We start from the raw sequence: 57,671 nt of genomic DNA on the forward strand, positions 1-57,671 counted from the left end.
TTGTCATCTTCGCTTTGGTTGCAGTGCCTTCAACGCCTTCAGGAAGAACTCCCTGCGACAGAATTCAGTATGTGGGTTCGACCGCTTCAGGCCGAGCTTACCGATAATACGCTGACCTTATTTGCGCCGAACCGGTTTGTCTTGGATTGGGTCCGGGACAAGTACCTCAATAATATCAATCGGCTGCTGAACGAATTTTGCGGTAATGATGTGCCGATCCTGCGTTTTGAAGTGGGCAGCCGTCCGGTAACGGCACCGCCGCCTCCGCCGGTGGCCGCCGCACGCGTCTTGCAACCTGCGCCGGCGATGGTCGATGACACCCCGACGCGGCACTGGGAGCCGGCGCCATCGCCGGTTCAGCCGGAGTCGCAGTCCGGCTACCGCTCGAATGTGAATCCGAAGCATAATTTCAATAACTTCGTGGAAGGTAAGTCGAACCAGCTGGGACTGGCCGCTTGCCGCCAGGTGGCTGATAACCCGGGCGCAGCCTATAACCCGTTGTTCCTGTATGGCGGCACCGGCCTGGGTAAGACGCACTTGCTGCACGCGGTGGGCAATGCAATTGCCGACCGCAAGCCCAATGCCCGGGTGGTGTACATGCATTCGGAGCGCTTTGTCCAGGATATGGTCAAGGCGCTGCAGAACAACGCGATTGAAGAGTTCAAGCGTTACTACCGCAGTGTGGATGCGCTGCTGATCGATGACATTCAGTTTTTTGCCAACAAAGAGCGCTCGCAGGAAGAGTTTTTCCACACCTTTAACGCCCTGCTTGAAGGCAACCAACAGATCATCCTGACCTCGGACCGCTACCCGCGGGAGATCAGCGGGGTGGAAGATCGCCTTAAATCACGTTTTGGCTGGGGCCTGACCGTGGCGATTGAGCCGCCGGAGCTGGAAACCCGGGTCGCGATCCTGATGAAAAAGGCCGAGGATCACCACATTCGCCTGGCGGATGAGGTCGCGTTTTTTATTGCCAAGCGACTGCGCTCAAACGTCCGGGAACTGGAAGGGGCCCTGAACCGGGTCATTGCCAATGCCAACTTTACCGGCCGGGCGATCACCATTGACTTTGTCCGGGAAGCCTTGCGTGATTTGCTTGCGCTGCAGGAAAAACTGGTCACCATTGATAATATCCAGAAGACGGTCGCGGAATACTATAAAATCAAGATGGCTGATATGCTGTCCAAACGTCGTTCCCGCTCAGTGGCCCGTCCGCGCCAGATGGCGATGGCCCTGGCCAAAGAGCTGACCAACCATAGCTTGCCGGAAATCGGCGATGCCTTTGGGGGGCGCGACCATACCACGGTGCTGCACGCCTGTCGGAAAATTGAACAGCTGCGTGAAGAAAGCCACGATATAAAAGAAGACTATTCCAACCTGATTAGAACCCTGTCGTCCTGATATGAAATTTACCGTAGAACGCGAATATTTATTAAAGCCGCTGCAGCAGGTCTCTGGTGCCCTGGGCGGCCGCCCATCTCTGCCGATCCTGGGCAACCTGCTGCTGCAGGTTGAAGACGGTTGCCTGTCAATGACCGGTACTGATTTGGAAGTTGAATTGGTGGCGAAAGTGGCCCTGGCAGCCGATTGTGAACCGGGCGCGATCACCGTCCCGTCACGGAAGTTTCTCGATATCTGCCGCGGGCTGCCGGATGGCGCACCGATTGCCATCAGCCTGGAAGGCGATCGGGTGATGATCCGCTCCGGCCGCAGTCGTTATTCCCTGACAACGCTGCCGGCGGCTGATTTCCCGAATATTGATGACTGGCAAAGCGAAGTTGAGCTGTCGTTGCCGCAAGGGCAGTTGCGTCAGTTGATCGACAGCACCCAGTTTTCCATGGCCCATCAGGATGTCCGGTATTACCTCAATGGCATGTTGTTCGAAACCGATGGCCAGCATCTGCGCTCGGTGGCGACGGACGGTCACCGGATGGCGGTCTGTGCGACCGATACCGGACAGGTGTTGCCGGAGAAGCAAATCATCCTGCCGCGCAAAGGGGTTCTGGAGCTGATGCGCCTGCTTGATACGCCGGATGCTGAAGTGACGTTGCAGATCGGCAACTCGAACCTGCGCGCAGTGGTCAACAATTTCGTCTTCACTTCCAAACTGGTCGATGGCCGTTTCCCGGACTATCGCCGAGTCCTGCCGAAGGGCAGCAACAAATTTGTCGAAGCCAGCTGCGATGAGCTGCGCAAAGCTTTTTCCCGGGCGGCGATTTTGTCGAACGAGAAATTCCGCGGTGTGCGGGTCAACCTGTCACCGGGCGAGATGCGGATCACTGCGAACAACCCGGAGCAGGAAGAAGCGGAAGAGTTCCTGGATGTCGATTACCAGGGAGAGCCGCTGGAAATTGGCTTCAACGTCAGCTATGTGCTGGATGTACTCAATACCCTCAAGTGCGAGCAGGTCCGCTGGTCGCTGACCGATGCCACGGCCAGTGCCTTGCTGGAAGACAGTGCCCAAGATGACGCCATGTACGTCGTCATGCCGATCCGACTGTAAGTGATGGTCCTGACACGGCTGATGGTCAAAGACTTCAGGAACATTGAAGACTGCGACCTGAGTTTGTCACCCGGCTTTAATTTTCTGGTCGGCGCCAACGGCAGCGGTAAAACCAGCGTGCTGGAGGCTGTCCACTACCTCGGGCATGGGCGATCGTTTCGCAGCCACCTGACCAGCCGCGTGATCCGCCATGAACAGCCCGAGTTGTTTGTGCATGGCCGGATGAACACGGCTGCCGGGCTGGAGCTCCCGATCGGGATCGGGAAGAAGCGTGATGGCACCACTGAAGTTAAAATTGGTGGAGAAGGCGGGCAGAAGCTGGCCCAGCTGGCGCAAATTCTGCCGCTGCAACTGATCACCCCGGAAGGCTTTGAGCTGCTGATTGGCGGTCCCAAATATCGCCGCGCCTTTATTGATTGGGGCGTGTTTCACGTCGAGCCCCAGTTTTATCATGCGTGGAGCCGGATCAAACGGCTGACCAAGCAGCGTAATGCGCTGCTGAAAACGGCGCGTAGTTACCGTGAGCTGAGCTACTGGGATCAGGAGCTGGCGCTGTTGGCCGAAGAGATCAGCCAATGGCGCAGCCAGTATCTGGATGCCGTGAAGCAGAAAGCCGCGGAGATTTGCCAGCATTTCCTGCCAGAATATGATATCCAGCTGGGGTACTACCGCGGCTGGGACAAAGACACCCCGTATGCTGAGCTGCTCAAGCGCAATTTTGAACGTGACTGTCAGCTCGGTTATACCGCAAGTGGCCCGCACAAGGCCGACTTGCGTTTGAAAGTGGCCGGGACACCGGTCGAAGACGTGTTATCTCGGGGGCAGCTCAAACTTATGGTCTGCGCATTGCGCCTGGCCCAGGGGCTGCACCTGACGGAATCAACCGGTAAACCGTGTATCTACTTGATCGATGACTTTGCATCTGAGCTCGATAGCCATCGGCGTGCGCTGTTGGCGCAACGGTTAAAAGAAACCGGCGCCCAGGTGTTCATCAGTGCCATCAGCCCTGAGCAGATTGCCGATATGCATGATGAAAAGGGCAAGATGTTTCATGTGGAACACGGTAAAATAACCGCAGGATAATTTAAGCGAGAGTAACTCAATGTCCAACAACTACGATTCATCAAGTATCAAGGTCCTGAAAGGCCTTGATGCGGTACGTAAGCGCCCAGGGATGTACATTGGCGATACCGATGACGGTACTGGCTTGCACCATATGGTGTTTGAGGTCGTCGATAACTCCATCGACGAAGCTCTTGCTGGCCATTGTGAAGATATCATTGTCACGATCCACGAAGATGGCTCGGTGTCGGTGAGCGATGATGGCCGTGGTATTCCAACCGAAATGCACCCGGAAGAAGGGGTGTCAGCCGCGGAAGTCATCATGACTGTCCTGCACGCCGGTGGTAAGTTTGACGATAACTCGTACAAAGTATCCGGTGGCCTGCACGGGGTGGGGGTGTCCGTCGTGAACGCCCTGTCCGAAAAAGTCGAACTGACCATCCACCGCAACGGCCAGATCCACCAGCAAATTTATCACCATGGTGAGCCTCAGGCGCCGCTGGGCGTGATTGGAGAAACGGATCGCTCCGGGACCCGCATCCGTTTCTGGCCAAGTGCAGAGACGTTCACCAACATTGAGTTCCATTACGAAATCCTGGCCAAGCGCCTGCGCGAACTGTCGTTCCTGAACTCCGGCGTGTCGATCCGACTGATTGACGAGCGCGAAGAAGACAAGCAGGACCACTTCATGTACGAAGGCGGGATCCGGGCATTTGTTGAGCACCTGAACCGCAATAAAACACCAATCCACCCGAAGGTGTTCCACTTTGAGTTCACCCGCGAAGATGGCATCGGCGTGGAAGTGGCGATGCAATGGAACGATGGTTTCCAGGAAAACATTTACTGCTTTACCAACAACATTCCACAGCGTGACGGCGGGACCCACCTGGCGGGTTTCCGTGGTGCGTTGACGCGGACGTTGAATAACTTCATGGATAAGGAAGGGTATTCGAAGAAAGCCAAGACCGCGACTTCAGGGGATGATGCCCGTGAAGGCCTGACCGCAGTCGTGTCGGTCAAAGTGCCGGATCCGAAGTTCTCTAGCCAGACCAAAGACAAGCTGGTTTCCAGCGAGGTGAAGCCGGCGGTTGAATCCACCATGGGTGAAAAGCTGAGCGAGTTCCTGCTGGAAAACCCGAGTGATGCGAAAACCGTATGCACCAAGATCATTGACGCCTCCCGTGCCCGTGAAGCGGCCCGCAAAGCGCGTGAAATGACACGTCGCAAAGGGGCGCTGGATCTGGCCGGTCTGCCGGGCAAACTGGCGGATTGCCAGGAAAAAGATCCGGCGCTGTCCGAACTCTACATTGTGGAGGGTGACTCGGCCGGTGGTTCGGCCAAGCAGGGGCGTAACCGCAAGAACCAGGCGATTTTGCCGCTGAAGGGTAAAATCCTGAACGTCGAGAAAGCCCGTTTCGACAAGATGCTGTCTTCTCAGGAAGTCGCCACGCTGATCACCGCGATGGGCTGTGGGATTGGCCGGGATGAATATGATCCGGATAAGCTGCGCTACCACAGCATCATTATCATGACCGATGCCGATGTCGACGGCTCGCACATCCGGACGCTGCTGCTGACCTTCTTCTACCGTCAAATGCCGGAGCTGATTGAACGTGGCCATATCTACATTGCGCAGCCACCGCTGTACAAAGTGAAAAAAGGCAAGCAAGAGCAGTACATCAAAGATGATGAAGACATGGTGCAGTACCAGATCGCCCTGGCGCTGGACAATGCAGCCCTGTATACCGCAGAAGGCGTGCCGCCAATTACGGGTGTTGCGCTGGAAGAGCTGGTGAAGCAGTATAATGCATCGTCCAAACTGGTGGAGCGCATGAGCCGCCGTTATCCGGTGCTGATGCTGAACGAGTTCACCTATCAGCCACGCCTGGCGATTGACATGCTGGCTGATGAGGCCGTCGTCAATGGCTGGACCGATGCGTTGATCACTGCACTCAATGCCAAACAGAGCGGTGAAAGCCAGTTCCGCTTTGAGGTGGTGCGCGATGAAGAGCATCACGTGTGGTTGCCAAAAGTCGTGGTTCGTACCCACGGCGTCGATCACGAATATCTGCTGAGCTTTGATTTGCTGAACTCCAAGGAGTACAGCAAGCTGGCGGATCTGTCTGAAGTGCTGCATAACCTGCTCGAAGACACGGCTTATGTTCAGCGTGGTGAGCGCAAGCAAGCCGTCAGCTCGTTTAAGGAAGCCCTGGATTGGCTGGTGAAAGATTCAAGCCGTGGCCTGAGCCGTCAGCGCTATAAAGGTCTGGGTGAGATGAACCCGGATCAGCTGTGGGAAACCACCATGGATCCGGAAACCCGCCGGATGATGCAGGTGACCATCAACGATGCCGTTGCGGCCGATGAGCTGTTCACCACCCTGATGGGCGATCAGGTTGAACCACGTCGTCACTTCATTGAAGAGAATGCCCTGAACGCCAACCTCGACGTTTAAGCAAGCCAGTCCAGGATGACAACGCCGCTCTGATGAGCGGCGTTTTTGTTTTTTGGCGCTTAAGAAACTATGACACGGTTGGCATGCTGTCACGCTCTGTGGGGGCTGAAAGAAGTCATGCACTGCGGCGCTTTGCGGCGAACGTAGTATGGTGGGGCAGGTTATCCCCACTGCGTTATGGGAGCCAAGAGCCTGCATCGGACTGGTATGGCTGCATCACGCGTGTTGCAGGGCTGGCAGCTAAACGCTTGGCTGGGGTGCTATGGTGGACTGAGTGAAAAAATAAAAAAATATTTCGCGCAGTCTTGAATCTGTTTTGAGTGACCTTATATCTATTGATGAAGCAGGAGGTGCCAGCGATTGGGCCTTGCAACGCTTGTCCGATGGGAGAGCAGCTTCATCAACATTGTTTATAGTTATTGCTTCAAAGAAGGATAGTTATTATGCGTACATTAGATTTCACTCCTCTATATCGTTCCGCCATTGGTTTTGATCGTCTGTTCAACCAGATGGAGCAAAACCTGAATACCAATAATGGTGGGTATCCTCCTTACAATATTGAGCAGCGTGGTGAGAATCAGTATCGGATCACGATGGCCGTCGCCGGCTTTGCTGAATCGCAACTCGATATTACTCAGCAGCAGAATAAGCTGATTGTCCGCGGAACCCGCGAGAGACAGGATGCAGGCGAAGAGCGTCAGTATCTCTATCAAGGGATCGCCGAGCGTGATTTCGAGCGTAAGTTCCAGCTGGCCGATCATATGAAAGTGACCGGCGCCGACATGGAAAACGGTTTGCTGCATATTGAGCTTGAGCGTGAAGTGCCGGAAGAAGATCAACCCCGTAAGATCGCCATTAACGGCCAACGTTTGCTCGAAAGCGAATAAGCCGGGATGGTCTCAGACCGATAACCGAATAGAGAGTGAAGGCCTGCATCATGCAGGCCTTTTTTGTTTCACGTGAAACAACGTCTCTGTCGGACTGGCTTCAGCGCGATGAGGACATGCCGATAAGATGTCACGACTAACTAAGTTCGAAGCTGCGTTTCGGTTGTGTGTGACCGGTTAGATTCCTACCTTTGCTGGGTCGTCATTGGGTCTTTTCCTTGAAGCCCGTGAGATGTCTACTCAGCCAATCGTGAGCTCCGGTTGCGTCGGTGTGATGGTTTCTCGTGAAACATCGAAGGTGTCTCAGTTAGATGCGGCGTGCCAGAGGTGAAATATGGTAGGAGGTGGCCTTAGCTATTTCGATAGCGGGTCTATTGTGAGCACCGCTTTGTCGTATTGGTATGGGCCTCTGGTTGAGGTCATGGGGACAGGGCGCACTTCGGACTCACGCTATCGGATGGATAAAGCGTGCGGCTCTGTCGATGGTCAACTGGACACTGTGATTTCGCAAGCTGCCATTCGTTTGGATGTTCTGGCTCAAGCCAGACCTTGTTTCACGTGAAACAGGGACGGAGCATCGGTCAGATTACACTCCTTGACCCCGATGAGTGTGGTGTTCGACTTTGGCTGATGGGGTTAGTCGTTCTTGGCGATGCGTGGATAGGGCCGACTAATCAGGCTCGACGCACACGGGAAATCATCCGGGTCTATACAGTGCACGGTGATAAGCGCTTGGACGGTTTGGTGGATTGTTGCTGAAGGTGGAATGTTCTCGTAGTGGCGGGTTTCAGATAAAACACAGGGCAGCCGCTTGGCTGCCCTGACAGCGTGATTACGCCTGGTAGGCTTTCATGACTTCCTCGGCAATGATGGCAATACCGCGCTGCATGGTCTCATCGTCCTGGACATAGTTCATGCGCAGGCACTCATGGCCGTGGCTCCAGTCCTCGTCCAATCCGATGAAGAAATACTCGCCAGGCACAATGAGGACACCGCGCGCTTTGAGACGGCGGTACAGTTCCATCGTGGTGATTGGCAACTCTTTAAACCAGAGCCAGAGGAACATCGCACCTTCGGGTTTGTGAATCCGAAAGCGTTCATCGGTGATAGCCTCTTGCAGCAGGTGGATCGCATGCTGCGATTTCTGCTGGTAATACGGTTTGATCACCTGCTCACTTAACCGCAGTAAGTCCTGCTGCTCGATCATCTTGTGCGCAATCGCCGGACCGATACTGCCCGGTGCCAGGCTGACCACGCCGTTCATATTGGTCAGGGCAGTTGTGATCTCTTCACTGGCAACGACAATGCCGCATCGGACACCGGGCAGCCCCAGTTTCGACAGGCTCATACACAGAACGGTGTTTTCGTTCCAGAACGGAGTGACGTCTTCGAAAATGATATCCGGGAACGGCATCCCGTACGCATTGTCGATGATCAGCGGAATGCCATGCTGCCGGGCGAGTTCGTCCAGATGGTTGATCTCTTCGTCGGTGAGCACATTGCCGGTTGGGTTGGTGGGGCGGGAGGCGCAAATCGCCCCGATGCTATCATCAACCGTCAGTTGATTGAAATCGACATGGTATTTGAACTGGCCATTGTCGAGCAGGGTGATTTCCGGACGATAGGATATAAACATCTCTTCGCTGATCCCGGCATCACCATAACCGATATATTCCGGTGCCAGCGGCAGCAGAATTTTCTTATGGCGTCCGCCTTCAAACTCACCCGCCAGCAGGTTGAACAGGTTGAAGAATGCACTCTGGCTCCCGTTGGTCAGGGTGATGTTCTTTGCCGAAATATTCCAGCCATAGGTGGCTTTGAGCAGATCCGCCAGTGCCTGGATGAAGATGTTTTTCCCTTGCGGGCCGTCATAGTTGGTCATGGCGGCTGTCAGCTCGCCACTGGCCAGCATCGTTGCCGTGAGTTGCTTGAAATAGTCGAGCATCTCCGGGATCTGAGCAGGATTGCCGCCACCGAGCATAATGGCGTCAGGGTTACGTAAGCCGTCATTTAAGTCATCCATTAGCTGAGTGATCCCAGAATAACGGGCAAACTTTTCTCCGAATGTAGAAAACTCCATGTTTACTTCCGACCTTAGTAATTTGTTCTTATATTTAGTTATACGCTAACTGTATAACTTGTGTGCAGGAATCAACATACCTTATTGTGCGGAGAAGGGAAAGTGAGCAAACCGACAGGTTGGCTGTTTCACGTGAAACCATTGTCGACGTGTGAGCCCCGGTTGAAAAATCAATCTCATGGCGTTGGCTCTGACTACGTCAGCACGCAGCGTTGTTGGTGGTGAAGAGAGCGCTGGGGGAAGGATGTGAAGGGGGTTACGCGGTGGATGCCATCGGTAACAGAGCCGTGAAACGGTGAGCGTAGATATAAAAAAACCCCGTGCAAGCACGGGGTTGATCAAACAGCGTTCGCTTATTTCTGAAGCAGCGAGATATCGGCAACTTTCAGGAATTCGTTCCGCAGCAGGTTCAGCATGGTCAGACGGTTCACTTTCAGTTGCTCGTCCTCAGCCATCACCATCACGCTATCGAAGAACGCATCGACGGACTCACGCAGGGTCGACAGTTCAGACAGTGCTTGCTGGTAATCGCCAGCGGCAAAGACAGGTGCCAGGGCTGCCAGTTTGGCTTCGACTTTCTCGGCCAGTGCTTTCTCGGCGGGTTCAGCCAGCAGGCTGCTGTCGATGCTGGTCGCTAGCTCACCGTCAAATTTCGCCAGGATGTTGCCGACACGCTTGTTTGCTGCAGCCAGGGATTCCGCAGCATCCAGCGAGCGGAAGTGACTGACGGCTTTCACACGCTTGTCGAAATCAGCAGGCTGGGTCGGGCGGCGGGCCAGGACGGCCTGGATCACGTCAACACTGTGGCCTTCGTCCTGGTACCAGGCACGGAAGCGGCCCAGCATGAAGTCCAGGACTTCGCTTTCTACGTTTCGGTTGGTCAGCTTGTCTGCCAGCAATTCATGGGCTTTGGCGATCAGGTCGATCAGATCCAGGTTGTAGCCTTTCTCGACGATGATGCGCAGCACCCCCAGGGCAGCACGACGCAGGGCAAATGGATCACTGCCTTTCGGTGCCTGACCAATGCCAAAGATACCGACTAGGGTATCTAGCTTATCGGCCATGGCGACAGCGGCAGATACCCCGGTGCTTGGCAAGCTGTCGCCGGCAAAGCGAGGCATGTATTGCTCGTTCAGCGCCAGGGCAACGTCCTCTGCTTCACCGTCGTGGCGTGCATAGTGCATGCCCATCACCCCTTGGGTGTCGGTGAATTCGAAGACCATCGAGGTCATCAGATCACACTTTGACAGCAGGCCGGCACGTTCCGCATGCTCAACATCGGCACCAATCTTCTGGGCGATGTAACCCGACAGGGCGGTGATGCGATCGGTCTTGTCACGCAGGGTGCCCAGTTGCTTCTGGAACAATACGCTGTCGAGTTCAGACAGACGTTCTACCAGCGGGCGCTTGCGGTCGGTGTTAAAGAAGAACTCTGCATCGGCCAGGCGTGGGCGAACGACTTTCTCGTTACCGTCGATCACTTGCTTCGGATCGTTGGAGACGATGTTGGAGACGAAGATAAACTTCGGCAGCAGCTTGCCGTTGGCATCGTAGACCGGGAAGTACTTCTGGTCGCCTTTCATGGTGTAAACCAGCGCTTCTGCCGGCACTTTCAGGAACTCTTCCTCAAAAGATGCCGTCAGCACGACCGGCCACTCGACCAGTGAGGTGACTTCTTCCAGCAGGTCATCTTCCAGATCAGCGCTACCGCCAACTTCCAGTGCAGCTTTCTGGGCATCCGCCAGGATCAGGGCTTTACGCGCTTCGTAGTCTGCCATGACTTTGCCGCGCTCTTCCAGGATGGCCGGATACTGATCAGCATGGTCGATGGTGAACTCGGCTTCGCCCATAAAACGGTGGCCACGGATCACGCGATCAGCATTCACACCCAGAATCGTCCCCGGGATCAGTTCGTCACCCAGCAGCATGGTCAGGGTTTTCACCGGACGAATGAACTGGGTGTCTTTGTCACCCCAGCGCATTGGTTTCGGGATCGGCAGTTTCGCCAGGGCATTGGCCGCTAGCTTTGCGACCAAGGCTTGGGTCGATTGACCTTTGACTTCTTCCTTGTACAGCAGCCATTCGCCTTTATCGGTCGCCAGGCGTTCAGCCTGCTCAACGCTGATGCCGTTACCGCGGGCCCAGCCTTGTGCGGCTTTGGTCGGGTTGCCCTCGGCGTCAAAGGCAGCACTGACTGCCGGGCCGCGTTTCTCAACCACTTTATCAGGCTGGCTGCCTGCCAGGGCGGTCACTTTCAAGGCCAGGCGGCGTGGGGCGGCATACCACTGGATCCCCTGATGGGCCAGATCGGCGTCATTCAGTTCGGTGGCAAAGTTGTCCGCAAAGGCTTCGGCCAGAGTACGCAGTGCCGTTGGCGGCAGCTCTTCGGTGCCAAGTTCAATCAGGAAATTTTTATCGCTCATGCCACTTCCTTACGGGTTCTTTTTGCACATTGGGAAGCCCAGCGCTTCACGGGAGGCGTAGTAGGCTTCGGCAACTTGTTTAGTCAGGTTGCGAATTCGCAGGATGTACCGCTGACGCTCAGTCACAGAGATGGCTTTGCGGGCATCCAGCAGGTTAAAGGCATGGCCGGCTTTCAGAATACGCTCATACGCTGGCAGCGACAGCGGGGTTTCTAGTGCCAGCAGCTCCTGACACTCTTTCTCGCACTGGTCGAAGAAAGTGAACAGGAAGTCTACGTCCGCATGCTCGAAGTTATAGGTCGATTGCTCCACCTCGTTCTGATGGAAGATATCGCCGTAGGTGACTTTACCCAGCGGGCCATCAGTCCAAACCAGATCGTAGACCGAGTCAACGCCCTGGATGTACATCGCCAGACGCTCGATACCATAGGTGATTTCACCGGTGACGGGTTTACATTCCAGGCCACCAACCTGCTGGAAGTAAGTGAACTGGGTGACTTCCATACCGTTGAGCCATACTTCCCAACCCAGACCCCAGGCGCCCAGCGTTGGGTTTTCCCAGTTGTCTTCCACGAAGCGGATGTCATGGATTTGGGTATCAACGCCCAGTGCTTCCAGAGAGCCCAGGTACAGCTCCTGGATGTTGTCCGGAGACGGTTTGATGATCACCTGGAACTGGTAGTAGTGCTGCAGACGGTTCGGGTTTTCACCGTAACGACCGTCAGTCGGACGACGGGAAGGTTGCACATACGCTGCTGCAATCGGCTCAGGGCCCAGCGCACGTAAACAGGTCATCGGGTGAGAAGTACCTGCACCGACTTCCATGTCTAGGGGTTGCACAATGGTACAACCTTGCTGGCCCCAGTAATCCTGCAGCGCGAGGATCATGCCTTGAAAGGTTTTAATATCGTATTTCTGCATTGTCAGCTTCGCGAGATTAGTGGATGAATGAATTCAATGTAACAATCCAGTATACCCTGCATGGCTTTAGCCGAGTAGGGTCCCTGCATGTTTTTTGGCCGTGTTTCCCTCATTCCTCTCAATTGATTGGCTCAATCTGCTGAACGGCGAGATTTCCTCATCTTTTGACATTGCTCTGATGTTCTCTTTCGCTTGCTCAATACAATATCTTGGCGCAGCGACATCGCCGGAAAGCGATGGGGCGAGAACAATCACATCGATCAGAAATCGAGTAAAAATGGAAACCATGATGGATAGCAAAATCACACACAAGCCAGCCAAATGGGTGCGGCAGGTCATTTTTGCCACGGCAGCTGCCGTGACAGCAACAGGTTGTAGTACGGTGAACCCTTATACCGGGGAAGAGCAAACGGCGAAAGCTTCCAGCGGTGCCCTGATTGGTGCGTTGGCCGGTGCTGCCATTGGTGTGGCGTCATCGAGCAAGAGCGATCGCGGCAAAGGTGCCTTGATTGGTGCGGCCTCAGGCGCGGCGCTGGGCGGCGGCGTCGGCTACTACATGGATGTGCAGGAAACTAAACTGCGTCAGCAACTCCAGTCGACCGGGATCAGCGTGAGCCGTGACGGAGACAACATTGTGCTGAACATGCCTAATGCCATCACCTTTGGGTTTGATCAGACCGATCTGAGCAGTGCTGCAATGAGTGCGCTGAAGAACGTCGCGCTGGTGGTGAAAGAGTATGATAAGACCATGCTCAATGTTTATGGCTTTACGGACAGCTCCGGCTCGGACTCGTACAACCAGCGCCTGTCCCAGGTTCGCGCCAGTGAGGTCAGCAACTATCTGATGCGTGAAGGGGTGGCAGCGAATCGTCTGATCACCAAAGGGATGGGCGAGTCTCACCCGATTGCCTCAAACAGCTCAGAGCAAGGCCGGGCGGAAAACCGTCGGGTTGAAATTGTGCTGTCCCCAACGTCTTAATCTTTGCTTATATTGCTGCCGCCGCAGTGTCGGTGGCAGCGTATTTGCACACGCGTTTGTGATCGGCCCCGACAATTCCTGGCTTGATCTGGCTCAGGGTTCTGTTTATCATGCCTGCTCCTTTGGGGAGTAGCCTCTCTATCTTCGAGATAATCGTCAACATAATTGAAGCAAAATCTTCATGGCGATTATGACTCACATATCCCTACGTGTGAGTTTGGCGAGACCATCGGCAAACCAGCATGAACCGGGGTGGGGCATGTGCGTTTGCTCGTGGTTGATAACAAATCCTCGCCCCCAAGAGCACGTCGTGAGCATTCTAGCTGTTTCCATTACTACGGTAGCCCTGGCTGAGATCGGGGATAAGACCCAGTTACTGTCCCTGTTGCTGGCAAGCCGTTATCGCAAACCGTTTCCTATCATTCTGGCGATTTTTCTCGCCACACTTGCCAACCATGCCCTGGCCGCCTGGCTCGGTGTGGTCGTTGCGGACTACCTGACCCCGGAAGTCTTGAAATGGGTCCTGGTGGTGAGTTTTGTCCTGATGGCCGGTTGGATCTTAGTGCCGGACAAACTTGACGATGACGAGAACATTTCCAATCGCGGCCCTTTTATGGCCAGTTTTATCGCATTTTTTATTGCTGAGATCGGGGACAAAACCCAGGTGGCGACCACCATGCTGGGGGCGAAGTTTCACGACGGATTGTTGTTGGTGATTGTCGGCACCACCATCGGGATGCTGCTGGCCAATGTACCGGTGGTCCTGCTTGGGAAGCTGTCGGCTGATCGGATGCCGTTGGGGTTGATTCGGCGGGTGACGGCGGCGTTATTTGCCGCGTTGGCGCTGGCTGCGGTGTTTGGCTTGTAATTTGGTCTTTGGGGGATTCGGGATTTGGGGGGATGTAGGTGTTTCACGTGAAACACCAATCGAAGCCCTGGAGGTGACAACCCGATGACAGCGCTGCAATTTGTGAAGCAAACAGCAATCTGCTCACCCGGCTCGTGATAAGGTGAAACCAGTAACGATAAGTTGTACGTGGAGGAAGCTATGACGCGTTTTCTCGCAATTTCACCCCAAAGCCAGTTCTGGTTGTTTCATGTCGCCCTGGCGCTCAATATTCTGGGGATGGTGCTGACGGATATGTGGTTGCCGATGGTGGTCGGGGCGATTGTGACGACCTACTTGTCGGTCGACGCCTTGGTGCGGTTGCGCTATGTGTTGCCGCTGAAAAAGGAAATCCGCGAGCTGCGCCATGAGCTAGAGCGTGCGAAGCAATCGTCTCGTGATCAGTAATACATTTGGTTGACGGTCGCCACGTGGGGCGTTGTTCCAGAATTGGACCGGACATTAGGTTAAACAGAAAAAAGGCAGCTCTCGGAGCTGCCTTTTTTAGTTAGTGCCTTTGCGGATCAGGTACCGGTAAGGGAGCTGATCGGTTTCTGCGGCGAGCAGGGTATGATCCATAAAGCGGCAAAAGCTCGGGATATCCCGGGTGGTTGAGGGATCATCTGCGGTGATCAGTAGGGTTTCACCTTCTGCCATCTTACGAACCGTCTTACGGACCATCATTACAGGCTCAGGACAGCGCAGTCCAAGGGCTTCCAGGCTGTGGGTCGGGTTGTCAAAAGTTGCAGTCATAATTCATACGAGTGGTTTCGAAGCCTCAAATCATACTTATGGATAAGAATTAATCAATAACGCTTGGCAAATCAAACGAAAGCGTGTAACGTATTTAACAAGTCATTAACGTTCGTCTTCTCAAGGATTAGGAGGAACTATGTTGACTCAGATGGATCGCTTAACCATTTATTGTCTGTTGTGTTTCATTACGTTTTGCACGCTTGTGATCCGCGGACCGGACAATGCCAGTATTTTCGCGTTGGGGGGCCTGATTGCCGCCGCGCTAGGACTTTGGTTCGAGCTCAGCAATGCCAGCGAGCTCGAGGAAGAAAATTAACGAATTTGCACATCTACTACACTCCCAGTTTTCTTGGGCTTCCCCGCTTATATAGCGGGTTTTTTTTTATGGGTCGGGCGATAATGGCAGCTTAGCAGTGGATACAGGTGTGATATGGAGCTGGAAGATATCTATCGCCGCGATCTCAATTTACTGGTCGCCCTGCAGGTGCTGGTGGAAGAAGGCAGTGTCAGCAAAGCCGCGGTACGGCTGAATTTAAGCCAGTCGGCGATGAGCCGGGTCTTGGGGCGACTACGTGAACTATTGGGCGATCCCTTGTTTACCCGCCAGGGACAACGACTGATCCCGACCAACCGGGCACTGGAGCTGAGCGAGCAACTGAACGCGCCGCTGGAGGCGATGCGCAGCCTGTTGACGCCGAGTGATTTTCGCCCCGACGTCTGCGAGCAGCAGTTTGTCATTGCCACCACCGACTATGCAATGCAAACCATCCTGCCGTTTGCTTTACCGCGAATTTATCAGGAAGCCCCGCATCTCTCGCTGGAGTTTGCTCCCCTGCAACATGATCATATTCTTACGCAGCTCACCACCGATGGCTGCGATATGGCCATTTGCCGTCCGACCGGGCCGATTGCGCCGCTGCGTCGGGCGCACCTCGGCAGGGTTGGGGTGTCTTGCCTGTTGTCGCAGCAGCATCCGCTGGCTGAGCGGGCGTTAACCATGGCCGATTACCTGGCTTATCCCCATGCGCTGATCGCGATCAGTGACGGGGTGAAGGCACTGATTGATGAGGCGCTGCGCGGCTACCCGGAGCGGAAATTGGCGCTGCGGGCCTACCACCTGGAAGCTGCCCTGGCGGTGGTCGAGACTATGCCGCTGATTATGACGGTGCCGGCCGATCTGGCCTATTTGGTGGCAGAAAAGCACCACCTGGTGGTCAAACCGCTGCCGTTCACGTTTGAGCCATTCGACTACTCCCTGATCTGGCATCCGCGCTGTGAACATTCGGCTGCGCAAATCTGGTTGCGGGAGTTGATCAAGGAAGAGTGCGGTAAGCTGATTGCCCGCCGCGTTGATGAGATGGGTCTGTCGAACACTGCCTGCGAGCAGGCCGATGGCCCCGGCTGAACGCACCGAAAAAGGCCAGCATCAAGCTGGCCAAGGTCGTCATGGAGATGATGGTTGTGGGACTTCGTTTACAGCTTGATCACCACGCGTCCGGTGATTTGGCCGTTGGTGATCGCTTCGGCGCACTCAGCTACCTCTTCTAAACTCACTTCACGGCATGCCTGCTCGAAATAGCTCGCCGGCAGCAGCTCACCCAGACGTTGCCACGCGCGTTGGCGTTTCTCAAACGGACACATTACTGAATCGATGCCCAGCAGGGACACATTGCGCAGGATGAACGGCATCACGGTAGTCGGCAGGTCGAATCCGCCCGCCAGGCCGCAGGCGGCGACGGCACCGTGATAGTCGATCTGAGCCAGGACTTTGGCCAGCACCTTGCTGCCGACGGTATCTACGGCACCAGCCCAGAGCTGTTTCTCCAGCGGGCGTGCCGGCTCTTCCAGTTCGTGGCGCTCGACAATCCGGGTGGCTCCCAGAGATTTGAGCCATTCACCGTTCTCTGCGGCCCGGCTGGTCACCGCTGCGACCGAGTAACCCAGTTGGGCCAGCAGGGTGACGGCGACAGAGCCGACGCCACCGCTGGCACCGGTCACCAGGATTTCGCCGGATTCCGGGGTGATGCCGGCATCGACCAGGGCCTGGACGCACAGCATCGCGGTCAGTCCGGCGGTGCCGACCATCATCGCCTGCTTGCCGTCAAAGTGTTCCGGCAGCGGAACCAGCCAGTCGGCATTGAGGCGGGCTCTTTCTGCCATCCCACCCCAGTGGGTTTCACCGACGCCCCAGCCGGTCAGCACGACTTGATCGCCAGGTTGGTAGCGATCATCCTCCGATTCGACTACGGTGCCCGCCAGATCAATGCCCGGCACCATCGGAAACTGGCGGATGATTTTTCCTTTACCGGTGATCGCCAGGCCGTCTTTATAGTTCAGGGAAGAGTGGTCGACATCAATCAGGACATTGCCTGCTGGCAGCTGGCTGTCATCGAGTTGTTCAACGGCGGCCAGGGTTTGTTTGTCTTGCTGGTTCAGTACCAAAGCTTTAAACATAGGGATGCTCCGAGTTTATCAAGCGTCTTATATTGGCTTTGAGTGTAGACGCCAAATAACTATGAAAAAAATGAAACTTAATCATCTGATCTATGTGGCATGTGCATAGTTAACCTAGATCAAAAATAGTTAACCCAGATCAAAAAAGCCCGCAGTTGCGGGCTTCATCGACTGAGTTGGGTTTATTCCACGCGCTCGAACACGGTGGCAATCCCCTGGCCTAAACCGATACACATGGTGGCCAGACCGAACTGAGCATCCTGATGCTCCATCAGGTTGATCAGCGTGGTTGAGATCCGCGAGCCGGAGCAACCCAGCGGGTGACCCAGGGCGATGGCGCCGCCGTTGAGGTTCACTTTCTCATCGACGTGATCCAGCAGGCCGAGATCTTTGGCACATGGTAGCGACTGGGCCGCAAAGGCTTCGTTCAGTTCGACCAGATCGATGTCGCCCATGGTCAGGCCGGCCCGTCGCAGGGCTTTCTGAGTGGCCGGCACCGGACCGTAACCCATGATGGATGGATCGCAGCCGGCAATCGCCATCGATTTGATCCGGGCACGGATGGTCAGGCCCAGCGCTTTGGCCTTGGCTTCGCTCATTACCAGCATCGCCGAAGCACCGTCAGACAGCGCTGAGGAAGTTCCGGCCGTCACGGTGCCATTGACCGGATCGAAGACCGGACGCAGGCCGGCCAGGGTTTCGACCGTAGTTTCCGGACGAATGACCTCATCATAATCGAACAGCTTCAGCGCGCCGGTTTCGTCATGGCCTTCGGTCGGCAGGATTTCATTCTTGAAGCGTCCTTCCAGCGTTGCTGCGTAGGCGCGCTGGTGGGAGCGGGCGGCGAAGTTGTCTTGCATCTCGCGGCTGATCCCGTGCATCCGGCCTAGCATTTCCGCGGTCAGGCCCATCATCCCGGCAGCCTTGGCGACAGACTTGGACAGACCCGGGTGGAAATCGACGCCGTGGTTCATCGGCACGTGGCCCATGTGCTCCACGCCGCCAATCAGGCAGATCTCAGCGTCGCCGACCATGATGGTGCGTGCGGCATCATGGAGGGCCTGCATCGAAGAGCCACACAGACGGTTGACGGTTGTTGCGCCGACGGTGTGCGGGATGCCGGCCAGCAGGGAAGCATTGCGGGCGACGTTAAAGCCTTGCTCCAGAGTCTGTTGCACACAGCCCCAGTAAATATCTTCAATCGCGGCCGGATCGACCTGCGGGTTACGGGCCAGCAGCCCCTGCATCAGGTGTGCAGACAGATCCTCGGCTCTGACGTTGCGAAACGCACCGCCTTTCGAGCGTCCCATCGGGGTACGGATACAATCAACAATTACGACGTTATTCATTTCTTATCCCTCATCCTTAAGCGTTGGTCTGCACGTGGTAGTAGGTTTCACCCTTGGCGGCTTTCTCTTTCAGGCCGGCCGGCACTTCATAGACCGCGCCCAGATGCGCGTATTGCTCGGCCATGGCGACATAGTTGGCCAGTCCCTGGGTGTCGAGGTAGCGGAACACACCGCCACGGAACGGAGGGAAGCCCAGACCATATACCAGCGCCATATCGGCTTCTGCCGGGCTGTCAATAATGCCTTCTTCCAGGCAGCGGACGACTTCGTTGACCATCGGGATCATCATCCGGGCAATGATGGCGTCGGCTGCAAATTCTGCCGGGGCACTGACGACCGGGGCCAGCAGGTCGGCGGTTGCCGGATCGACGGTTTTCTTCGGCTTGCCTTTGCGATCGAGGGTGTAGGCATAGAAACCGTTGCCGTTCTTCTGACCGAAACGTTCGGCGTCAAACATCACATCGACTGCGTCACGGTAGTCTTTGCCCATGCGATCCGGGAAGCCTTCGGCCATCACGGCCTGCGCATGGTGCGCGGTATCGATCCCCACCACATCCAGCAGATACGCCGGGCCCATCGGCCAGCCGAACTGCTTCTCCATGACTTTGTCGATTTTGGTGAAGTCTGCGCCATCGCGCATCAGCAGGCTGAAACCGGCGAAATACGGGAACAGGACGCGGTTGACGAAGAATCCCGGACAGTCATTGACGACAATCGGAGATTTACCCATCTTGGCGGCATAGGCCACGACACGGGCAATGGTTTCTTCCGACGTGTGTTCACCGCGGATAATCTCGACCAATGGCATCCGGTGGACCGGGTTAAAGAAGTGCATGCCGCAGAAGTTTTCAGGGCGCTTCAGTGCCTGGGCCAGCTGGTTGATCGGAATGGTGGAGGTGTTCGAGGCAATCACGGTGTCTTCGCCGACCTGAGCTTCAACTTCGGCCAGGACCGCTGCTTTGACTTTCGGGTTCTCGACCACCGCTTCGACCACTACGTCGGTGGCTTCAATGCCGGTGTAGTGCAGGCTCGGATGGATGGCCGAGAGCACTTTGGCCATCTTCAGGCCGTCGATGCGACCGCGCTCAAGCTGTTTGTTGAGCAGTTTGGCCGCTTCACCCATCCCCAGATCCAGCGATGCATCGGCGATGTCTTTCATCAGCACCGGCACGCCCTTGAGGGCGGACTGGTAGGCAATCCCGCCACCCATGATCCCGGCACCCAGTACGGCTGCTTTTTGGGTCGCTTTCCCCGCTTTGGCGGCCTGTTTGGCTTTGCCTTTGAGGAGTTGGTCGTTGAGGAAAATTCCCACCAGGGCTTTAGCAACGTCGGATTTGGCCAGGGTGACGAAGTGTTTGTTTTCAATGGCCAGCGCTTCATCACGGCTGCAACGGGCTGCCTCTTCAATGGTGACCACGGCGGTGATCGGGGCCGGGTAGTGCGGACCGGCGACCTGGCTCACCATGCCTTTGGCCATGGTAAAGCTCATCATCGCTTCGATTTTGTTCAGGGTCAGCGGCGCTGTCTTCTGCGCGCGGCGATGCTGCCAGTTCAGTTTGCCGGCAATGGCGTCCTTGAGCATGGCCAGGGCGGCATCTTTCAGGGCTTCCGGCGCGACGACGCCATCGACCAGCCCCAGCTTGAGGGCATCGGCGGCTTTCTTATCTTGACCGGCCGTAATAATTTCCATCGCGGAGTCGGCGCCAATCAGGCGCGGCAGGCGTACGGTACCGCCGAAACCGGGCATGATCCCCAATTTGGTTTCCGGCAGGCCGATGCGGGCGGTGTTGTCTGCCAGGCGGAAGTCCGTCGCCAGCACACACTCGCAGCCGCCGCCCAGGGCATGGCCGTTTATGGCGGTCAGGGTCGGGACCGGCAAATCTTCCAGTTTGTTGAAAATGTCATTGGCGTAGGTGAGCCACTGCGACAGCTCATCCGCAGGTTTGGCAAACAGGCCGAGAAACTCTTTGATATCAGCACCGACAACAAATGCATCTTTTGCCGAAGTCAGCAGCAGGCCTTTGAGGTCTGGCTGTTGGTAAAGGGCATTCAGGGCTTCGTTGAAGCATTCCAGGGTTTTTAAATCGAACTTATTGATAGGGCCTGGGGCGTTGAGGTTAAGCTCCGCAATGCCATCTTCCAGATAGCTTACGGATAGGGTTTCACCTTGGTAAATCATGTTCTATCTCCGTGAATTCCGGTTCTGTGCCGAATTGATTTAACTGGTTTGACCTGTTGTTAGGCTAAAGAATAGTCTGAACCCGTCCAAAAACAATTACAACACTTATTTTAAACAAATGTTTAACTTTTTCCGGTGCGCAAGAAAGTTGCATTCCGGATTGTGAGTTTGCTCAGGCCTTTGTTGTGTTATCCTGAGCGATTATTTTTTTCCGCTTGGCAGTGTGATCACAAAGATGGAATCGGAACCTTATCCGGTCCCGGCGGCGCCGGTGACATTTGAGGAAGAGATCAAGAAAAGCCGCTTTATTACCTACCTGGCGCATACCCCGGGCATCGAGGCGGCCAAAGCGTTCGTACAGCAGATCAAAAGCAAGCACAGTGATGCCCGTCATAACTGCTGGGGCTTTGTGGCCAGACGGCCGTCGGACTCGATGTCGTGGGGCTTCAGTGATGACGGCGAGCCGTCGGGGACGGCTGGCAAACCTATCCTGGCGCAGCTGAGCGGCTCGGGCGTCGGTGAGATCACCGCGGTGGTCACCCGCTATTCCGGTGGCATTAAACTCGGCACCGGCGGGTTGGTGAAAGCGTATGGCGGCGGGGTCCAGCAAGCGCTAACTGTGCTGCAAACCAAAGAAAAAGTAATCACTTCGGTACTTCGCCTGCGCTGTGCGTATAATCAGTTGTCGCTGGTGGAGTCGTTGCTCGCCGAGTATGCCGGTCGTCAGCTCAGTGCTGATTTTGGCCAAGAGATTGAGATGACCATGGAAGTGGATAGCCGTTGCGTGGCGGCCTTGATGGCCAAACTGACCAACCGCAGCGGCGGGCAGCTCTGCCCGGTTGTGTTACCTCATGTGTCGACATCATAACCCGAATAACCAGATGAGAGCCGGCGTAGGCTATGCAATTTCGTTCCATTATCAGAATCGTCGGGCTGTTGCTGGCCCTCTTCAGTGTCACCATGCTGGCCCCGGCGCTGGTGGCGTTTATTTACCGTGACGGGGCCGGTTTTCCGTTCGTCGTCACGTTCTGCTTATTATTAGCGGGTGGCGGCCTGCTCTGGTTGCCGAACCGCCATTCCCGTCGTGAACTGAAAGCCCGGGACGGTTTTGTCATTGTTGTCTTGTTCTGGACGGTGATCGGCAGCGCGGGGGCGATCCCGTTTCTGCTATCGAAAACCCCTGATTTATCCGTCACCGATTCTTTCTTTGAGTCTTTTTCCGCGCTGACCACCACGGGGGCCACCGTCATTGTGGGGCTCGATGAGTTGCCCAAGGCAATCTTGTTTTATCGCCAGTTGCTGCAGTGGTTCGGTGGTATGGGGATCATCGTGTTGGCGGTTGCCATCTTGCCGGTGCTGGGGATCGGGGGGATGCAGCTGTACCGGGCAGAAATTCCGGGGCCGGTCAAAGATGCCAAAATGACGCCCAGGATTGCGGAGACCGCCAAAACCCTGTGGTACATCTATCTGACGCTCACCATCTGTTGTGCGGTTGCCTTTTGGCTGGCCGGAATGACGGTCTTTGACGCGATCTCACATAGCTTTTCGACCATCGCCATCGGGGGGTTCTCGACTCACGATGCCAGTATGGGCTATTTCAACAGCCAGGCGATTAACCTCATCACGGTTGTGTTTCTGCTGATCTCCGCCTGTAACTTCTCGCTGCATTTTGCTGCGTTTGCCAATGGCGGGATACACCTGCGCACCTACTGGCGGGATCCGGAATTCCGGACGTTTCTCGGCATTCAGCTGATTCTGTTCCTGATCTGCTTTGGTTTGCTGATCAAGCACCAGTCTTACGGGTCGACATTTGATACGTTCGACCAGGCGCTGTTCCAGACGGTGTCGATTTCAACCACGGCCGGCTTTACCACCACCAGTTTCTCGGAGTGGCCGCTGTTTTTGCCGGTCCTGTTGCTGTTCTCTTCTTTTATCGGCGGCTGTGCCGGCTCGACCGGGGGCGGGATTAAGGTGATCCGAATTTTGCTGCTGATGCTGCAGGGCGAGCGTGAACTGAAGCGATTGGTTCACCCCCGCGCGGTTTACACCATCAAAGTGGGCCGCAAGGCGCTGCCGCAACAGGTGGTGGATGCGGTCTGGGGCTTCTTTTCCGCCTACGCGCTGGTGTTTGTGATTTGTATGTTGGCGCTGATCGCCACGGGGCTGGATGAGTTGACGGCCTTTTCGGCGGTGGCGGCGACGCTCAACAATCTCGGTCCGGGGCTGGGCGAGGTGGCGGTTCATTTTGGTGAGATTAATGACGGGGCCAAGTGGGTATTGGTGATAGCCATGCTGTTTGGTCGTTTGGAAGTCTTTACATTATTGGTGTTATTTACGCCGACATTCTGGCGTAACTAAGGAGAGAGAATGGAAAAGGTGTTACTTCTTCATTCAAGTAGCGATGGGCAGACGGTGAAAATTCTTCGCCATATCGAGCAGGTGCTCGGTGAGGGATACCAGTGTGAGCTGGTGGATTTGAATACGCTCCCGCACATTGACTTCAGTGGTTATCAGAAAGTGTTGATTGGTGCCTCGATTCGCTATGGCCATCTGAATAAGAAACTGTATCAATTCATCGATATCCACCAAAAAGCTTTAGAAACGCATAAAGCCGGCTTTTTCTGCGTCAATCTGACGGCCCGCAAGGAAGGGAAGAATACGCCGGAAACCAGCGTCTATATGAAGAAGTTTCTGCAGAAGTCGCCGTGGCATCCCAAACTACAGGCAGTATTTGCTGGCGCCTTGCGCTACCCGCGATACGGCTGGTTTGATCGGGTGATGATTCAGTTCATTATGCGATTAACCGGCGGAGAAACGGATACCCGGCAAGAAGTGGAATATACGGACTGGGACAAGGTTTCGCAGTTTGCGCAGCGTTTTGAGCAGTTTTAAGTGCGATTTATCACGCTTCTGGGTGTTTTTTGTTCGTTTGATGGCCTTTGATAAAAAAAATCAAAATAACCCCTTGCGCCGGGAAAATATCTCCCTATAATGCGCCTCCGTTGTCACGAAAAACGGTTCGCAAGAAACGTTGTGAAAACAAGTTCTTTAACAATTTGACCATGCAATCTGTGTGGGCACTCGTGAAATGATAGTCAAAAGATTTATCAGTGAGCTGAGTGACCAAATTGATACTTCGGTATCAGCACAGTCAATTTATTTTTGCTTCTGCTTTTCTTAAAAGCGGCGGCAAGAAATCAGTAATCACTGAGCCGTTTCTTCGGAAACACCAAAACTTTAATTGAAGAGTTTGATCATGGCTCAGATTGAACGCTGGCGGCAGGCCTAACACATGCAAGTCGAGCGGCAGCGACAACATTGACCCTTCGGGTGATTTGTTGGGCGGCGAGCGGCGGACGGGTGAGTAATGCCTGGGAATATGCCCTGATGTGGGGGATAACCATTGGAAACGATGGCTAATACCGCATAATCTCCTGTCTTTTACGAGATGGGAGCAAAGAGGGGGACCTTCGGGCCTCTCGCGTCAGGATTAGCCCAGGTGGGATTAGCTAGTAGGTGGGGTAACGGCTCACCTAGGCGACGATCCCTAGCTGGTCTGAGAGGATGATCAGCCACACTGGAACTGAGACACGGTCCAGACTCCTACGGGAGGCAGCAGTGGGGAATATTGCACAATGGGGGAAACCCTGATGCAGCCATGCCGCGTGTGTGAAGAAGGCCTTCGGGTTGTAAAGCACTTTCAGTCGTGAGGAAGGCGGCTAAGTTAATAGCTTAGTTGTTTGACGTTAGCGACAGAAGAAGCACCGGCTAACTCCGTGCCAGCAGCCGCGGTAATACGGAGGGTGCGAGCGTTAATCGGAATTACTGGGCGTAAAGCGCATGCAGGCGGCTTGTTAAGCCAGATGTGAAAGCCCGGGGCTCAACCTCGGAATCGCATTTGGAACTGGCAGGCTAGAGTCTTGTAGAGGGGGGTAGAATTTCAGGTGTAGCGGTGAAATGCGTAGAGATCTGAAGGAATACCGGTGGCGAAGGCGGCCCCCTGGACAAAGACTGACGCTCAGATGCGAAAGCGTGGGGAGCAAACAGGATTAGATACCCTGGTAGTCCACGCCGTAAACGATGTCTACTTGGAGGTTGGTGTCTTGAACACTGGCTTTCGGAGCTAACGCGTTAAGTAGACCGCCTGGGGAGTACGGTCGCAAGATTAAAACTCAAATGAATTGACGGGGGCCCGCACAAGCGGTGGAGCATGTGGTTTAATTCGATGCAACGCGAAGAACCTTACCTACTCTTGACATCCAGAGAACTTTCCAGAGATGGATTGGTGCCTTCGGGAACTCTGAGACAGGTGCTGCATGGCTGTCGTCAGCTCGTGTTGTGAAATGTTGGGTTAAGTCCCGCAACGAGCGCAACCCTTATCCTTGTTTGCCAGCACTTCGGGTGGGAACTCCAGGGAGACTGCCGGTGATAAACCGGAGGAAGGTGGGGACGACGTCAAGTCATCATGGCCCTTACGAGTAGGGCTACACACGTGCTACAATGGCGCATACAGAGGGCTGCAAGCTAGCGATAGTGAGCGAATCCCAAAAAGTGCGTCGTAGTCCGGATTGGAGTCTGCAACTCGACTCCATGAAGTCGGAATCGCTAGTAATCGTGGATCAGAATGCCACGGTGAATACGTTCCCGGGCCTTGTACACACCGCCCGTCACACCATGGGAGTGGGCTGCACCAGAAGTAGATAGCTTAACCTTCGGGAGGGCGTTTACCACGGTGTGGTTCATGACTGGGGTGAAGTCGTAACAAGGTAGCCCTAGGGGAACCTGGGGCTGGATCACCTCCTTAACGATATGACGCATTGTTTGATGCAGTGTCCACACAGATTGCTTGGTCGAAATAGAAAGAACATGTTTTTCTAAGTGCCCAAACTTAGAAACCAAAGTCCCATTCGTCTAGAGGCCTAGGACACCGCCCTTTCACGGCGGTAACAGGGGTTCGACTCCCCTATGGGACGCCACGGGTCGTTAGCTCAGTTGGTAGAGCAGTTGACTTTTAATCAATTGGTCGCAGGTTCGAATCCTGCACGACCCACCATCTTTCCACGAAGGATGTAAAACCGTTTTGCTTCTGCTTTTTCAAAAGCGGAGACAAACAGCCGTGGGCGATTAGCTCAGTTGGGAGAGCACCTCCCTTACAAGGAGGGGGTCACTGGTTCGAGCCCGGTATCGCCCACCACTTTTCCTTTATGCTGCGTTATCGCATTTCTCGTTTAGCGAACTAAACGTCGAAATACGAGACCTTGCCTAAAGAAAAAGCACCACATAATGGGGCTATAGCTCAGCTGGGAGAGCGCTTGCATGGCATGCAAGAGGTCGGCGGTTCGATCCCGCCTAGCTCCACCACTTTCTAAACACACTTGCGAGTGTCGTTAGAAAGTGTCTATTCCTTCGGGATAACAACACATGCTCTTTAACAATCTGGAAAGCTGACTAGTAATTCGATTTTTAGGAATCGAAATTATTGTTTCACCGCAAGGTGAAACGAGTTCTCAAGCAATACACATTCAAGTGTCTTGTGTAAGTTTGCTTTCACTTTTCAAAGTGAAGACAGACAAAGAGTCCGGCAAAACAAACAATTCCATCTTTTACTCAGATGGAAACCTTGGTTGTTTACGATACAGACCCTTTGGGGTTGTATGGTTAAGTGACTAAGCGTACACGGTGGATGCCTGGGCAGTCAGAGGCGATGAAGGACGTACTAACTTGCGATAAGCGCAGATGAGGCAGTAAGAGCCACTTGAGTCTGCGATTTCCGAATGGGGAAACCCAGCTGCAGAAGCAGTTATCATTAAGTGAATACATAGCTTAATGAGGCGAACCGGGGGAACTGAAACATCTAAGTACCCCGAGGAAGAGAAATCAACCGAGATTCCGGCAGTAGCGGCGAGCGAAACCGGATTAGCCCTTAAGTTGGTTTGATGTCAGGTGAATGAGCTGGAAAGCTCAGCGATACAGGGTGATAGCCCCGTAACCGGTAACATCTTATCAGTGAAAACGAGTAGGACGGGACACGTGTTATCTTGTCTGAAGATGGGGGGACCATCCTCCAAGGCTAAATACTCCTGACTGACCGATAGTGAACCAGTACCGTGAGGGAAAGGCGAAAAGAACCCCTGTGAGGGGAGTGAAATAGAACCTGAAACCGTGTACGTACAAGCAGTAGGAGCACCTTCGTGGTGTGACTGCGTACCTTTTGTATAATGGGTCAGCGACTTAATTTCAGTAGCAAGGTTAACCATCTAGGGGAGCCGTAGGGAAACCGAGTCTTAACTGGGCGTGCAGTTGCTGGGATTAGACCCGAAACCAGGTGATCTAGCCATGGGCAGGTTGAAGGTGCGGTAACACGCACTGGAGGACCGAACCGACTAATGTTGAAAAATTAGCGGATGACTTGTGGCTAGGGGTGAAAGGCCAATCAAACCTGGAGATAGCTGGTTCTCCCCGAAAGCTATTTAGGTAGCGCCTCGGACGAATACTACTGGGGGTAGAGCACTGTTAAGGCTAGGGGGTCATCCCGACTTACCAACCCTTTGCAAACTCCGAATACCAGTAAGTACTATCCGGGAGACACACGGCGGGTGCTAACGTCCGTCGTGGAGAGGGAAACAACCCAGACCGCCAGCTAAGGTCCCAAAGTTATCGCTAAGTGGGAAACGATGTGGGAAGGCTCAGACAGCCAGGATGTTGGCTTAGAAGCAGCCATCATTTAAAGAAAGCGTAATAGCTCACTGGTCGAGTCGGCCTGCGCGGAAGATTTAACGGGGCTAAGCGATACACCGAAGCTGCGGCAATGTAGTTTACTACATTGGGTAGGGGAGCGTTCTGTAAGCTGTTGAAGGTGGTCTGTAAGGGCTGCTGGAGGTATCAGAAGTGCGAATGCTGACATGAGTAACGATAAAGGGGGTGAAAAACCTCCTCGCCGGAAGACCAAGGGTTCCTGTCCAACGTTAATCGGGGCAGGGTGAGTCGACCCCTAAGGCGAGGCCGAAAGGCGTAGTCGATGGGAAACGGGTTAATATTCCCGTACTTCTTACTATTGCGATGGGGGGACGGAGAAGGCTAGGTGGGCCTGGCGACGGTTGTCCAGGTTCAAGGGTGTAGGCTGATGGTTTAGGCAAATCCGGACCATCTCAAGGCTGAGACCCGATGTCGAGCTGCTACGGCGGTGAAGTCATTGATGCCATGCTTCCGGGAAAAGCCTCTAAGCTTCAGATAGTAAGGAATCGTACCCCAAACCGACACAGGTGGTCGGGTAGAGAATACCAAGGCGCTTGAGAGAACTCGGGTGAAGGAACTAGGCAAAATGGTACCGTAACTTCGGGAGAAGGTACGCTCTTGACGGTGAAGTCCCTCGCGGATGGAGCTATTGAGAGTCGCAGATACCAGGTGGCTGCAACTGTTTATTAAAAACACAGCACTGTGCAAAATCGAAAGATGACGTATACGGTGTGACGCCTGCCCGGTGCCGGAAGGTTAATTGATGGGGTTATCTTCGGAGAAGCTCTTGATCGAAGCCCCGGTAAACGGCGGCCGTAACTATAACGGTCCTAAGGTAGCGAAATTCCTTGTCGGGTAAGTTCCGACCTGCACGAATGGCGTAATGATGGCCACGCTGTCTCCACCCGAGACTCAGTGAAATTGAAATCGCAGTGAAGATGCTGCGTACCCGCGGCTAGACGGAAAGACCCCGTGAACCTTTACTACAGCTTGGCACTGAACATTGACCCTACATGTGTAGGATAGGTGGGAGGCTTCGAAGCAGGTACGCCAGTATCTGTGGAGCCGTCCTTGAAATACCACCCTTGTAGTGTTGATGTTCTAACGTCGCCCCCTTATCGGGGGTGCGGACAGTGCCTGGTGGGTAGTTTGACTGGGGCGGTCTCCTCCCAAAGCGTAACGGAGGAGCACGAAGGTGGGCTAATCACGGTCGGACATCGTGAGGTTAGTGCAATGGCATAAGCCCGCTTGACTGCGAGAATGACGGTTCGAGCAGGTGCGAAAGCAGGTCATAGTGATCCGGTGGTTCTGAATGGAAGGGCCATCGCTCAACGGATAAAAGGTACTCCGGGGATAACAGGCTGATACCGCCCAAGAGTTCATATCGACGGCGGTGTTTGGCACCTCGATGTCGGCTCATCACATCCTGGGGCTGAAGTCGGTCCCAAGGGTATGGCTGTTCGCCATTTAAAGTGGTACGCGAGCTGGGTTTAGAACGTCGTGAGACAGTTCGGTCCCTATCTGCCGTGGGCGTTGGATGATTGAGAGGGGCTGCTCCTAGTACGAGAGGACCGGAGTGGACGAACCGCTGGTGTTCGGGTTGTGTCGCCAGACGCATTGCCCGGTAGCTAAGTTCGGAATCGATAACCGCTGAAAGCATCTAAGCGGGAAGCGAGCCTCAAGATGAGTCATCCCTAAGGCTTTAAGCCTTCTGAAGGGTTGTCGTAGACGACGACGTTGATAGGCAGGGTGTGTAAGCGCTGTGAGGCGTTGAGCTAACCTGTACTAATTGCCCGTGCGGCTTAACCATACAACACCCAAGGGGTTTTACGGACTCCACGAGCACTTGAATGCAGTGTTTGAGAAACTAGTTAACTTTTCCAGATTTAGTGTAGGGTCACATCGCTCCTTGCCATCCATGGCATCGCGATATTAGTGAATCCCTTCACGTCGAATTTGCTTGGCGACCATAGCGTTGCGGACCCACCTGATCCCATGCCGAACTCAGTAGTGAAACGCAGCAGCGCCGATGGTAGTGTGGGGCCTCCCCATGTGAGAGTAGGACATCGCCAGGCTTTGATTTATAGGAAGCCCGCTGGGTACAGCGGGCATTTCTTTCGCTCCGACTGATTGCAATGTGAGCGACGTCAACAGAAGGTTTTTACTTTTTCGCCAACCGCGAAAAAAGATGAAAATTTTGTCTTGACTGGATATCAGAAACGCGTATTATACGCCTCCTGACTTGCTGAAGCGCACAGCGCCAAGGCATTGAAAGTCAACGTTCTTTAACAATTTGACCATGCAATCTGTGTGGGCACTCGTGAAATGATAGTCAAAAAGACTTATCAGTGAGCTGAGTGACCAAATTGATACTTCGGTATCAGCACAGTCAATTTATTTTTGCTTCTGCTTTTTTAAAAGCGGCGGCAAGAAATCAGTAATCACTGAGCCGTTTCTTCGGAAACACCAAAACTTTAATTGAAGAGTTTGATCATGGCTCAGATTGAACGCTGGCGGCAGGCCTAACACATGCAAGTCGAGCGGCAGCGACAACATTGACCCTTCGGGTGATTTGTTGGGCGGCGAGCGGCGGACGGGTGAGTAATGCCTGGGAACATGCCTTAGTGTGGGGGATAACCATTGGAAACGATGGCTAATACCGCATAATCTCCTGTCTTTTGCGAGATGGGAGCAAAGAGGGGGACCTTCGGGCCTCTCGCGCTAAGATTGGCCCAGGTGGGATTAGCTAGTAGGTGGGGTAACGGCTCACCTAGGCGACGATCCCTAGCTGGTCTGAGAGGATGATCAGCCACACTGGAACTGAGACACGGTCCAGACTCCTACGGGAGGCAGCAGTGGGGAATATTGCACAATGGGGGAAACCCTGATGCAGCCATGCCGCGTGTGTGAAGAAGGCCTTCGGGTTGTAAAGCACTTTCAGTCGTGAGGAAGGCGGCTAAGTTAATAGCTTAGTTGTTTGACGTTAGCGACAGAAGAAGCACCGGCTAACTCCGTGCCAGCAGCCGCGGTAATACGGAGGGTGCGAGCGTTAATCGGAATTACTGGGCGTAAAGCGCATGCAGGCGGCTTGTTAAGCCAGATGTGAAAGCCCGGGGCTCAACCTCGGAATCGCATTTGGAACTGGCAGGCTAGAGTCTTGTAGAGGGGGGTAGAATTTCAGGTGTAGCGGTGAAATGCGTAGAGATCTGAAGGAATACCGGTGGCGAAGGCGGCCCCCTGGACAAAGACTGACGCTCAGATGCGAAAGCGTGGGGAGCAAACAGGATTAGATACCCTGGTAGTCCACGCCGTAAACGATGTCTACTTGGAGGTTGGTGTCTTGAACACTGGCTTTCGGAGCTAACGCGTTAAGTAGACCGCCTGGGGAGTACGGTCGCAAGATTAAAACTCAAATGAATTGACGGGGGCCCGCACAAGCGGTGGAGCATGTGGTTTAATTCGATGCAACGCGAAGAACCTTACCTACTCTTGACATCCAGAGAACTTTCCAGAGATGGATTGGTGCCTTCGGGAACTCTGAGACAGGTGCTGCATGGCTGTCGTCAGCTCGTGTTGTGAAATGTTGGGTTAAGTCCCGCAACGAGCGCAACCCTTATCCTTGTTTGCCAGCACTTCGGGTGGGAACTCCAGGGAGACTGCCGGTGATAAACCGGAGGAAGGTGGGGACGACGTCAAGTCATCATGGCCCTTACGAGTAGGGCTACACACGTGCTACAATGGCGCATACAGAGGGCTGCAAGCTAGCGATAGTGAGCGAATCCCAAAAAGTGCGTCGTAGTCCGGATTGGAGTCTGCAACTCGACTCCATGAAGTCGGAATCGCTAGTAATCGTGGATCAGAATGCCACGGTGAATACGTTCCCGGGCCTTGTACACACCGCCCGTCACACCATGGGAGTGGGCTGCACCAGAAGTAGATAGCTTAACCTTCGGGAGGGCGTTTACCACGGTGTGGTTCATGACTGGGGTGAAGTCGTAACAAGGTAGCCCTAGGGGAACCTGGGGCTGGATCACCTCCTTAACGATATGACACATTGTTTGATGCAGTGTCCACACAGATTGCTTGGTGAAATGGTTTTAGAACTCGCGAAAGCGCTAATCAATAACGTCAGTTATTGATTAACGCTTTGTGCGTTATGCTCTTTAACAATCTGGAAAGCTGACTAGTAATTCGATTTTTAGGAATCGAAATTATTGTTTCACCGCAAGGTGAAACGAGTTCTCAAGCAATACACATTCAAGTGTCTTGTGTAAGTTTGCTTTCACTTTTCAAAGTGAAGACAGACAAAGAGTCCGGCAAAACAAACAATTCCATCTTTTACTCAGATGGAAACCTTGGTTGTTTACGATACAGACCCTTTGGGGTTGTATGGTTAAGTGACTAAGCGTACACGGTGGATGCCTGGGCAGTCAGAGGCGATGAAGGACGTACTAACTTGCGATAAGCGCAGATGAGGCAGTAAGAGCCACTTGAGTCTGCGATTTCCGAATGGGGAAACCCAGCTGCAGAAGCAGTTATCATTAAGTGAATACATAGCTTAATGAGGCGAACCGGGGGAACTGAAACATCTAAGTACCCCGAGGAAGAGAAATCAACCGAGATTCCGGCAGTAGCGGCGAGCGAAACCGGATTAGCCCTTAAGTTGGTTTGATGTCAGGTGAATGAGCTGGAAAGCTCAGCGATACAGGGTGATAGCCCCGTAACCGGTAACATCTTATCAGTGAAAACGAGTAGGACGGGACACGTGTTATCTTGTCTGAAGATGGGGGGACCATCCTCCAAGGCTAAATACTCCTGACTGACCGATAGTGAACCAGTACCGTGAGGGAAAGGCGAAAAGAACCCCTGTGAGGGGAGTGAAATAGAACCTGAAACCGTGTACGTACAAGCAGTAGGAGCACCTTCGTGGTGTGACTGCGTACCTTTTGTATAATGGGTCAGCGACTTAATTTCAGTAGCAAGGTTAACCATCTAGGGGAGCCGTAGGGAAACCGAGTCTTAACTGGGCGTGCAGTTGCTGGGATTAGACCCGAAACCAGGTGATCTAGCCATGGGCAGGTTGAAGGTGCGGTAACACGCACTGGAGGACCGAACCGACTAATGTTGAAAAATTAGCGGATGACTTGTGGCTAGGGGTGAAAGGCCAATCAAACCTGGAGATAGCTGGTTCTCCCCGAAAGCTATTTAGGTAGCGCCTCGGACGAATACTACTGGGGGTAGAGCACTGTTAAGGCTAGGGGGTCATCCCGACTTACCAACCCTTTGCAAACTCCGAATACCAGTAAGTACTATCCGGGAGACACACGGCGGGTGCTAACGTCCGTCGTGGAGAGGGAAACAACCCAGACCGCCAGCTAAGGTCCCAAAGTTATCGCTAAGTGGGAAACGATGTGGGAAGGCTCAGACAGCCAGGATGTTGGCTTAGAAGCAGCCATCATTTAAAGAAAGCGTAATAGCTCACTGGTCGAGTCGGCCTGCGCGGAAGATTTAACGGGGCTAAGCGATACACCGAAGCTGCGGCAATGTAGTTTACTACATTGGGTAGGGGAGCGTTCTGTAAGCTGTTGAAGGTGGTCTGTAAGGGCTGCTGGAGGTATCAGAAGTGCGAATGCTGACATGAGTAACGATAAAGGGGGTGAAAAACCTCCTCGCCGGAAGACCAAGGGTTCCTGTCCAACGTTAATCGGGGCAGGGTGAGTCGACCCCTAAGGCGAGGCCGAAAGGCGTAGTCGATGGGAAACGGGTTAATATTCCCGTACTTCTTACTATTGCGATGGGGGGACGGAGAAGGCTAGGTGGGCCTGGCGACGGTTGTCCAGGTTCAAGGGTGTAGGCTGATGGTTTAGGCAAATCCGGACCATCTTAAGGCTGAGACCCGATGTCGAGGTGCTACGGCACTGAAGTCATTGATGCCATGCTTCCGGGAAAAGCCTCTAAGCTTCAGATAGTAAGGAATCGTACCCCAAACCGACACAGGTGGTCGGGTAGAGAATACCAAGGCGCTTGAGAGAACTCGGGTGAAGGAACTAGGCAAAATGGTACCGTAACTTCGGGAGAAGGTACGCTCTTGACGGTGAAGTCCCTCGCGGATGGAGCTATTGAGAGTCGCAGATACCAGGTGGCTGCAACTGTTTATTAAAAACACAGCACTGTGCAAAATCGAAAGATGACGTATACGGTGTGACGCCTGCCCGGTGCCGGAAGGTTAATTGATGGGGTTATCTTCGGAGAAGCTCTTGATCGAAGCCCCGGTAAACGGCGGCCGTAACTATAACGGTCCTAAGGTAGCGAAATTCCTTGTCGGGTAAGTTCCGACCTGCACGAATGGCGTAATGATGGCCACGCTGTCTCCACCCGAGACTCAGTGAAATTGAAATCGCAGTGAAGATGCTGCGTACCCGCGGCTAGACGGAAAGACCCCGTGAACCTTTACTACAGCTTGGCACTGAACATTGACCCTACATGTGTAGGATAGGTGGGAGGCTTCGAAGCAGGTACGCCAGTATCTGTGGAGCCGTCCTTGAAATACCACCCTTGTAGTGTTGATGTTCTAACGTCGCCCCCTTATCGGGGGTGCGGACAGTGCCTGGTGGGTAGTTTGACTGGGGCGGTCTCCTCCCAAAGCGTAACGGAGGAGCACGAAGGTGGGCTAATCACGGTCGGACATCGTGAGGTTAGTGCAATGGCATAAGCCCGCTTGACTGCGAGAATGACGGTTCGAGCAGGTGCGAAAGCAGGTCATAGTGATCCGGTGGTTCTGAATGGAAGGGCCATCGCTCAACGGATAAAAGGTACTCCGGGGATAACAGGCTGATACCGCCCAAGAGTTCATATCGACGGCGGTGTTTGGCACCTCGATGTCGGCTCATCACATCCTGGGGCTGAAGTCGGTCCCAAGGGTATGGCTGTTCGCCATTTAAAGTGGTACGCGAGCTGGGTTTAGAACGTCGTGAGACAGTTCGGTCCCTATCTGCCGTGGGCGTTGGATGATTGAGAGGGGCTGCTCCTAGTACGAGAGGACCGGAGTGGACGAACCGCTGGTGTTCGGGTTGTGTCGCCAGACGCATTGCCCGGTAGCTAAGTTCGGAATCGATAACCGCTGAAAGCATCTAAGCGGGAAGCGAGCCTCAAGATGAGTCATCCCTAAGGCTTTAAGCCTTCTGAAGGGTTGTCGTAGACTACGACGTTGATAGGCAGGGTGTGTAAGCGCTGTGAGGCGTTGAGCTAACCTGTACTAATTGCCCGTGCGGCTTAACCATACAACACCCAAGGGGTTTTACGGACTCCACGAGCACTTGAATGCAGTGTTTGAGAAACTAGTTAACTTTTCCAGATTTAGTGTAGGGTCACATCGCTCTTTGCCATTCATGGCATCGCGATATTCGTGAATCCCTTCACGTCGAATTTGCTTGGCGACCATAGCGTTGCGGACCCACCTGATCCCATGCCGAACTCAGCAGTGAAACGCAGCAGCGCCGATGGTAGTGTGGGGCCTCCCCATGTGAGAGTAGGACATCGCCAGGCTTCCAATTTAGTGCGGAGTGGTAGTTCAGTTGGTTAGAATACCGGCCTGTCACGCCGGGGGTCGCGGGTTCGAGTCCCGTCCACTCCGCCAATCATTAAGTCCCTAGCAGCAATGCTGGGGATTTTTTGTATGTGCAGTACAAGAGCGGTAGTTCAGTTGGTTAGCCTATTTACCTTGCCTATCTATCTTGAGAGCAGAGCGGCCTGTCATGCCGGGGGCGCGGGTTCGAGTCCCGCCGGAGTGCCGGCCCAGCCGCTCCGCCACTTATTAGAAAGCCCCGCTAGAAATAGCGCAATGCTGATCAGTTAAGGATCGGTTGACTGATCCTTCTGATGCGTCAAAATCGGAAATCATTTACTGGTTTCCGGTTTTTTTATGCCCTTAGCTTCCGCACTCACAGATTTTCTTGAAGAGTCTCCTGTCGATATCTCCCAGCTGACCACTTTCTCTGAACACGTTCCCGACGAGTGGGTTGCCAGAGCTACATCTTTATCGACTCAGGCAACCATCAGACGAAGACGGCTCCCCAGTGATATGGTGCTCTGGCTTATTGTCGGTATGGCCTTTTTCCGCAATGAGCCTATAGCTGAAGTGGCCCGCCGTATGAATGTCTGTGCCGAAGGGTTGGCAAACGAGGAACTCCTGGCCAAGAGTGCTCTGACACAAGCCCGTCAGCGACTGGGAAAGGAAGCGCCTAAATGGCTGTTCAAACAGTGTGCTCAGGTATGGGGTAAAGAAAGGTACCCGGAAGACAGCTGGAATAAACTTCAGGTTTTTGCTGTTGATGGGGCTCTGTTCAGGACCCCGGATACCCCCGGGCTTCGCGAACACTTCGGTTCGGGAAACACATCCGGAAAGCGCCAGACACCTTACCCTGTACTCCGTCTTGTCACCATGATGAACGTGCGTTCCCATATCATCATTGATGCCGATATCAGCCCTTATCGCCGAGGTGAAATACCGCTGGCCCAACCCTTTATCAACTCGCTGCCGGATAACTCGGTGACTTTGCTGGATAAGGGATTTTACGGAGCAAGCCTGTTGCTGGGCATCTCTGCCAGCGGGGCAAACCGACATTGGCTTATTCCTGCTAAAAAAGGCGTGGTATACACACTTCTCGACGAGGAGGAAACCAATGACAACCTTATCGAGATGAAGGTCTCGCCCCAAGCGAGAAAGAAGAATCCGACCCTTCCTGAGAAATGGCAGGTACGGGCAGTCACCTATGAGGTAGACGGGAAAGAGAAAACGGTTTTCACCTCCCTGCCAAGAGAGATGTACAGCGCCGAGCAGGTTGCCACCCTATACCACGAACGCTGGGAGATTGAACTGGGCTACCGCGATATAAAGAGCTCCATGCAGCACAATTCTCTTACCTTGCGGAGCAAAACGGTCGAGCTGGTTTATCAAGAGTTATGGGGGTTGCTTCTCGGCTACAACCTGGTCAGGAGAGAGGCAAGCCAGGCGGCTGTGGCGCATGACAGAGCCCCCACAGAAATAAGCTTCAAGTACGCCTGCCAGTTTATTGCAAGTCAGCTCAGGGTAATGAGTAAGGCACTGTCACCGGGAAACACGCCCAAGAGGCTAAAGGCACTACGGGGGGACCTGTCAGTGCTCTTCAAGGAAAATCGCCCCAGGCCATCTAGGCCCAGGGCAGTTAAGATATCAAAGACCCGCTACCCGGTTAATCGCCATGCAGCTCCCCTTAAGTGAACTGCATTGCGCTAGAAATAGCGGGGCTTTTTATCGTTTGTTAGATCTGGAATGGACACTCACGAGCCTTCGGCTTGAATCCCGGTCGTGCGCGACCCCGGCCGTTCCGCCACCTCTTAGAAAGCCTCACTAGAAATAGCGAGGCTTTTTTGCGTTTAACGCTCCCCCGAGCCCTTTGGTCTCTTGGTCTCGTACGGCCGATGACGGCGCGTTAATCAATGAGTGCCAGCATTGCTTGCGTCAGGGGCTCTGTGGCTCGATTTTTCAGGCAACACAGTCCCAGCTCCATCGCAGCAATCGATTCGGATTTCAGGCGTTCGACCTTATCTTTCACCGGGCTGTTATCGATCACTACGTCAGGGGCTACCCCGATGCCATATCCGAGCGCCACCATACTGACAATCGCTTCATGGCCGGCAATCTGGGCGTAAATATTCGGTCGGATATGTTTGGCTGCCAGCCATTGGTTGGCCAGGGTCCGGGCGGTGCCGGACTCCGGCAGGATCAAGGGCGTGTTGGCCCAGTTGACGTGCTCGCCGACGAAACTCGTCCCGGTCGGGTTAAACTTTGGCGCGATCACGGACAGGGAGACGCTGTCGATGGGCTTGAAGACCAGGGAGGCCGCCATTCTGTCTTCTTTCGCAGCGATGGCGATGTCTGCACTGCCATCTAACACCTTTTCAATGGCCTGGGCCGGGTCGCCGGTGATCAGCTGAATTTCGATGTTGGGATACTGCTGGCGAAACCGTGCCAGGAGGTCGGGCAGGTGACTGTAACTGGCGGTGACGGAGCAGAACAGCGTCAGCTTGCCTTTGAGCAAGGCTTCATCATCACGCAATGTTGTCTTGATGGTTTGCCAGTCTGAGACGATCTGCATCGCAACCGGGAGCAAGGTTTCACCGGCTGGGGTCAGGCTCACGGCTTTATTATTGCGGATAAACAGCGCCTGACCGATCTCATCTTCCAGCCGCTGAATAATGCGGCTCAGTGCCGAAGGGCTGATATGGACTGCGGTAGCCGTTTTGCTGAAGTTCCGGCTGTCACACAAATGCAGAAAATAATTGAGATGCTTAATATCCATTGCTCATCCATGTTGCAATAAATGCAAGTAGTGATTGTTAATATATCACTTTAGGCAATTTATACCCTGATCTATTATCAAATCAATGCAAAGGAAATCACTTTCTTTGCCACGGAATAAAGTCTTGATGGAGCATAAAAATGGCGAATTACTTCAATACCCTAAACCTACGCCAGCAGTTAGATCAACTGGGCCGCTGCCGCTTTATGGATCGCGCTGAGTTTGCGACGGAAGCCGATTACCTGAAAGGCAAAAAGATTGTGATTGTCGGCTGTGGAGCCCAGGGCCTGAACCAGGGCCTGAACATGCGTGACTCGGGTCTCGATGTGGCGTATGCACTGCGTCAGGCGGCGATTGATGAGCAGCGTCAGTCGTACAAGAATGCGAAAGAAAACGGGTTTGAAGTAGGGAGCTATGAGCAACTGATCCCGCAAGCTGATCTGGTGGTGAACCTGACGCCAGATAAGCAGCATACCAACGTGGTGGAGACGGTGATGCCGCTGATGAAGCAAGGGGCGGCACTGGGGTACTCGCACGGTTTCAACATTGTTGAAGAAGGGATGCAGATCCGTCCGGATATCACGGTGGTGATGGTGGCGCCGAAATGTCCGGGTACTGAAGTGCGCGAAGAGTACAAGCGTGGTTTCGGTGTACCGACTCTGATTGCGGTTCACCCGGAAAACGATCCGCAAGGTGAAGGCCTGGAGATTGCCAAAGCCTGGGCAGCGGCGACGGGTGGTCATCGCGCCGGCGTTTTGGAATCTTCTTTCGTCGCGGAAGTGAAATCTGATCTGATGGGCGAGCAGACTATTTTGTGTGGCATGCTGCAAGCCGGCTCCATTGTGTGCTACGAGAAAATGGTCGCCGAAGGCGTAGACCCAGGTTATGCCGGGAAACTGCTGCAATTTGGCTGGGAAACCATTACCGAGGCACTGAAGTTCGGTGGGATCACTCATATGATGGATCGCCTGTCGAACCCGGCAAAAATCAAAGCCTATGAGTTGTCTGAAGAGCTGAAAACTCTGTTGCGTCCGCTATACAACAAGCACATGGATGACATCATCGAGGGCGAGTTCTCTGCCACCATGATGGCGGACTGGGCCAATGACGATGCGAACCTGCTGGGCTGGCGTGCGGAAACAGCGGAGACGGCGTTCGAGAACTATCCAGAGTCTGATGTGAAGATTGCCGAGCAGGAGTACTTTGATAACGGGATTCTGATGATCGCCATGGTCCGTGCCGGGGTTGAACTGGCGTTCGAGGCCATGACGGCTTCCGGGATCATTGATGAGTCGGCGTACTATGAGTCGCTGCACGAGCTGCCGTTGATTGCTAATACTATTGCCCGGAAGCGCCTGTACGAGATGAACGTGGTGATTTCCGATACCGCGGAGTACGGCAACTATCTGTTTGCCAATGTCGCCACCCCGTTACTGCGTGAAAAATTCATGCCGTCCGTGAATACCGATGTGATTGGTAAGGGGCTGGGTGAAACTTCAAATCAGGTGGACAACCAGCAGCTGATTGATGTGAATGAAGCCATCCGTAACCATCCGGTAGAGTGGATTGGTCAGGAGCTGCGCGGTTACATGACTGACATGAAGCGCATTGCGGTGGGTGACTAAGTACGGTTGTGGCTGATGACATGTCGGCCACGCTCACTTGAGATGAAAAAGGCTTGGTGGGGACACCAAGCCTTTGTTGTATCTGGCCCTTGGATCGGGATTAGTCCTGATCGTTTTCGCCAAGTTTGGCTTCGAGTGCAGCCAGCTTCTGTTCTAATTCTGTCAGTTTTTGGCGGGTGCGTAGCAGCACCTGAGTCTGGACATCAAACTCTTCGCGGCTGACCACATCCAGTTTACTCAGCTGGCCCTGGATGACCTGACGCACTTTGTGCTCAACATCGTTGCCAAGCTCTTTGACCGGCTGCGGCATCGAATCGTGGATCTGTTTGGCGACCTGCTCAAGTTTCTTTGGATCAAACATCGCGGTGTTAACTCCGTAACGGCTTTGAATTTGTTGTCGTTATTTTATGCAAATCTGTCAGGGTTGTCGTCGACAATCGCAAATAAAAAAGGCCGCACGAGGCGGCCTTTCTGATAGCTGTTGATTAGACAACGTTTTGGGCTTTCAATGCATTGCGTGCTTCGTCAGCCCGTTTCAACTTTTCCAGATCTTTGTCCTCGACAAAGATCGGCAGCGGCTTGTGCACGCTGGCCAGATAGGTGTAGATCACCGGCAGCACGAACAGGGTAAACAGGGTCCCAATCGCCAGGCCGGAGACAATCACGATCCCGATACTAAAGCGCTGGGCTGCCCCGGCGCCGGTGGCGTACAGCAGTGGGATCAAACCGGCAATCATTGCTGCCGTGGTCATCAGGATCGGACGCAGACGAACTTTGGCCGCTTCCATGACCGCTGCCATGCGATCTTTCTGGTGGTGCAACTGCTCTTCCTTGGCCACTTCACAGATCAGGATCCCGTGCTTGGTGATGAGACCAATCAGGGTGATCAGACCGACCTGAGAGTAGATGTTCATCGATGCCGCGCCCCAGGACAGCGCAATTAATGCGCCACAGATCGCCAGCGGGACCGAAACCATGATGACCAACGGGTCACGCAGGGATTCGAACTGGATCGCCAGAACCAGGAAGATAATGGCTAGCGCCAGACCAAAGGTGACGAACAAGGCATTGCCTTCGGTCACGAACTGGCGCGATTCACCCATGAAGTCATACTGGTAGCCTGACGGCAGTTTGCTGGCCGCGTCGTTGACGAACCAGTCGATGGCAGAGCCCATCGCCGTGCCCGGCGCCGGAACGGCACCAATGGTCGCCGAGTTCAGCTGGTTGAAGTGCGGCAGGGCACGCGGCTCAGCCACAACGTCGATGGTCACCAGGCTGCCCAGTGGGATGGACTTGCCATCAGCAGCGCGGACATAGAAGCCGTTCAGAGATTCCGGGTTTAGGCGGTATTTACGCTCGACCTGCGGGATCACTTCATACGAGCGGCCATCGAGGTCAATCCGGTTGACGTAGCCGTCGGCCATCATGGTACTCAGGGTGATGCCGATATCCTGCATGGTGACGCCATACGCCCCAGCCTTGTCTTTGTCGATGCGGATCTTCATCGTCGCTGAGTCGTAGTTCAGATCCAGATCAGAGTAGACAAACAGCGGGCTGCTTTTCACATCCGTCAGAATGTCAGTGGCAACCTGGAACAGGCTTTCGAAGTGGTTCGGGGTGGTGATCACGAACTGCAACGGCAGTCCTGAACCTGCACCCGGCAGTTCCGGCATCTGGAAAGCGGTGATCGACATCTCCGGGACGTCTTTGACCAGTCCGGTCACCCGTTTCACCACATCTGCCTGACTGGCTTCGCGCTCACTCCAAGGGACCATGGAGGCAATCCCAAACGCCTGGTTGGACGCCGGAACGCCGGAGAATACCTGGGAGAACGCCACTTCCGGTTGATCGGCCAGCATTTGGTTGACCTGGGCCATCGAGTTCTGGATGTAATCCAGGTTGGCATTGGACGGGGCGGTGCCCATCAGCATCAGCACGCCTTTATCTTCCGCCGGGGCCAGTTCGCTTGGAATAAAGCGGAACAGCATCGGCAGGGTGGCAAAGACGATCACGGCAAACACAATGACGACCGGACGCATTTTCATGATCCCGCCCAGCATTTTGGCGTAGCGGTTGGTCATGCGATCAAGGAAGTCATGCACAGATGATTCAAACTTGCTCGGCTTCTCATTGGCCTTGAGCATTTTTGAACACATCATCGGCGACAGGGTCAGGGCCACGATCCCGGACACGAAGACCGCCCCGGCCAGGGTCAGGGCAAACTCCTTGAACAGGGAGCCGGTGATCCCGCCCATCATCGCAATCGGCGCATAGACCGCACCCAGCGTCAGGGTCATTGCAATGACCGGCACCGCAATTTCCCGGGTACCGATAATGGCGGCACGGAATGGGGATTCACCCAGCTTAATGTGACGGTCGACATTTTCCAGCACCACGATCGCATCATCGACTACCAGGCCGATGGCCAGCACCATCGCCAGCAGCGTCATCAGGTTCCAGGAGAAACCGAAGCTCTGCATGACCATGGCAACGCCGATCAGCGACAGTGGAATGGTGACAATCGGGATAATGACCGCGCGGAATGAACCCAGGAACAGGGTGATCACCACCAGAACGATCAGTGCCGCTTCAGCAATGGTCTTGATCACTTCGTTGATCGATTCATTGATCGCAATCGTGGAGTCATACAGCACATCCATCTGGATGTTGCTTGGCATGTTGCGCTGTAGCTCCGGCAGGAGGTGGCGCACATCGGCTGCGATGTTGATCGGGTTGGCACTTGGCGCGGCGTTGATCGCGGCCACGACGGCTTCACGGCCGTTGGCGGAAGCCCGGTAGGTATCGTGACTCTTCTCCAGGGTGACCTTGGCAATGTCGCCGAGGCGGATCACCTGGCCTTTCTGCGTCGAGACCACCAGTTTTTCCAGATCATCGGTGTTGTCGACCTGGGTTTCTGCGGTGCCGTTGTACAATACATATTCACCGATAGACTGACCGGTCGCCGACTGGTAGTTGTTGGCGTTCAGAACATTCATCACATCGGTGGCCGTCAGGTTGTAAGCGGCCATTTTGGCCGGATCCAGCCACACGCGCAGGGCATACTTCATCCCGCCGTACAGATCGACTTTGGAGACCCCGTTGACGGTAAAGAACTGCGGGTTAATTACCCGCTCCATGTAGTCGGTGATCTGGCTTGAGGCCAGCTCGTCACTGGTAAAGCCGATATACATGACCGCCGTGGTGGAGCCGGTCGACATGGTAACTGTCGGGTCCTCGGACTCTTTCGGCAACTGGGAGCGCACCGAATTGGTCTTGGCCAGAATATCTGCCAGGGCAGCATTCGGATCGGTATTGAGCTTCATGGTGACCGTGATGGTCGAGCGCCCTAACACAGAAGACGACGTCATGAAGTCGATGTTATCGGCCTGCGCGATGGCCTGCTCCAGCGGCTGGGTAATAAAGCCCTGGATCAGATCGGCACTGGCCCCGTAATAGCCGGTGGTCACGGTGACCACCGTATTGGTCATGTCCGGGTATTCACGGACCTGCATTTTGAAGATCGCTTGCAGGCCGAGCAGGGCAATCAGAAAACTGATTGAGACCGCCAGGACAGGACGTTTAATAAAAACATCAGTAAAACGCATTAATCCTCCGGATTATAGCATTGGGGTTTCAGCTGGCGCTTCCAGGGCATCGCTTTCGACGATGCGTACCTTGGCATCATTGCTCAGACGCAGCTGGCCTGAAGTGACGACGGTATCACCGGCTTGAACGCCCTCAAGGACATGCACCGTCGAGCCTTTTCGTTCACCGGTTTTCACCACGGACTGACGCACGCGCAGTTCACCCTGATCGTTTTTGTTGACCAGGTAAACATTATTGCCGTACAGAGTATAGGTAATCGCCGTTTGCGGCAGGATCACCTGGTTCTCCTGGGTCGGCAGGATGATATTCGCCCGGGCAAACATCCCGCTGCGCAGCTGACCGTTGTTGTTCGGGATATCGGCTTGCACCTGAACCAGACCACTCTGGAAGTTCACCGCAGGTTCAATGGCGCTGATTTTGCCGTTGAACGGGGTGTCCGGGTAAGCATCGACAAAAATTTCCACATCCTGGCCCAGGTGAATATCCGAAATGTCGGTTTGCGGTACGGTAAAGCGCAGGCGCATCAGGGTGGTGTCTTCCAGGCGCACAATGTCATCGGCCGGTTGGATATACTGGCCCAGGAAGACGTTGCGCAGGCCGACCACACCGTCGAACGGCGCTTTGATGGTCCGGCGCTCGATGGTGGCTTTCAGGCTTTCGATATCTGCCGACAGAGAATAGTAGGACGCTTCCGCATCGTCATAGGCTTCTTTCGAAATCGAACCTTTTTTGTACAGTCCCTGATAGCGGATATATTTGGCTTTAGCAGCAGGCAAGCGGGCTTCGGAGCTCTTCAGGTTGGCTTTTTCTACCGAGGAGTCCAGAAAGACCAACGGCTGGCCGGCTTTGACGGTGGCACCGGACTCGAAGTCAATGCTGTCAATCACACCGGAGACTTCCGTAGTGATGGTGACCCCCTGGTTCGGTTCGATAAAGCCGATCGCGCCAATTGCCGGTACCCAGTCTGCTGGCGTCGCTTCCATGACCGTTACCGGAAATTCCGGCTCCGGCATATTGGCCATGTATTCTGCTATCTTTTTCTGCTTGAACAGGTTGAAGCCGATAACGGTTCCAAACAGCAGCAGTGCGATAGCTAGCATTACTATCCATTTTTTCATTGTGTGGTGTGCTCCGGAGTTACTTTAGTGATGCTGTGTAATGGCATCCCAACAGGCTTCGAGGGCCGCCTCCCGGCTTTTCTCGTCGACGTTCAGGACACCGGTAAGGTGTTTACGTGCCAGGCAAGCGCTGGGCTCAAGGCCGAGGACACTGAGTATTTCGTTGTCGAGCGGCTTCAGCAGGCCCTGGGCTTTCCCTTCCTCAAACAGGCGATGGACTTTGGAAAACAGTTTTTGTTCGCGCTGTTGCTGCTCCATGGTGTTGCGCCGGGGCAGGTTCTCAAACTGGCCGCGATTGATCAGCGGGGCATCTTCCTGATACGCCATTGCCCAGATATTCAGCCACATGGTACGGAAACGTTCTTTCAGTGGCATGTCATCGGTGACGTTCAGGGTGACCAACAGGGCCACCCGGGACAAAATATGGTCGTAGAGCTGATGTAACAGGTCTTCTTTATCTTCGAAATAGCGATAAATGGTGCCGGTTGCGACTCCGGCTTCCCTGGCGACCATCTGCATGGACAGACCATGAAATCCATAGTCCGCCAATAACTTTTCAGTTGCGCGCATGATGCGGGCTTTCTTATCACACATAGACGGTTACAAATGTAAAAAAAGGGGGTGAATGAACGTTCATTCATTATTTTAAGCAGCCAAGTGTCTTATGCAAGCCATTTCTTACGTTTGCCCCGTTGAACTCTGGTGAGCGTGCCCGTACCTCCGGACTGAATAGACAAGCTGTGATAACTCGCTACAATGCGCCTGCTGATCTTTAAATGACCAACGATGACACAGGATACGCCGATGAAACTGAACCCAAGGCAAACCGAAGCAGTAAAATACGTGTCTGGCCCATGTTTAGTCTTGGCCGGGGCCGGTTCGGGCAAGACTCGGGTGATCACCAATAAAATCGCGTATCTGGTGCAGCAGTGTGACTATAAAGCCCGCAACATTGCGGCGCTGACCTTTACTAATAAAGCGGCGCGGGAAATGAAAGAGCGGGTCGGGCAGACGCTGGGCCGGCAGGAAGCCAAGGGGCTGATGGTGTCGACGTTCCACACCCTGGGGTTGAACATGATCCGCCGCGAATACAAAGCGCTGGGGCTGAAAGCCGGGTTCTCCTTGTTTGATGATCAGGATCAGATGGCGCTGCTCAAAGAGCTGACCGAGCAGCAGATCGACGGCGATAAGGATCTGCTCAAGCAGTTATTGTCGACAATCTCCAACTGGAAGAACGACATGCTGTCGCCGGCGGACGCCAAAGGGTACGCCAAGTCTGAGAAAGATCAGCTGTTTGCCTACTGCTATGAGATGTATCAGAAGCAGATGAAAGCCTATAACGCGCTGGATTTTGATGATCTGATCCTGATGCCGGTGCTGCTTTTGCGGGATAACCAGGAGGTGCGCCAGCGGTGGCAGAACCGGATCCGCTACCTGCTGGTGGATGAATACCAGGATACCAACACCAGTCAGTACTTGTTTGTGAAGTTGCTGGTGGGTGAGCGCTCACGGTTTACCGTGGTCGGCGATGACGATCAGTCGATCTATTCCTGGCGTGGCGCCCAGCCGGAAAACCTGGGATTACTGAATCAGGATTTTCCGTCGCTGAAGGTGATTAAGCTGGAGCAGAACTACCGCTCGACCAGCCGCATCCTGCGCAGCGCCAATATCCTGATTGCCAATAACCCACACCTCTTCGAGAAAACCCTGTTCTCGGAAATTCCCGATGGCGAGCTGCTCAAAGTGATCACCGCCAAGAATGAAGAGCATGAAGCGGAGAAAGTGGTCGGGGAGCTGATTGCCCATCGCTTCCTCAATAACACGGCTTATCAAGACTATGCGATTTTGTATCGCGGTAACCATCAGTCGCGGCTGTTTGAAAAAGCCCTGATGCAGAACCGGATCCCGTACAAAATCTCCGGCGGCACCTCGTTTTTTGCTCGGGCAGAAATCAAAGACATCATGGCCTACTTGCGCTTGCTGACCAACCAGGATGACGATAATGCCTTCTTGCGCATTGTCAACACCCCGCGCCGGGAGATCGGCCCGGTCACGCTGGAAAAACTCGGTACCTACGCCAATATGCGGGGCAAGAGCCTGTTCGAAGCCAGCTTTGAGATCGGTCTGGAGCAGCATCTGGGTGGGCGCGGCCTGGAATCCCTGCGTCGCTTTACCCGCTGGGTCGTCGAGCTGAGTGATAATGCAGAGCGCGGCGACACCGTTGCGGCGGTGCGTCAGTTGATCCGGGATATCAACTATGAAGACTGGTTGTACGAGAGTTCCGCCAGTCCGAAGGCTGCTGAGATGCGAATGAAGAATGTCTCCGACCTGTATAGCTGGATCACCGCTGACCTGGAGGGGGATAACTATGATCAGGAAGCCAAGAGCCTCAAAGAGGTGGTTCAGCGTCTGACCCTGCGCGATATGATGGAGCGGGGCGAGGACGATGATGATGCCGATCAGGTACAGCTGATGACGCTGCATGCGTCCAAGGGGCTGGAGTTCCCGTATGTTTACTTGATCGGGACGGAAGAAGGCATCCTGCCGCACCAGACCAGTATCGATGAGGACAATGTCGAAGAAGAGCGCCGTCTGGCCTATGTCGGGATCACTCGGGCACAGAAGGAGCTGACGTTTACTCTGTGTAAGGAGCGCCGTCAGTTTGGTGAGCTCCTGAAGCCGGAGCCGAGCCGGTTTCTTTATGAGCTACCGCAGGACGATCTGGACTGGGAAACCGAGAAAAAACCGATCAGCCAGCAAGAGCGGATGCAAAAAGGCCAGGCGCACATTGCCAATATCCGGGCAATGTTTAAGAAATAGCGTCGAACCACAGACTCAAGGGTCATGATTTCTCCATCAAAAAGGGTTGGCATCGGGCCAACCCTTTTGCGTAGATGATCCTTGGGCCAATGGGCGACGGCTTACAGGCCTTCAATCATGTGGTCGATCGCGGCAATGATTTCATCATCGCTACAGTCCATACAAGACCCTTTGGCCGGCATGGCATTGAAGCCGTGGATGGCGTGATCGGTCAGTACATCTTTCCCTTTGGCAATGCGTGGCGCCCAGTCATCGGCGTTGCCTTTCTTCGGCGCACCCATCACCCCGCTGCCGTGACAGGCAACACAGAACGTACCGTAAACAGCATCGCCGGTGCGAGGGCCAGCTGCGACGGCCTCACCTGCCGGTGCATCCCCTTCCAGATAGATCGAGCCAACTGGCTTGATTCGTTCTGCAATAGCTTCGTCTGACATATCTGCGGCCACGGCAGAGCCGGCAAAAGTTAATGCTGCTACTGCGGCTACGATTAGTTGTCGAAGAGATAATTCCATTGAGCTCACCTTACACTTCCAGATTCTTATGTGCGATTGCCACAGTCGTATTGCAAAAGTTGTTGTTAATCGTACTGTTGGGACAAGGCAGTGATTATGTAAAAGTTGTTTAAAATGTAAAAACCCGGTAATTATATCCCCTATTTTTAATGTGATAAACCAGATGCCTGTGTTTGTATGATACGAATCAACAGTTATTTGATTAGATTTACAGCGAACGAGAAAAAAATTAAAAAAAAGACTAGACGAGGCAGGGTGTGATCCGTAATATTCACCTCCGCCGATAGGGCGTGGCGCCCGTAGCTCAGCTGGATAGAGCGTTGGCCTCCGGAGCCAAAGGTCGAAGGTTCGAATCCTTTCGGGCGCGCCATTCCGGTCTAGGACGGCAAAGTAATAAAGTAACATTGGTGGCTATAGCTCAGTTGGTAGAGTCCCGGATTGTGATTCCGGTTGTCGCGAGTTCAAGTCTCGTTAGCCACCCCATTTTAAAGGGGTATTGATTTATACTGATCAGTATCCAGGGGTGAAAACTCCATACAGAACAAAGTCGGTGAGTCGCACAGTTGGTTGCGTATCTTCGGCTCTTGGGAATAGCAGACCAGAGGCGTTCCTCTGGAATCACATCCCAAGAAAACAGAATATTGTCGGTGAATAGCGCAGTTTGGTAGCGCATCTGGTTTGGGACCAGAGGGTCGGGGGTTCGAATCCCTCTTCACCGACCACTAACAGTGGTGGCTATAGCTCAGTTGGTAGAGTCCCGGATTGTGATTCCGGTTGTCGCGAGTTCAAGTCTCGTTAGCCACCCCATTTTCAAGTCTTCGTTTGCGAAGCACTGTCGGTGAATAGCGCAGTTTGGTAGCGCATCTGGTTTGGGACCAGAGGGTCGGGGGTTCGAATCCCTCTTCACCGACCACCATTAGAAACCCTAGCTTTCGAGCTAGGGTTTTTTTCTATCTAGCGTTTGCCGTTTTGGTTACGGGACGCGCCGGGCCGGGTGCGGGAGGCCGCCCCGTCCGAATCCCGCTTCACCGACCCCCATGAGATACCTGGCTTTCGATCGAGTTTTTTCTATCTGGTGTTTGCTGTTCTGGTCACGGGACACGCCGGGCCGGGCCGGGTACGGAAGGCCGCCCCGTCCGAATCCCTCTTCACCGACCACCATTAGAAACCCTAGCTTTCGAGCTAGGGTTTTTTTCTATCTGGCGTTTGCCGTTTTGGTTACGGGACGCGCCGGGCCGGGTACGGAAGGCCGCCCCGTCTGAATCCCGCTTTACCGGCCACCATGAGATACCTGGCTTTTGAGCTAGGGTTTTTTTCTATCTGGCGTTTGCCGTTTTGGTTACGGGATGCGCCGGGCCGGGTACGGAAGGCCGCCCCGTCCGAACCCCGCCTCACCGATTACAGTGAAAGCCTCCAGAACGATAGAGCTGGGGGCCCATCGCCTGATTTCCTGCCCTCTGCGCTGTTTCACCTTCATGCAGCCGTAGGCGTGGAGTGCTTGCTGGCATGTATCCTTGTCTCTAATCTTCCAGTTTTACACGATCGGTTGTGCACCCATGTTCGTCCCGCAGATGATCTGGCCGGGTCAGCAACTTCGCACAGGATTCCTCTTTATTGATGATGTTCATGATAGTGAGTGCTTTACCTCTCATTTTTGCTGATTGCCCGGGATAAGCGGGTGAAGGCAGATTAAAGAATCGCGCTTCTTCACACTTGTCGGGTATCGGCGGCTGATTGCTTGTGATCTGCGTCAAAACACGACATTTCAGTTCACAGCGAAACCGATATCTGGTCAGAGTTTTATGCTGATATGTTGGGTGGTGTCGTGTCTCTCATTCTGTTGTTTCTGTTATTTGTCGCACATACATACTAAAAAGAGTTGTGATTTCGGTTTGTTGTGTTGAATTTGTTAAATCCCCTGGTTGTTGCTTTGCTATTTTATGCAAACAGATGCGATGGGTTGGAATAGCTTATAACCACGGTGTTAGTGTGTTTCACTGATGAAGTCGCGTCATGATTAGGGATTGGTTGCTTATTTCAGCTTGTCTTGTTTGCTTTATAAATATCCTTTGGCTGATTATTTATTCGTAAAATATTCATTATTTCAGATTTTCAGCATGTTTTGTTGATTTTTTGTGAAATCTTTGCCAAATTGTCTTCTGAACATATATTCAGCAAATTGTGCTGATTTCGAAAGGATTCACTTTTTCAGACAGGGCAGAGCACTGCCGAGCAGTTGGGGTCTGGTAATGGCACTATTAGAAGTTAAAAATCTCCGCATCGAATATCCTTCCCGTCATGGGGTCCATGCTGCGGTGAAATCGCTGTCGTTTACGATTGAGCGCGGTGAAATTGTGGGTGTGGTCGGCGAATCGGGGGCGGGGAAATCAACGGTGGGCAACGCCGTCATTGATCTTCTGAGCCCGCCGGGGCAGATCGCCAGTGGCGATGTTTTTCTGGATGGCGAAAAAATATCCGGTTTGTCTCCGGAGGCGATGCGTAAGGTTCGCGGCTCCAAAATCGGTTTCATTTTTCAGGATCCGATGACGTCGCTGAACCCGCTGTTTACGGTAGAGCAGCAGCTGACTGAAACCATTGTGACCAATCTGGCGGTCAGCAAGGAAGAAGCCTATACCCGTGCGGTCAGCCTGATGACGCAGGTCGGGATCCCGCAGCCGGAAGTCCGGATCAAACAGTACCCGCATCAATTCTCCGGCGGGATGCGCCAACGGGTGGTGATTGCGATTGCGCTGGCCGGCGAGCCGGACCTGATCATTGCCGATGAACCGACAACTGCCCTCGATGTCTCGATTCAGGATCAAATTCTCAATTTGATCCGTGAGCTGTGCGTGAAGAAAAACGTCGGCTGTATGCTGGTGACTCATGATATGGGCGTGGTGTCGAACGTGACCGACCGGGTTGCCGTGATGTACCGCGGTGATTTGGTGGAAATCGGCAAAACGGCCCAAGTGCTGGGCCAGCCATCACATCCCTATACCCAAAGCCTGATCTCTGCCGTGCCGCGCTCTGACGTGAAACTGGATCGTTTCCCGCTGGTGAATTACATCGAAGAAGCCGGGGAAATGAGCAAGCTGGATGTAAAGAATCACTGGCTGGGCCAGAGTGAGGATCAGCGCAACTATACCGGGGCATTGCTGCAGGTTGAAAACGTCAATTTACGTTTTGTCACCAAGCACTCGTTTTTTGAGAGCCGACGGGAGTATGTCCAAGCCTCCAATAACGTCAGCTTTGAAATCTTTGAAGGGGAAACCTTCGGTCTGGTCGGGGAGTCCGGCTCAGGCAAATCCACCATTGCCCGGGTCATTGCCGGTTTGTATCCGCCGAACTCAGGTAAGGTTGTCTTTGAAGGCATTGACTTGACGGCACTGAAGAGCGAGGCCGAACGGCGTCCGCTGCGTCGTCAAATGCAGATGGTGTTCCAGAACCCGTATTCATCGATGAACCCGCGGATGAAAATCGCCGATATTATCGCCGAGCCGATCCGTTTCCATCGGCTGACCGACAATGATGCGCAAACCCGGCAAATTGTGAACGACCTGCTCGATCATGTTGGTCTGGGGAGCGCCGCCGGGGTGAAATACCCCCACGAATTTTCCGGCGGCCAGCGTCAGCGGATCTCGATTGCCCGCGCACTGGCCACCCGTCCACGCCTGCTGATTTGTGATGAGCCGACCTCGGCACTGGACGTATCGGTGCAGGCACAAATCCTCAACCTGCTCAAAGATCTGCAAGATGAGTTGAACCTGACCATGCTGTTTATCAGTCACGATTTGCCGGTGATCCGCCAGATGTGTGATCGCATCGGCGTGATGCAGATGGGGACTTTGCTGGAAGTGTCGCCGACCGAGCAGCTGTTTAACTCGCCGCAACACGAATATAGCCAGCAGTTGATCTCCCTGATGCCGGAATTTAAAGGCATGAGTCAGGAAGGATTGAAATTAGCCTAACCCTGTTACCCTGCCCGTAACCGGGTGGCAGGGAGCATAATTGACAAAAGCAAACACAATGAGAAAGGGAGTGACCTCCCCGCATAAAGGAGCTATGCAATGAAAACCATCAAGACCAAGCTGGCTGTCGCTTTAATGGCTGCAGGCCTGAGCTTTAGTGCTGCTGCCGCTGATATTAAGGTCGCCTATGATGCTGACCCAGTCTCGCTTGATCCGCATGAGCAGCTATCCGGCGGCACGCTGCAAATGTCTCATATGGTCTTTGACCCGTTGATCCGGTTTACCCAGAATTTGGATTTCGAGCCGCGTCTGGCCACAAGCTGGGAACGTGTTGACGAGACGACGTTCCGTTTTTCACTGCGCAAAGGAGTGAAATTCCACTCCGGCAACGAACTGACTGCGGATGATGTGGTGTGGACGTTTAATCGTCTGAAGCGCTCCGCAGACTTTAAAGCGATTTTCGAACCGTACACTGAGATGAAAAAGGTCGACGCGTACACGGTTGAGCTGAAATCCAAAGGGCCTTATCCGCTGGTGCTGCAAACCGCGACCTACATTTTCCCGATGGACAGCAAGTTCTACAGTGGCCAAACCGCGGACGGCAAAGACAAGTCTGAACTGGTCAAACACGGCAACTCATACGCATCGACCCATGTCTCCGGGACCGGTCCGTTTATCGTGACGGCGCGTGAGCAAGGGGTTGAAGTGGTCTTTGAGCGCTTTAAGGATTACTGGGATCAGGACACGAAAGGGAATGTGGATAAGCTGACGCTGGTGCCGATCAAAGAAGATGCGACCCGTGTGGCCGCGCTGCTTTCCGGTGGGGTGGACATGATCTATCCGGTTGCACCGAACGACCATAACCGTGTGAAGAACACCAAAGGCATCGATCTGGTGACCCTGCCGGGGACGCGGATCATTATCTTCCAGATGAACCAGAGCAGTAATGAAGCGTTGAAAGATGTGCGTGTGCGCCAAGCCATTGTGCATGCGATCAACCAAGAAGGCATCGTGAAGAAGATCATGAAGGGCTTCGCGACGGCAGCTGGCCAGCAAGGTCCGGAAGGGTATGCCGGGTATAATGCCGATCTGGTGCCGCGCTACGATCTGAAAAAAGCCAAGCAGTTGATGAAAGAAGCCGGTTACGAGAATGGCTTCAAGCTGACCATGATGGCACCGAACAACCGTTACGTGAACGACGCCAAAGTTGCGCAGGCAGTGGCAGCCATGCTGTCGAAAATCGGCATCAAGGTGGACCTGAAAACCCTGCCGAAAGCGCAGTACTGGCCGGAGTTCGATGTCTGTGCGGCAGACATGATGCTGATTGGCTGGCACTCGGATACGGAAGACTCTGCGAACTTCTCAGAGTTCCTGACCATGACCCGCAATGAAGAAACGGGTAAGGGTCAGTATAACTGTGGTCACTACTCGAATCCGGAAGTGGACCGTCTGGTTGAGGCCTCGAACGTAGAAACCGATCCGGCCAAGCGGGCGCAGATGCTGCAGAAAGTGGAAGCGACGCTCTACAACGATGCTGCGTTTGTCCCACTGCACTGGCAGAACCTGGCCTGGGGTGCCAGCGAGAAGCTGAACATCAAGCCGGTTGTGAACGCGATGAACTATCCGTACTTCGGCGATCTGGTTGTGGAAGAATAAAAACAGAAAACATTGGCGGTCTCGCCAATCAGATTCGGTGCCGGGGGAAACGCCGGCACCGATTTTCAGGATGATAGAAGGGGCAAGGAATGTTTACGTTTCTGGTCAAGCGCCTGTTTCAGGCACTGATAGTGATGTTTGTGATCAGTCTGGTGGCGTTTGCCATTCAGGATAACCTGGGAGACCCGCTGCGCGAGCTGGTGGGCCAGTCGGTATCAGAAGCTGAACGTCAACAACTACGGGATGAGTTGGGTCTCAATGATCCGTTTCTCACCAAATATACCCGCTTTTTGGGCAATGCGGTCCAGGGCGATCTGGGCACCTCTTATTTTTACAAGCGTCCGGCAACGGATGTGATCCTTGACAAACTGGCGGCCACGCTGGAGCTGGTCTTCGGTGCGACGCTGATCATTATTCTGGTGTCGATCCCGCTGGGCGTCTATTCGGCGATTCACCCGAAAAGTTTCTTGACCAAAGCTGTGATGGCCTTCAGTAGTATCGGGATTTCGATTCCGGTCTTTCTGACCGCGATCATGCTGATGTACATTTTCTCGATTGAGCTCGGCTGGCTGCCGTCTTACGGTCGTGGGGAAACCAGTGATCTCCTCGGCTGGGACTCCGGTTTCTTTACCTTAGATGGCCTGAGCCACCTGGTACTACCATGTATTGCCCTGGCGTCGATCATGCTGCCGCTGTTTATCCGCCTGGTGCGCTCTGAAATGCTCGAAGTACTGAGCTCGGAATATATTAAATTTGCCAAGGCGAAGGGCCTGGCTATGAACAAAGTGTATTACCAGCATGCCCTGAAAAATACCATGCTGCCGGTGCTGACGGTGGGCGGGGTTCAAATCGGTACCATGGTGGCTTACACCATTTTGACGGAAACCGTCTTTCAGTGGCCGGGAATGGGCTTTTTGTTCCTGGAAGCGATTAACCGGGTGGATACGCCGTTAATCACGGCCTATGTAATTTTTGTCGGCCTGATCTTTGTGGTCACCAATACCATTGTTGACCTGTTGTATGGCCTGGTGAACCCGACTGTCAATCTGACTGGCAAAGGAGAGTAAGTCATGAGTAGTACGACAGTGACCACACCGAGCCGCTGGGAGCGGTTTAAAAAGTCGGACTTTTTGTATTATTTCCTGCGAGACAAAGTCGCGATGACCAGCTTTGCGGTCTTTTTGGTCTTTGTGCTCTCGGCAGTGTTGGCGCCGGTACTGGCTCCGACCAACCCGTATGATCTGGCAGCCATTGATATCATGGACTCGGAGCTGCCACCGTCCTGGATGGAAGACGGGGACAGCCGCTTCTGGCTGGGCACCGATAACCAGGGCCGCGATATCTTTTCGACCATTCTGTATGGCTCGCGTTTATCGTTGACCATCGGCTTGCTGGCCGTGGCGCTCCAGATGGTGCTCGGGATTATCATCGGGCTGAGTGCCGGTTATTTTGGCGGCCGGATCGATAGTTTCCTGATGCGTGTGGCTGATGTGCAGCTTTCTTTCTCGACCATGATGGTGGCGATTATCGTCTCGGCGATTTTCCGCACCGCACTGGGTGCTGAATTGTATGCCCAGTATGCGGTGATTATGCTGGTGGTGATCATCGGGGTTGCGGAATGGCCGCAGTATGCCCGGACCGTCCGGGCTTCCGTGCTGGCGGAGAAGAAGAAAGAGTATGTGGAAGCCGCGCGGGTGATGGGCTTTAAAGCACCGCGGATCATGTTCCGCCATATTCTGCCGAACTGCCTGTCGCCGATCTTAGTGATTTCCACCGTACAAGTGGCCAATGCCATTATGTCGGAAGCGGCGCTGTCCTTCCTTGGCCTGGGCCTGCCGGTTGATCAGCCGTCGCTGGGCTCGCTGATCAGCATCGGTTTTAACTACATCTTCTCCGGCTCATGGTGGATCACCGCCTTCCCAGGCCTGGTCCTGGTTACGCTGGTACTGGTAATTAACTTGCTGGGAGACTGGCTGCGGGATGTCTTCAACCCGAAAATCTATAAAGGGTAAGTGGATACTTCGCATGAACAAGCGGCCGTATGGCCGCTTTGTTGTTTTCGTGTGATGTTAACCAGGTTCAACGATTTCAACGGCTGGGTTGTGATGGTCGGCGATGAGAAGCGATTAAGGACCGACGTTCTGGCATTTGAATGACGAGGGACGGAAACCGATGGCGATGTTGCAGGAAGCGGAAACGATGAGTTTTAGGACTGGGTTGCAGGTGCCCTGGAAGATCTAGCCTCGATTTTTAAGAAACTGCGAGATAATCAAGGCGGCCGAATTGGCCGCCTTTGGGTTATCTGCTTTGCAGGATAATTACTGTTGCACGGAGTAGCTATAAGAGGTGTGGTTCCCTTCCACAGCACGTTTCTCGCGGTGTAAAACGCCATCTACCGGGTTGTATTTCCAGGTGATTTCGTATTTATCGTTGTTTGAACACTCGGCCCAGTCAGTCGGCTCGTCCGCATCACAGAAGTTATAGGTCTGATTGAGTTCGGTAACAGAGCAGGTATGGCCGTTGTCAACCAGGCAAGGCAGATCGCGTGGTATCTCCCCCCAAGTATACAGGGTGCCATCGATCGTCACGCCAGTCTCGGCGTAATGCAATGTTTCACTTTCATCATCGCCATAATGGGCCGTCCAAGTGGTGTCTGTGAAGTTCACCTGTTGGTTAAACAGGCTTTCTACCTGAGCTTTGGCAGCAGACTCTGAGTCATGTATGGACGCAGAGAAGGCGCACCCTTCAGACGTGTTGCCTTCTGGGCAGAGCGGGTCATCCCCGACTTCTACGCCGGCATCAACCAATAACAGAACCGTGCCATTGTCGGTCCAGATCGTATAGGAATCGTCCGGACCGCTTCCCTCACCTTCAACCCATACCTGGTACAGGGTGTTCTCGTTGATTTGGTAAGGGGTAAAGGCAACCGTCATTTGGATCGGAGCGCCCCAGCCGGTATTTGGGCTGTAGAACCATTCTTGTTGTTGGATAATACCTTGGGTATCCCGGTACATGTGTGTCACGATGCCTTCCCCGTCATCGATATGCACGGTGTAGAGACCGCTCTCGTCGATGTTCAATGACGCTTTGGGGGTAATGCTGTCGTTCCGGTCAATATAAGTGTTCAGCATCACTTCTTCACTGACGGAGATGCCGGTTGGCGACGCCAGGGCCACCACAGACTCACCGGGTTTGAAGCTGGCAGTGCCGGCGTAATCAAAGTCGATCATACACTCGGTACTCTCACGACGGCCAAAGGCGAGAGATTGGCGCTGGTTTGACTGCGACTGTTGCGCCAGGCTATGGAAGCCTTGCTCAAATTTATCGTTTAACAGATAAAAGTCGTACACCATGCTGTCACCGAACTGGTAACCAGGATTACCATCAGGGTCGGTGGAGTTATCGGCAATAAAGCCGAGAGATTCACAGCTGGTATTGAGATACAGGTTGCCATCCAGGGAGTCGGATTCATTTTGCGGCTGGACTCGCGTGAAGGCATCAGCTTGGGTCAGCTTGTTGTTCACCATCGCGGTCGCTGTCGGCTGTTGCCAATATTGGTCGGCGCTGGCCTTGCCGATATAGAACGTCAGCGAACTGGTCTTGGTTTCGCTCTCCAGCATCATGCCGGCCGCCGCTTTGGTGATGGTCGCCTGTTGGGTGACCGAGAGCAGGTGGAGACGCGGCATCTCAGGCTCATTGGAGCGATCTTCAACCAGCTTCAGTGTTTCCGGGGTTTTCCCGTCGAACTGAATCGTCAGGTTATCGCCATCCAGCGCCCAGGTGCCGGTTTGCTGCTGAAGACTGTCTTCTGCAGGACATTCGCCGTTGACGGAATCGGCTTCCAGGATCTTGTGATCAGGTGTCAGGCGCAGTGCCCAGCAACTTGGCTTAATGGTCTTTTGTGTCTCCCTGTCGGCATTGAAACGGTAGAGGTGTCGATCCACCAGCAGATCGCTGAGCGAGTTGCTGGTGGCCGGTTTCTTCTCGATTGAGAGCTGAAGTTTCGCGCTTTCCTGGTTGTTGTCATCATCCTGAGCCGTGATCGTGATACTAAAATCACCCGGTACCCGAGGTGTCCCGCTAATCGTTATCATCGGGTACTGAACGTCGTAACTTAAACCGGTATTGCCGTCGACCACGCTGTAATTGAGGACATCGCCGTCTTCGTCGGTAAACAGATCAGACATATCCAGAGATAATCCGCTGACCGTTTGACCTTCCTGGAGTGCCAGCTGGTTCACTTCATCTTGCAGTGTGGCGAGTTTGTCAGCGTGCACTACAGGCTTGGTATTAAAGACTGCGACCTCAAATGGAATGAGCGTGGTGGCAACGCCGACCTGGTTACTCTGGGCATCCA

At 54.0% G+C, this 57,671-nt stretch carries 35 protein-coding genes, 10 tRNA genes, 6 rRNA genes and 1 riboswitch (1 of these 52 running past the window's edge); of the genes, 36 read left to right on the forward strand and 15 right to left on the reverse strand.

The features are described from left to right. From dnaA to NH461_RS00025, 5 genes are all read left to right on the forward strand, one after another. Positions 1-1,401, forward strand: a complete 1,401-nt coding sequence (dnaA, locus tag NH461_RS00005) for a chromosomal replication initiator protein DnaA (RefSeq protein ID WP_261601350.1) — start codon at positions 1-3, stop codon at positions 1,399-1,401. A gap of 1 nt (position 1,402) precedes the next feature. After that, on the forward strand, positions 1,403-2,503 hold the full coding sequence (gene dnaN, locus NH461_RS00010; RefSeq protein WP_261601351.1) for a DNA polymerase III subunit beta: 1,101 nt from the start codon (positions 1,403-1,405) through the stop codon (positions 2,501-2,503). A 3-nt stretch (positions 2,504-2,506) separates the two neighbouring features. After that, positions 2,507-3,586, forward strand: a complete 1,080-nt coding sequence (gene recF / locus NH461_RS00015) for a DNA replication/repair protein RecF (RefSeq protein WP_261601352.1) — start codon at positions 2,507-2,509, stop codon at positions 3,584-3,586. Positions 3,587-3,605: 19 nt separating this feature from the next. After that, complete coding sequence (gene gyrB / locus NH461_RS00020; RefSeq protein WP_261601353.1) at positions 3,606-6,020, forward strand: DNA topoisomerase (ATP-hydrolyzing) subunit B; 2,415 nt, start codon at positions 3,606-3,608, stop codon at positions 6,018-6,020. A gap of 443 nt (positions 6,021-6,463) precedes the next feature. Next, a complete protein-coding gene (locus NH461_RS00025; RefSeq protein ID WP_261601354.1) occupies positions 6,464-6,907 on the forward strand; it encodes an Hsp20 family protein in 444 nt (147 codons plus the stop codon). Between the two features lie 832 nt (positions 6,908-7,739). Here NH461_RS00025 and NH461_RS00030 read toward each other — a convergent pair. From NH461_RS00030 to NH461_RS00045, 4 genes are all read right to left on the reverse strand, one after another. Further along, on the reverse strand, positions 7,740-8,987 hold the full coding sequence (locus NH461_RS00030) for a valine--pyruvate transaminase (RefSeq protein ID WP_261601355.1): 1,248 nt from the start codon (positions 8,985-8,987) through the stop codon (positions 7,740-7,742). Positions 8,988-9,340: 353 nt separating this feature from the next. Continuing rightward, on the reverse strand, positions 9,341-11,410 hold the full coding sequence (glyS, locus tag NH461_RS00035) for a glycine--tRNA ligase subunit beta (protein ID WP_261601356.1): 2,070 nt from the start codon (positions 11,408-11,410) through the stop codon (positions 9,341-9,343). A gap of 9 nt (positions 11,411-11,419) precedes the next feature. Further along, positions 11,420-12,331: a glycine--tRNA ligase subunit alpha gene (gene glyQ / locus NH461_RS00040; protein WP_261601357.1), complete on the reverse strand. Its 912-nt coding sequence runs from the start codon at positions 12,329-12,331 to the stop codon at positions 11,420-11,422. Between the two features lie 66 nt (positions 12,332-12,397). Then, positions 12,398-12,679 (reverse strand): hypothetical protein, encoded by a 282-nt coding sequence (locus tag NH461_RS00045; RefSeq protein ID WP_261602939.1) that lies wholly within the window; start codon positions 12,677-12,679, stop codon positions 12,398-12,400. On the opposite strand from NH461_RS00045, the gene NH461_RS00050 reads away from it, so the two are divergent. The 3 genes from NH461_RS00050 (at position 12,621) to NH461_RS00060 (ending at position 14,604) form a co-directional block, all read left to right on the forward strand. After that, positions 12,621-13,310, forward strand: a complete 690-nt coding sequence (locus NH461_RS00050; RefSeq protein WP_410000115.1) for an OmpA family protein — start codon at positions 12,621-12,623, stop codon at positions 13,308-13,310. The two genes, NH461_RS00045 and NH461_RS00050, sit on opposite strands and share 59 nt — an antisense overlap. A 119-nt stretch (positions 13,311-13,429) precedes the next feature. Beyond that, positions 13,430-13,528, forward strand: a riboswitch (yybP-ykoY riboswitch). Between the two features lie 92 nt (positions 13,529-13,620). Next, positions 13,621-14,178 (forward strand): TMEM165/GDT1 family protein, encoded by a 558-nt coding sequence (locus tag NH461_RS00055; protein WP_261601359.1) that lies wholly within the window; start codon positions 13,621-13,623, stop codon positions 14,176-14,178. Between the two features lie 180 nt (positions 14,179-14,358). Beyond that, complete coding sequence (locus NH461_RS00060; protein ID WP_261601360.1) at positions 14,359-14,604, forward strand: hypothetical protein; 246 nt, start codon at positions 14,359-14,361, stop codon at positions 14,602-14,604. A 96-nt stretch (positions 14,605-14,700) separates the two neighbouring features. Here the strand turns inward: NH461_RS00060 and tusA are convergent, their stop codons facing one another. Continuing rightward, positions 14,701-14,949 carry a sulfurtransferase TusA gene (tusA, locus tag NH461_RS00065; protein WP_261601361.1) on the reverse strand — a complete coding sequence of 83 codons (249 nt, stop codon included), beginning with the start codon at positions 14,947-14,949 and terminating at the stop codon, positions 14,701-14,703. A gap of 139 nt (positions 14,950-15,088) precedes the next feature. Here tusA and NH461_RS00070 point away from each other — a divergent pair, with 139 nt between their 5' ends. Further along, positions 15,089-15,268 (forward strand): hypothetical protein, encoded by a 180-nt coding sequence (locus NH461_RS00070; protein ID WP_261601362.1) that lies wholly within the window; start codon positions 15,089-15,091, stop codon positions 15,266-15,268. Between the two features lie 114 nt (positions 15,269-15,382). Then, positions 15,383-16,357, forward strand: a complete 975-nt coding sequence (locus NH461_RS00075; protein ID WP_261601363.1) for a LysR family transcriptional regulator — start codon at positions 15,383-15,385, stop codon at positions 16,355-16,357. Positions 16,358-16,425: 68 nt separating this feature from the next. Here NH461_RS00075 and NH461_RS00080 read toward each other — a convergent pair whose 3' ends face one another. The 3 genes from NH461_RS00080 to fadB all read right to left on the reverse strand — a co-directional run bounded on the left by NH461_RS00080 (position 16,426) and on the right by fadB (position 20,934). Beyond that, positions 16,426-17,406: an MDR family oxidoreductase gene (locus NH461_RS00080; protein WP_261601364.1), complete on the reverse strand. Its 981-nt coding sequence runs from the start codon at positions 17,404-17,406 to the stop codon at positions 16,426-16,428. A gap of 182 nt (positions 17,407-17,588) precedes the next feature. After that, on the reverse strand, positions 17,589-18,755 hold the full coding sequence (gene fadA / locus NH461_RS00085; RefSeq protein WP_261601365.1) for an acetyl-CoA C-acyltransferase FadA: 1,167 nt from the start codon (positions 18,753-18,755) through the stop codon (positions 17,589-17,591). A gap of 16 nt (positions 18,756-18,771) precedes the next feature. Then, complete coding sequence (gene fadB / locus NH461_RS00090) at positions 18,772-20,934, reverse strand: fatty acid oxidation complex subunit alpha FadB (RefSeq protein ID WP_261601366.1); 2,163 nt, start codon at positions 20,932-20,934, stop codon at positions 18,772-18,774. A gap of 235 nt (positions 20,935-21,169) precedes the next feature. On the opposite strand from fadB, the gene NH461_RS00095 reads away from it, so the two are divergent. The 15 genes from NH461_RS00095 (at position 21,170) to NH461_RS00165 (ending at position 36,928) form a co-directional block, all read left to right on the forward strand. Continuing rightward, positions 21,170-21,802, forward strand: coding sequence for a YigZ family protein (locus tag NH461_RS00095; protein WP_261601367.1), 633 nt, complete (start codon positions 21,170-21,172; stop codon positions 21,800-21,802). 32 nt (positions 21,803-21,834) lie between these two features. Further along, a complete protein-coding gene (locus NH461_RS00100) occupies positions 21,835-23,292 on the forward strand; it encodes a TrkH family potassium uptake protein (protein ID WP_261601368.1) in 1,458 nt (485 codons plus the stop codon). Positions 23,293-23,301: 9 nt separating this feature from the next. Then, complete coding sequence (gene hemG / locus NH461_RS00105; protein WP_261601369.1) at positions 23,302-23,826, forward strand: menaquinone-dependent protoporphyrinogen IX dehydrogenase; 525 nt, start codon at positions 23,302-23,304, stop codon at positions 23,824-23,826. Positions 23,827-24,172: 346 nt separating this feature from the next. Next, positions 24,173-25,738 (forward strand): 16S ribosomal RNA (locus NH461_RS00110). A gap of 96 nt (positions 25,739-25,834) precedes the next feature. Continuing rightward, positions 25,835-25,910, forward strand: a tRNA-Glu gene (locus NH461_RS00115). A gap of 1 nt (position 25,911) precedes the next feature. Further along, positions 25,912-25,987 (forward strand) — tRNA-Lys (locus NH461_RS00120). A gap of 65 nt (positions 25,988-26,052) precedes the next feature. Beyond that, positions 26,053-26,128, forward strand: a tRNA-Val gene (locus tag NH461_RS00125). Between the two features lie 91 nt (positions 26,129-26,219). Beyond that, positions 26,220-26,295 (forward strand) — tRNA-Ala (locus NH461_RS00130). 295 nt (positions 26,296-26,590) lie between these two features. Then, positions 26,591-29,479: ribosomal RNA gene (locus NH461_RS00135) — 23S ribosomal RNA — on the forward strand. 149 nt (positions 29,480-29,628) lie between these two features. Beyond that, positions 29,629-29,744: ribosomal RNA gene (rrf, locus tag NH461_RS00140) — 5S ribosomal RNA — on the forward strand. A 400-nt stretch (positions 29,745-30,144) separates the two neighbouring features. Further along, positions 30,145-31,710: ribosomal RNA gene (locus tag NH461_RS00145) — 16S ribosomal RNA — on the forward strand. 350 nt (positions 31,711-32,060) lie between these two features. Continuing rightward, positions 32,061-34,949, forward strand: a 23S ribosomal RNA gene (locus tag NH461_RS00150). Between the two features lie 149 nt (positions 34,950-35,098). Continuing rightward, positions 35,099-35,214, forward strand: a 5S ribosomal RNA gene (gene rrf, locus NH461_RS00155). Together the 16S, 23S and 5S rRNA genes with 5 tRNA genes alongside form the textbook arrangement of a ribosomal RNA operon. A gap of 14 nt (positions 35,215-35,228) precedes the next feature. Beyond that, positions 35,229-35,305: transfer RNA gene (locus tag NH461_RS00160), tRNA-Asp, on the forward strand. 285 nt (positions 35,306-35,590) lie between these two features. Beyond that, complete coding sequence (locus tag NH461_RS00165) at positions 35,591-36,928, forward strand: IS4 family transposase (RefSeq protein ID WP_261600266.1); 1,338 nt, start codon at positions 35,591-35,593, stop codon at positions 36,926-36,928. 211 nt (positions 36,929-37,139) lie between these two features. Here the strand turns inward: NH461_RS00165 and ilvY are convergent, their stop codons facing one another. After that, positions 37,140-38,009 carry an HTH-type transcriptional activator IlvY gene (gene ilvY / locus NH461_RS00170; protein WP_261601370.1) on the reverse strand — a complete coding sequence of 290 codons (870 nt, stop codon included), beginning with the start codon at positions 38,007-38,009 and terminating at the stop codon, positions 37,140-37,142. 140 nt (positions 38,010-38,149) lie between these two features. Here ilvY and ilvC point away from each other — a divergent pair, with 140 nt between their 5' ends. Then, complete coding sequence (ilvC, locus tag NH461_RS00175) at positions 38,150-39,634, forward strand: ketol-acid reductoisomerase (RefSeq protein WP_261601371.1); 1,485 nt, start codon at positions 38,150-38,152, stop codon at positions 39,632-39,634. Positions 39,635-39,734: 100 nt separating this feature from the next. On the opposite strand, the gene ubiK is transcribed toward ilvC, so the two are convergent. From ubiK to NH461_RS00195, 4 genes are all read right to left on the reverse strand, one after another. Continuing rightward, positions 39,735-39,995 (reverse strand): ubiquinone biosynthesis accessory factor UbiK, encoded by a 261-nt coding sequence (ubiK, locus tag NH461_RS00180; RefSeq protein WP_261601372.1) that lies wholly within the window; start codon positions 39,993-39,995, stop codon positions 39,735-39,737. A gap of 124 nt (positions 39,996-40,119) precedes the next feature. Continuing rightward, positions 40,120-43,239 (reverse strand): multidrug efflux RND transporter permease subunit, encoded by a 3,120-nt coding sequence (locus NH461_RS00185; protein WP_261601373.1) that lies wholly within the window; start codon positions 43,237-43,239, stop codon positions 40,120-40,122. A 12-nt stretch (positions 43,240-43,251) separates the two neighbouring features. Further along, the gene (locus NH461_RS00190; RefSeq protein ID WP_261601374.1) at positions 43,252-44,358 is read right to left on the reverse strand and encodes an efflux RND transporter periplasmic adaptor subunit; all 1,107 of its coding nucleotides are present in this window, start codon (positions 44,356-44,358) and stop codon (positions 43,252-43,254) included. A 24-nt stretch (positions 44,359-44,382) separates the two neighbouring features. Next, positions 44,383-44,928, reverse strand: coding sequence for a TetR/AcrR family transcriptional regulator (locus NH461_RS00195; RefSeq protein WP_261601375.1), 546 nt, complete (start codon positions 44,926-44,928; stop codon positions 44,383-44,385). Positions 44,929-45,162: 234 nt separating this feature from the next. Between NH461_RS00195 and rep the strand changes: the two genes are divergently transcribed. Then, entirely contained in the window at positions 45,163-47,178 is a 2,016-nt protein-coding gene (rep, locus tag NH461_RS00200; protein ID WP_261601376.1) for a DNA helicase Rep, read from the forward strand. A 101-nt stretch (positions 47,179-47,279) separates the two neighbouring features. Here the strand turns inward: rep and NH461_RS00205 are convergent, their stop codons facing one another. Beyond that, positions 47,280-47,690 carry a c-type cytochrome gene (locus NH461_RS00205; RefSeq protein WP_261601377.1) on the reverse strand — a complete coding sequence of 137 codons (411 nt, stop codon included), beginning with the start codon at positions 47,688-47,690 and terminating at the stop codon, positions 47,280-47,282. Positions 47,691-47,983: 293 nt separating this feature from the next. Between NH461_RS00205 and NH461_RS00210 the strand changes: the two genes are divergently transcribed. The 9 genes from NH461_RS00210 to NH461_RS00250 all read left to right on the forward strand — a co-directional run bounded on the left by NH461_RS00210 (position 47,984) and on the right by NH461_RS00250 (position 55,326). Further along, positions 47,984-48,060 (forward strand) — tRNA-Arg (locus NH461_RS00210). Between the two features lie 37 nt (positions 48,061-48,097). After that, positions 48,098-48,173, forward strand: a tRNA-His gene (locus NH461_RS00215). 162 nt (positions 48,174-48,335) lie between these two features. Beyond that, positions 48,336-48,412: transfer RNA gene (locus tag NH461_RS00220), tRNA-Pro, on the forward strand. Between the two features lie 9 nt (positions 48,413-48,421). After that, a tRNA-His gene (locus NH461_RS00225) sits at positions 48,422-48,497 on the forward strand. Positions 48,498-48,526: 29 nt separating this feature from the next. Beyond that, positions 48,527-48,603 (forward strand) — tRNA-Pro (locus NH461_RS00230). Positions 48,604-49,939: 1,336 nt separating this feature from the next. After that, the gene (locus tag NH461_RS00235) at positions 49,940-51,658 is read left to right on the forward strand and encodes a dipeptide ABC transporter ATP-binding protein (RefSeq protein WP_261601378.1); all 1,719 of its coding nucleotides are present in this window, start codon (positions 49,940-49,942) and stop codon (positions 51,656-51,658) included. Positions 51,659-51,757: 99 nt separating this feature from the next. Beyond that, a complete protein-coding gene (locus NH461_RS00240; RefSeq protein WP_261601379.1) occupies positions 51,758-53,314 on the forward strand; it encodes an ABC transporter substrate-binding protein in 1,557 nt (518 codons plus the stop codon). Positions 53,315-53,403: 89 nt separating this feature from the next. Beyond that, complete coding sequence (locus tag NH461_RS00245; protein ID WP_261601380.1) at positions 53,404-54,381, forward strand: ABC transporter permease; 978 nt, start codon at positions 53,404-53,406, stop codon at positions 54,379-54,381. A 3-nt stretch (positions 54,382-54,384) separates the two neighbouring features. Beyond that, complete coding sequence (locus NH461_RS00250) at positions 54,385-55,326, forward strand: ABC transporter permease (protein WP_261601381.1); 942 nt, start codon at positions 54,385-54,387, stop codon at positions 55,324-55,326. Positions 55,327-55,632: 306 nt separating this feature from the next. On the opposite strand, the gene NH461_RS00255 is transcribed toward NH461_RS00250, so the two are convergent. After that, positions 55,633-57,671, reverse strand: the 3' portion of a protein-coding gene (locus NH461_RS00255) for a hypothetical protein (RefSeq protein WP_261601382.1). 1,177 nt of this gene lie beyond the right edge of the window; 2,039 of the gene's 3,216 nt are visible here — the last part of the coding sequence; its start codon lies off the right edge, out of view; it ends in the stop codon at positions 55,633-55,635.

Origin of the sequence: Photobacterium sp. TY1-4 (assembly GCF_025398175.1) — a bacterium.
In the GTDB taxonomy this organism is placed as follows: Bacteria; Pseudomonadota; Gammaproteobacteria; order Enterobacterales; family Vibrionaceae; genus Photobacterium.

What these genes read in the sequence shown, in the direction of transcription:
- dnaN (WP_261601351.1), top strand. Translation starts at nt 1,403, where the DNA reads ATGAAATTTACCGTAGAACGCGAATATTTATTAAAGCCGCTGCAGCAG.
- recF (WP_261601352.1), top strand. Translation starts at nt 2,507, where the DNA reads ATGGTCCTGACACGGCTGATGGTCAAAGACTTCAGGAACATTGAAGAC.
- gyrB (WP_261601353.1), top strand. Translation starts at nt 3,606, where the DNA reads ATGTCCAACAACTACGATTCATCAAGTATCAAGGTCCTGAAAGGCCTT.
- NH461_RS00025 (WP_261601354.1), top strand. Translation starts at nt 6,464, where the DNA reads ATGCGTACATTAGATTTCACTCCTCTATATCGTTCCGCCATTGGTTTT.
- NH461_RS00030 (WP_261601355.1), bottom strand. Translation starts at nt 8,987, where the DNA reads ATGGAGTTTTCTACATTCGGAGAAAAGTTTGCCCGTTATTCTGGGATC.
- glyS (WP_261601356.1), bottom strand. Translation starts at nt 11,410, where the DNA reads ATGAGCGATAAAAATTTCCTGATTGAACTTGGCACCGAAGAGCTGCCG.
- glyQ (WP_261601357.1), bottom strand. Translation starts at nt 12,331, where the DNA reads ATGCAGAAATACGATATTAAAACCTTTCAAGGCATGATCCTCGCGCTG.
- NH461_RS00050 (WP_410000115.1), top strand. Translation starts at nt 12,621, where the DNA reads ATGGATAGCAAAATCACACACAAGCCAGCCAAATGGGTGCGGCAGGTC.
- NH461_RS00060 (WP_261601360.1), top strand. Translation starts at nt 14,359, where the DNA reads ATGACGCGTTTTCTCGCAATTTCACCCCAAAGCCAGTTCTGGTTGTTT.
- tusA (WP_261601361.1), bottom strand. Translation starts at nt 14,949, where the DNA reads ATGACTGCAACTTTTGACAACCCGACCCACAGCCTGGAAGCCCTTGGA.
- NH461_RS00070 (WP_261601362.1), top strand. Translation starts at nt 15,089, where the DNA reads ATGTTGACTCAGATGGATCGCTTAACCATTTATTGTCTGTTGTGTTTC.
- NH461_RS00075 (WP_261601363.1), top strand. Translation starts at nt 15,383, where the DNA reads ATGGAGCTGGAAGATATCTATCGCCGCGATCTCAATTTACTGGTCGCC.
- NH461_RS00080 (WP_261601364.1), bottom strand. Translation starts at nt 17,406, where the DNA reads ATGTTTAAAGCTTTGGTACTGAACCAGCAAGACAAACAAACCCTGGCC.
- fadA (WP_261601365.1), bottom strand. Translation starts at nt 18,755, where the DNA reads ATGAATAACGTCGTAATTGTTGATTGTATCCGTACCCCGATGGGACGC.
- fadB (WP_261601366.1), bottom strand. Translation starts at nt 20,934, where the DNA reads ATGATTTACCAAGGTGAAACCCTATCCGTAAGCTATCTGGAAGATGGC.
- NH461_RS00095 (WP_261601367.1), top strand. Translation starts at nt 21,170, where the DNA reads ATGGAATCGGAACCTTATCCGGTCCCGGCGGCGCCGGTGACATTTGAG.
- NH461_RS00100 (WP_261601368.1), top strand. Translation starts at nt 21,835, where the DNA reads ATGCAATTTCGTTCCATTATCAGAATCGTCGGGCTGTTGCTGGCCCTC.
- hemG (WP_261601369.1), top strand. Translation starts at nt 23,302, where the DNA reads ATGGAAAAGGTGTTACTTCTTCATTCAAGTAGCGATGGGCAGACGGTG.
- NH461_RS00165 (WP_261600266.1), top strand. Translation starts at nt 35,591, where the DNA reads ATGCCCTTAGCTTCCGCACTCACAGATTTTCTTGAAGAGTCTCCTGTC.
- ilvY (WP_261601370.1), bottom strand. Translation starts at nt 38,009, where the DNA reads ATGGATATTAAGCATCTCAATTATTTTCTGCATTTGTGTGACAGCCGG.
- ilvC (WP_261601371.1), top strand. Translation starts at nt 38,150, where the DNA reads ATGGCGAATTACTTCAATACCCTAAACCTACGCCAGCAGTTAGATCAA.
- ubiK (WP_261601372.1), bottom strand. Translation starts at nt 39,995, where the DNA reads ATGTTTGATCCAAAGAAACTTGAGCAGGTCGCCAAACAGATCCACGAT.
- NH461_RS00185 (WP_261601373.1), bottom strand. Translation starts at nt 43,239, where the DNA reads ATGCGTTTTACTGATGTTTTTATTAAACGTCCTGTCCTGGCGGTCTCA.
- NH461_RS00190 (WP_261601374.1), bottom strand. Translation starts at nt 44,358, where the DNA reads ATGAAAAAATGGATAGTAATGCTAGCTATCGCACTGCTGCTGTTTGGA.
- NH461_RS00195 (WP_261601375.1), bottom strand. Translation starts at nt 44,928, where the DNA reads ATGCGCGCAACTGAAAAGTTATTGGCGGACTATGGATTTCATGGTCTG.
- rep (WP_261601376.1), top strand. Translation starts at nt 45,163, where the DNA reads ATGAAACTGAACCCAAGGCAAACCGAAGCAGTAAAATACGTGTCTGGC.
- NH461_RS00205 (WP_261601377.1), bottom strand. Translation starts at nt 47,690, where the DNA reads ATGGAATTATCTCTTCGACAACTAATCGTAGCCGCAGTAGCAGCATTA.
- NH461_RS00235 (WP_261601378.1), top strand. Translation starts at nt 49,940, where the DNA reads ATGGCACTATTAGAAGTTAAAAATCTCCGCATCGAATATCCTTCCCGT.
- NH461_RS00240 (WP_261601379.1), top strand. Translation starts at nt 51,758, where the DNA reads ATGAAAACCATCAAGACCAAGCTGGCTGTCGCTTTAATGGCTGCAGGC.
- NH461_RS00245 (WP_261601380.1), top strand. Translation starts at nt 53,404, where the DNA reads ATGTTTACGTTTCTGGTCAAGCGCCTGTTTCAGGCACTGATAGTGATG.
- NH461_RS00250 (WP_261601381.1), top strand. Translation starts at nt 54,385, where the DNA reads ATGAGTAGTACGACAGTGACCACACCGAGCCGCTGGGAGCGGTTTAAA.